This is a genomic window from Pseudomonas sp. IPO3747, from assembly GCF_013385245.1.
Taxonomy (GTDB): Bacteria; Pseudomonadota; Gammaproteobacteria; order Pseudomonadales; family Pseudomonadaceae; genus Aquipseudomonas; species Aquipseudomonas edaphica.
Genome location: NZ_JACAQL010000002.1, coordinates 902,640 through 958,714 on the forward strand (window position 1 = coordinate 902,640; position 56,075 = coordinate 958,714).

Genomic DNA, 56,075 nt, shown 5'->3' on the forward strand with positions numbered 1-56,075 from the left:
GCCCGCTCCACTCCAGCTCCAGGCCTTTGTTGTCGACTTTGCCGACGTTGATTACCGCGTAGTCGCCGTTGAGGTCGGTGGTCGACAACTGGCGGTCCTTGAAGCTGATGTAGAACAGCGTCGCGCTCAGCGCCACATCGTCTTCGGTGAAGCGCCAGCCCAGTTCCTGGTTCCAGCTCAACTCAGGCTTGAGGCTTACCGAATCGCCTTTGTTGTACAGCACGTAGTTCGGCGGTGTGCGCATGTTGCGGGTGACGTTGTAGAACGCCTGGTTGCTCTCGTCGATCTGGTACTTGGCGCTGAAGTTCGGCAGGAACTGGTGGTAACGGGTGTTACGCTTTTCCGGTTTGTCGTAGAGGCTGCCCAGGTTGTTGCCGTCACGCTCGACGTACTGATAGGCCACGCCGCCGACAAAACTCAGGTCTGGCGTGGCTTGCCAGCTGTCCTGCACCCAGAGCTTCTGCGCCGGCGTGACGGTGTAGTAATGACGGCCTTGTACCGTCGCGCCGTTCTTGTCGACTACTTGGCCGCCGCCGTTGTAGTCGCCCCACACGTCATCGGGTGCGCCTTCGCCGTTGATGCCGATAAACGGCTGGCTCTGGCGCTGGCGTGCGCGCTCATACCAGTAGCCGTAGTCCAGGCTGTGTTCTTCGTTGATGTCCCATTTCATTTTGGCGGTAACGCCTGGGCGCCAGGTTTCGGTCCACGAAGGGCGGTAGTAGTTGAGCGATTTGAGGTTGCTCAGGTCGTAGTTGCCAGCCTTGTCGGACTTCGGCCCCAGGTTCGATGCGGTCTGGCCGCTGAAACTGCCACCGTTGGCCCAGTAGTAATAGGGCGTGACCGTCAGCGCCAGGTTGTCCTGCAACTGCCAGCGCTGGGTGAGCGTGGCGTTGACGCTTTCGAAGGGGTTGCGATTGAGCTTGTAGGAAGACGACAGCAAACCGGATTTGTACACCGGGGTTTCCGAGTAGTCCTTGCGCCGCCCATCCGTGTCGAACTGCGACTTGCTCAAGGAGTTGTAGTTGTAGTTTTCCTGGTTGTTGTACTTGATCGTGGCCAGTGTGGAGTTGCCGCTGCCGTCTTCGAACAGGCTGCTCCACTCGACCTTGTCGCTGCGCAGGGTGCCTTTGCCACGCCACTTGTCGCCTTCCAGGTGCGACGCCGAGACCCAAGTCTTGAGGCCGCCGAAATCACCGGTATTGACCCGCACGAACGTCTTGCGCAAGTCGTTGGCGCCGACGATCTGCTTGGCGAACAATCCGGCCTCTTTGGTCGGCCGGATGGTGATCATGCCGATGTTGCCGCCACTGGAACCGATGTGCGGGCCGTCAGCTTCCGAAGAACCCTGTGTCGCGAATACTTCCGCAAGGTTTTCCGGGTCGCCCAATTGGTTGGAGTAGACGCTGTAGTTGCCCGAATCGTTGATCGGCACACCGTCGACGGAAACCCCGATCTGGTCGGAGTTCATGCCGCGCATGGTGAAGTTGGTGCCGCTGGTGCCACTGGCGTCATCACTGGAAACGTTGATGCCCGGCGTGTATTTGAGCTTATCGATGGCGTTGGCAGTCGACGACATCTGGTCCATGGCTTCCTTGGTCACCGTCGACCGCGCCTTGGCACTTTCTTCGCGGATCATATGGCCGTTGCCCAGGGTCTGTTTACCGGCGATGTCCACCGAGCCAACGTCCTGCGTGGTGTCTGCCAAAACCAATGGCGCAAAGCTACCTAGGCCCGATGCAAACAGCAGGGCAGAGAGTGTGTTGATCTTCACAAGTAGATCCCTTACGTGCATCTATCTGTTGTTATGGAGGGCGGTACTGGCTGTCAGAACCGGGTGAACGGCGACGCCAGCCTTCCTGACCATCTGCTCAGGAATCCGAGGATCATCCTTGGCGCGTGTAACGGTTTGGTGACAGGTTTTGGCAATTGCGATGAAGGTTAAGTGAAGGATCTACAGGCAGCGTGATACTTGGCCTGTAACTGCCGGCAGGAAATGATCGCGAGGGAAACAGTTGTATAAGAAGGTGGCCAGCAAACCGTTCGTGTCTAACGCAACACAATCATTCGGCCTAATAGTGTGTGCTGTTCAAAACCCAGCACCGCCTGCAGGGCATTTAAAACCGCCACAGGGTCCTTGCTCGGAAAGCTGCCACTGACACGCTTGGCGCCCATCTCGTCGTTCAGCAACAGAATGCGCCCCGGATAGTAACGGCTCAGGTCCTTGACCACGTCAGCCAACGGCGCTTTGTAGTAATTGAGCCAACCGTCACGCCAGGCCAGGCGGGATTCACTGTCGACCGCGTGCATCGCTTCGGCCACGCCGTCGGCGTAAGCCACTTGCTGGCCTGCGGTCAGAATTTGCTGTTGGCCTTGCCAGGATGGCGTCACGCCAACCCGACCGGACAACACCGTCACTTGCGCGCCCGCCGGTTGCAGGCGCACTTCGAACTGTGTGCCCAACACCCGTGCTTCGCCGCTGCCGGCCTCGACCACAAAGGACTGGCCGGTGTGGGTCACGCTAAAAAAACCGGCACCGCGACGCAGCTGGATATGCCGCTCACCGTGGCTGAAATCCACGGCGATGGCGCTGTCGGCATCCAGGGTCACTTGGGACTGGTCGGCCAGGGTCACGGTCTTCACTTCCCCCGGTGCGGTCACGTAATCGGCGCCGAAGTCATCAACCCAACGCGACGGCTGCCACCCGGCGCCCATCGACACCATCACCAGCAGGCACGCGGCCATGGCCAAGGCGCCGGACCAGCGAACGCCGCGCGAACGTTTCGAGGTGTTCATCGCGTTGAGGTAACCCTGCAAGGCCAGGGCGTCTTCGCCCGCCAGTGTGCGCGCCGGTACTTCGCTTAACTCCCACAGCACCTGGGCCTGGGAATAAGCCTCAACGTGGGCAGGATCGGCCCGCAACCAGCGGCTGAAGGTGGCCTGGTCGCCACTGCTGGGCTGGTCGTGTAACAGGCTCAGCCAGTCGAGTGCGGCCTGCTCCTGGGCGGGCGTGGGGGTGACGTTCACGGTGCTTTCCCTGGCGTGCGTGGGGGCGATGGTTCGCGAAGGCTGGCCTTGCAGGCTTCAAGGGCACGCATCATATGTTTTTCCACAGCGCTTTGGGACAACCCCATGGCCTTGGCGATTTCGGCGTACTTGCGGCCATGAATGCGGTTGAGCAAAAAAATCTGCCGCGTGCGCTCCGGCAGGCTGCGCAAGGCGGCTTCGACATGGCGCAGATCATTGCCCGCTTCGAGTGCCGCCTGGGGTTCGCAGCCCTGATTGTCCTGTTGCTCCGGCAGCCAGCCTTCGCTGCTGCGTACGCGGGCGCCTTCGCTGCGCAAATGGTCGATGGCAATGTTGCCGGCGCAGCGCAGCAAGTAAGTGCTGAGTTCTTCGACCTGCACCAACGGGCGGCGCCAGAAGCGCAGGAATAAATCCTGTACCAAATCAGCCGCCGTGGCGCGGCACCCCACCCGGCGACTGACCAAGGCTTCCATTTGCGAACGCTGGGACAAAAACACCTGCAAAAAATGCGCACGTCCACCGGCCGCATCGGTGTGCGGGCTGTCCTGGGATTCGGGTGGCGTGCTGATCATCATCACTGGCTCAGCATAAGGCGAAGGCCGCCACAGGGCTGACCAGCAGGCCGGCGCCCGCCAGAATCAAGACCAGCCTTGGCCGATACGGCAACAGCAACACCAGCAGCAGCGCGCTGAGCATCAACACCGCGCACCACTCCACCAACCCTTGGGCCCAACCTGAAGCGGCGACGGCGGGCCAGATCGACACGCCCAGCAACAACCAACCGGCCATGCGCAGGCTTGAGCGCCGCGCGGGCGACGGCTTGCTGTGCAGCAACTCGCCGTGATGGCGGTCGGTGGCCAGGCACAACGCGGTAAACCCGGCGTAGCACATCAACAGGGCGAGCAGCATTCAGTGCGCCTCCTGCTTGAGCGTCATTGCCCGCACGCGTTCGGCCTTGGGTTGCGTGCGGTGTTGCATCTTCCACGCCGCCCAGGTGAGGAACAGGCCGCTGGCCAGGCAGGTCAGGTCGAAGCCGGCCATGGCCCAATCACCCTTGGCCAATGACGTACCCAAGTGCTGCGAGGTGGTCAGTGCGTTGAGCAGAGGGATCGCCACAAACAGCAGCGCAGCGAAGCTCAGTTGCTCGACCCAAGCCTGGCGACCACGGCGCAATACGGCGTGCAGCAGGCTCAGGCCCCAGGCGATAAAGAAGGTTTGTATTTCCCAATCGGAACGCTCGGCGAAGCTGACCGGCAACAGGCGGTTGGCCCAGAAAAACGCCGCGATGGCGATCATCAAGCCAGACATGCTGGCGATGTTGAGCACCTCCACCAGCCGCAGCTCAAACGGCATCGCCCCGGTTTTAGCGTGCTTGAGCTGGCGCTTGCCCAGCCAGATCACCAGGCCGGTGCCGATCATCGCCGTGCCCGCCAGGCCACAGATAAAGTACAGCCAGCGCAGCACCGGGCCGGCGAAATGGCCCATGTGCAGGCCATAGAAACTGCCGCCAATCGCCGCCGGCAGCGATTGTTCGCCACTGACCCGCAGCAACTCGCCGGTGGTGCCGCTGAATGACACGCTGCTGCCAAAGTCATGCACCACACGGTCGGAACCGGCGCGCACCACATTGACCGACGCGTTCACATCGCCAGGGTTGTTAACCACCAAACGGCCCACATGCCCACCGGCCCATTGCGTGCGCGCCTGCTCGTACATCGGCAGTAATGGCAGCAACTTACCCGGCTGGCCGAGCGCCGGCGCATTGTTGGTATTGGGGAACACTTCATTAAAGAACGCACGGCTGTCGTCGCCATACGAGGCAAGGATCGGCGCAGGCATCACCATGTTCATGAAGATCACCAGGCTGCTGTAGGTGATCATCAGGTGAAACGGCAGCACCAGCACACCCACCGCGTTATGCCCGTCGAGCCACGAACGCTGGCCCTTGCGCGGGCGGAAGGTGAAGAAGTCCTTGAAGATTTTCTTGTGGGTGATGATCCCGGTGATCAGCGCGACGAACATCACCATCGCGGCGATCGTCGACAGCCAGCGGCCCCATGGGTAAGGCATTTGCAGCTGGAAGTGGAAGCGGTAGAAGAAATCGCCGCCCATGCTTTCGCGAGCCTGGACCGGTTGAGCGCTGACAGGATCGAGGACTTTCTGGATGAAGTTGCCGCGTTTGCCGGGGTCGATCTTGTCTTGCCACATCACCGACAGGCCTGGGTCACGGCTGTTGGGCAGGGTGATAAACCAACGCGCGGCGTTGGGCGCCTGCTGCTGCAGATAGGTTTGCGCGGCGGCGAGGCTGCGCGCCGCGTCCAGCGGATGGGCCTGCACTTCGGGCTGCATCCAGTGCGTAATTTCGTCTTTGAAATAGGCCAGGGTGCCGGTCAGAAAAATCGCAAACAGCAGCCAGCCGAAGATCAGGCCGGCCCAGGTGTGCAACCAGGCCATCGCCTGGCGAAAGCCCTCTTTCATGTGCGTGCCATCCAAAAACCCACGCCCGCCAGGGTGGCAAATAACGCGCTCGGCAGCATCACGCCAAACCAGGCGCGCGAGGCTGTGCGGCAGGCGAAGCACCAGATGACGGCGAGCAGATAGAACACAAACGAACTCATCATCCCGGTGATCACCGCGTCGGCGCGCGAGGTGGGCATCCACAGCGCCATACACACGGCCGCCAGCGACGCCATCAGATAGCCGCCGACCACAGCGGCCAATGCACGCGAGGTGACGGCGAGGCGGTAAGAGACGGCCAGTGAGGGTTTGCTTTTCATCGGGGAGACGCCAGATTCATCAGCGCGCAATATTAATGATAAATATTCTCATAAGCAAAAGAGAACGGATGAATCACCTGCCCGCATGGATTGCCGAACGCGTATCACGCCCCTTACAATGCGAACAATTCTTGTTCTCTAAAGTGCATTGATACTTTCGGAGTGAACGCGTTGCAGCCGTCCAACACCGTCGAAGTCCTGTACCACGACCATCACCTCTGGCTTACCGGCTGGTTGCGACGCAAACTCGGCTGCCCGCAAAGCGCGGCGGACCTGGCGCAAGACACCTTCATCCGCGTGCTCACGGCCCGCGAAGCCCCCACGCTGATCGAGCCACGCGCCTTCCTCACCACCGTGGCCAAACGTGTGCTGTTCAACTTCTACCGCCGCCAGGACCTGGAGCGCGCCTACCTCGATGCCCTCGCGCAGATGCCCGAATACGTGGCGCCCTCGGAAGAAGACCGCGCCATCATCCTGCAAACGCTGGTGGAGCTGGACCAACTGCTCGACGGCCTGCCCGTGCAGGTCAAGCGCGCCTTTCTGCTGGCCCAGCTCGACGGCCTGACCTACGCGCAAATCGGCGCCGAACTGGGCATCTCCATTGCCACGGTCAAACGCCATCTGAATAAAGCAGCGATGCGCTGCTACTTCGCCCGATGAACTTTTCTACCCAGGTTGCGGAACAGGCTGTGCACTGGCTGATGAAAATGCAGCAAGGTACGCTTAACCCGCGCCAGCAAGCGGCGTGGCAGCACTGGCTGAATGCCCACAGTGAACATCAGCGCGCGTGGGACCATATCCAACGTGTCAACCAGCGCCTGCGTGGCATGCCCTCGCCTCTGGCTCATGCAGCGCTGAACGCGCCGCAATCGATCAGCCGACGCCAAGCGCTGAAGCTGTTGCTGATCCTCGGTGCAGGTTCGGCGGCCGCTTGGGGCTTGCGCCAGCAGCATATTTTGCCGCCGCTGAGCGCCGACTACCGCAGCCCTATCGGCGAGCGTCGCAAGGTGCAGCTGGCCGATGGCAGCCAGTTGCAGCTCAATACCGGCAGTGCAGTGGATGTGCATTTTGATCGGCAGCAGCGCCTGATCCGCGTGCTTGAAGGCGAGATATTGCTGACGGCGCGCGCAGGTGATACGCCGCTGCGCGTACTCACCGGCCAGGGTTTGCTCAGCAGCCAGGCGGCCCGGCTGAATGTGCGCCAGTTCAACGACCATACTCAACTGGCGGTGTTTGACGGCCATGTCGACGTGATGCCCAACAGCTACAGCGGTTTGCCGTTGACCGTCGAGGCCGCGCGCCAGGTCAATTTCACCCGCAAAGGCTGGGACACGCCGCGCCCGAACGACGCCAACAGCGGCGCCTGGGCCGACGGCATGCTGGTGGCGGCGCATATGCGCCTGGACGATTTCCTCGCAGAGCTTGGCCGTTATCGCCGGGGCCAGCTCAACTGCGACCCGCAAGTGGCCAACCTGCTGTTGTCCGGCAGTTATCCATTGGCCGACAGCGAACGCATTCTCGACCTGCTGGAAGTCAGCCTGCCGGTCAAGGTGCGGCGCTTTACGCGCTACTGGGTAACCGTTCAGGCCCGCGCCTGAAAATTATTTTCAAGAACAGTGAGCCGTTTTCCACACCTCGCGTGACAGAGAAGGAAAGCCCCCTTGATCCTTCCTTCTCAGGACCGCACGTCATGCCCCAGCAGCCGACCCCTCTCGCCCGCACCTTGCGCCAACTGTTACTGGGCGCCAGCCTCAGTTTTACCGTACTGCCTCAGGTGGTGGCGGCCGAGGCCAAGCCGTATCACATCGCACCGGCCTCGCTGGAAGCCGCGCTGAATCAATTTGGTCGCGAAGCTGGCGTGTTGATTTCGTTCGGTTCGCAAGTCACGGCCGGCCTGCAGAGCCGTGGTTTGTCGGGCAATTACAGCGCCGACGAAGGCCTGCAAAAACTGCTGGAAGGCACCGGCCTGCAAGCCCGCGCCGAGGGCGACAAGGCCTACAGCCTGCAACCGGCCAGTGCGTCTGCGACCGTGGAGCTGCAAACCTCCAGCGTGGTCGGCGACTGGCTTGGCGATGCGGCGCAAACCAATGTGTTCGAGCACCCTGGCGCCCGTGATGTGATCCGCCGCGAAGAATTCGAACGCCAAGGCGCCACCCAGGCCCGCGATGTGCTCAACCGCATCCCCGGCGTCAACGCCCCGGAAAACAACGGCACCGGCAGCCATGACATGGCGTTGAACTTCGGCATTCGCGGCCTCAACCCACGCCTGGCCTCGCGCTCCACCGTGTTGATGGACGGCATTCCGGTGCCGTTCGCGCCCTATGGCCAGCCGCAGTTGTCCTTCGCGCCGATCAGCATGGGCAACATGGACGCCGTAGACGTGGTTCGCGGTGGCGGTGCCGTGCGCTACGGCCCGCAGAACGTGGGCGGCATCGTCAACTTCGTGACCCGTGCAATCCCGGATACGCCGACCGTCAAAGGCGGTTTGCAGACCGAGACCAGCCCGTCCTCCAGCCATGACGGCTTCAAGACCACCGGTAACCTGCTGGCTGGCGGCACTGCCGACAACGGCCTGGGTGGCGCAATCCTGTACTCCGGCACCCGTGGCGGCGACTGGCGCGAAAACAGCAACACGCGCATCGACGACCTGATCCTCAAGGGCAAATACCAGCTGGACGACGCCAACAGTTTCAACGCCATGGCGCAGTACTACGAAGGCCAGGCCGATATGCCCGGCGGCTTGAACGTCAAGGACTACAAGGCGGACCCGTACCAGTCCACCCGCCCCTACGACAAGTTCTGGGGCCGCCGCACAATGTTCAACGCCGGTTACCGTTACCAGGAAGACCGCCGCGAATTCACTGCCAACACTTTCTTCACCACCACGTTGCGTAATGGCTACCTGGACCAGGGCAACTTCCTGTCGTTGTCCCCGCGCGAGTACTGGGTACGTGGCCTGGAAACGCGCTTCGCCCAAGGCTTCGATCTTGGCCCTACCAGCCATGAAGTGGGCGTTGGCTACCGCTACATCAGCGAGGCCGGCCATGAGATGCGCTACCGCACGCCGATCAGCGCCAACCAGCAACTGCCCAACACCAACAGCCGCAACGACCGCGACACCCGTGGCGCCACCGAAGCCAACGCGTTCTTCATCGACGACCGCATTGATATCGGCAAGTGGACCATCACGCCGGGCGTGCGCTACGAGATGATCGAATCCCAGCAGACCAACAACCTGAGCAACGTCAAATACAAAGGCGACTACAACACCGCGCTGCCGGCGTTGAACGTGCTCTATCACCTCACCGAAGACTGGAACCTCTACGCCAACACCGAAGGTTCGTTCGGCAGCGTGCAATACAGCCAGATGCCCAACCGCGTGAGCAGCGGCGAAGTAAAACCGGAAAAAGCCCGCACCTGGGAACTCGGCACGCGCTACGACAACGGCAGCCTGCGTGCGGAGATCGGCGCGTTCCTGATCAACTTCGACAACCAGTACGACAGCAACCAGACCAACGACACCGTGATCGCCCGTGGCGAAACGCGCCACCAGGGCGTCGAGTCGAGCATCAACTATGCCCTCGACGGCTTGAGCCCCGCGCTCGCGGGCTTTGACGTGTACGCCACCTACGCCTATGTGGACGCGACCATCCGCGAAGACGGCCCGAACAAAGGCAACCGCGTGCCCTTCTCGTCCAAGCACAAAGGCACGCTGGGCGTGGGTTACACCGAAGGCCGCTGGAAGCTCAATGTCGACAGCAGCTACCAGAGCAGCCAGTTCGCCGACAACGCCAACACCCAGGCCGAAACTGCCGACGGCGCCAACGGGCGTATCCCCGGCTACATGCTGTTCAGCAGCCGCGCAGCGTATGACTTCGGCCCGCAACTGTCGGACTTGAACGTGGCGGTCGGAGTGAAAAACATCTTCAACAAGCAGTACTTCACGCGCTCGTTCGACGACAACAACAAAGGCAAATATGTAGGCGAGCCTCGCACGGTGTACGTGCAGACCTCCATCGCGTTTTAGGTACCGGCGAGGCTGAGAAGGCGGCGGCACTGGCGAAACATAAGCTGCCTGACCCACCGCTTTCGCAGCCTCGCTAAAGCTCGACAGCTCCCACAGGGGATCGGCTGTGTTGGTTAGATCTCAGTTCGTAGGGCCATCGCGTCATACACAAATCCCGCCAGCGACAAAGATCCAATGTGGGAGCTGTTGAGCCTCAGCGAGGCTGCGAAGGCGGCGGCACTGGCAAAACATAAGCTGCCTGACCTACCGCTTTCGCAGCCTCGCTAAAGCTCGACAGCTCCCACAGGGGATCGGCTGTGATGGTTAGATCTCAGTTCGTAGGGCCATCGCGTCATACACAAATCCCGCCAGCGACAAGGCTCAAATGTGGGAGCTGTCGAGCCCCGGCGAGGCTGCGAAGGCGGCGGCACGGGCGACACATAAGTTGCCTGCCCCACCGCTTTCGCAGCCTCGCTAAAGCTCGACAGCTCCCACAGGGGATCGGCATTGTCGTTTAGATCTGCATTGGCCGACTCTAACTGCCTGCCAGGCAACTCGGGGTGCCGGCCACCAAGGCGTCGATGGCGCAGCGCGTCTTGGCTGGCATGTGTGCGGCCGTCGGCCAGATCACGTGGATTGGCGCAGGCTGGTCGCGGTGGCTTGGCAGTACCGCTTCCAGTTGCCCGCGCAGCACGTAATGCGCAATCAACCAGCTCGGCAACCAGGCCAGGCCCACGCCCGCAATCGCGGCATCGGCCACGGCCTGGAGGTCGTCGAGCATCAACAGCGAAGGCACACCGGGGCGCTGCGAGGTATTGCAACGGTAGGCAATGCCTCGGTGGGCGGCGAGGTCGTCGATAGCGTTGATTGGCCCGACCCGCTGCAAATAGGCCGGTGAAGCTGCCAGCCCAACAGACTGTTCGCCCAGGCGACGCGCACTCAGGCGGTCAGTGTCCGGCAGCGGACCAATGCGCACGGCCACGTCGAAGCCTTCCTGTGCGAGATCGATCAGCCGGTCAGAAAACGAAATCTCGATCTCCAACGCCGGGTAACGATCCATCAACCCCCACAACGCTGGCGCCGCGTAATGATGACCGAAAGCCAAAGGCAAGCTCGCCCTTAAACGCCCGCGTGGCTGTTGCCGGCCGCTCTCCAACACCGATTCGGCAGCTTCCAGCTCTGCCAGCGCACGCAAACAATGTTCGTAGTACGCCTGCCCATCCTCAGTCAGACGCTGGCGGCGGGTGGAGCGCTGCAACAGGCGAGTGCCCAAGCGCGCTTCGAGGCGCGCCAGGCCTTTACCCACGGCCGAACGCGTAAGGTTCAGTCGTTCGGCAGCCTCGGTCAGGTTGCCGCTCTCGACGACTTGCAGAAAGAGCTCAACACCATCAAAACGCGGAGTGGCCATGCTTAATTGTCGCCCTTAATTCCCTTATCAAAGGAAAACTTATCACGAATAAAGAATTCTGCTCCCGCGAGAATAGCGCTCTCCCCCAAGCAAAAGGAATATCCCATGCCGCCCGCCGCCGCCGTATCCGCCGTCAGTGCCCCGCGCACCGCCAGAGATGGCCTGGCACTCACCGCCGTGTGCCTTGTGGCATTGATGTTCGGCCTGGAGATCTCCAGCGTGCCGGTCATCCTGCCAACCCTGGAACAGCAGTTGGGCACCGGTTTTCAGGATGCGCAATGGATCATGAACGCCTACACCCTGGCCTGCACCAGCGTCTTGATGGCCGCCGGCACCCTGGCCGACCGCTTTGGACGGCGGCGCATGCTGGTGTTGTGCCTGTGGCTGTTTGGATTGGCTTCGCTGGCCTGCGGGCTGGCCAATGAGGCTTCCACACTGATCGCTGCACGCTTCGTGCAAGGCATAGGCGCCGGGGCGATGATGATCTGCCAGTTCGCCATTCTGTCGCACCAGTTCCGCGAACCGGCGGCACGCGCGCGGGCCTTCGCGGTATGGGGCGTGATCGCGGGCGTGGGCCTGGGCTTCGGGCCGATGGTCGGCGCGTTGATTCTGGCAGTCGCGGACTGGCGCTGGGTGTTCCTGGTGCATGTGCCGCTCACGCTGTTGACCTTGCTGCTGCTGCGCATCAGTGTGCAGGAATCCCGTGACCCGGCCGGCCATCGGCTGGATATCGCCGGCATGCTGACCTTGACGCTGTCGGTGTTCGCCCTGGTGTATTTCATTACTCAGGGCAGCGAAAACGGCTTCGGCAGCCCGGCGATGCTTGGCTGGGCCGGTTTGTCGCTGGTCGGGCTGCTGCTGTTCATCGTGGTTGAGCGACGCAGCGCGCACCCGATGTTCGATTTTTCGGTGTTCCGCATCCAGCGCTTCAACGGCGCGCTGATGGGGTCGATCGGCATGAATTTCAGTTTCTGGCCCTTCATGATCTACCTGCCGCTCTACTTCCAGGCGGGCCTGGGCTACGACACGCTGACCACCGGCGCGGCCTTGCTGGCCTACACCCTGCCGACCTTGCTGGTGCCGCCGCTGGCTGAACGCCTGGCCCTGCGCTTCGGCGCCGAACGTATTATCCCGCTGGGCCTGGGTTTGATGGGCGCAGGTTTTATCGCCATGGCGGCGATCAATGCGGCGCAGCAACCGAGTATCGTCTTAGTGCTGTTGAGCTGTGTGTTAGCAGGCGTGGGACTGGCGCTGACCAACTCACCGACCACCAACACCACCACCGGCGCCGTCTCGGCCGACCGCGCAGGCATGGCCTCGGGTATCGACCTCAGCGCGCGGCTGATCACGCTGGCGCTGAACATCGCCTTGATGGGGCTGGTGCTGCTGCTGGGCATCGGCCATCACCTTTCCAGCCTGCTGCCTGCCACCACGGCGTTGGATTGGCCCACCATCAGCCAGAACATTGCAGCAGGCAAGCTGGATATAGCAGGACTGGAACCTGCGCAAGCCCAGGCCGCGCTGCGCCATGGCGCCGGCTGGGCCATGCTCTTTGCCGGCCTCGGTGCTTGCGGATTGGCAGGCTTGAGCCGGTACTTCTTCCAGCAGCGCCGCTAAACGAAAACGGGCCTGCAGATGCAGGCCCGTTTATTGGGGTTGAAAAAACACTCAGCTATCAGCTGTTAAGCGCAGCCTGTTCGTTTTCCAGAAATTCCTCTTCCAGCTCGGCCTCGTCAGCCTTGGTATCAGGCAGGCTCTGCCCTGCGGCGCGTGGTTTGCCGCGCAGTTTGCCGTACAAATGTTCCAGCGCATGCTCAAGCTTAGTGGCGGCGCCATCGATCGCCTGTTCCAGCGTATCGGCCTTATGCAGGACCGACAGTGGTTGATGGCCCTTTGGCCGTGCTTCCAGACGGCAACTCAGATCGTGGGGGCCGGGCTTATCGCCGTTTTCATCTTTCAGATAGACCTCAACGCGGGTCAGGTCTTCCTCATAACGTTCGAGCGTGCTCTCAATGGTAGTACGTACCCACTCCTCCAGTCGGATGCTGCTTTCAATATGGTTATCGCTATTGACTTGGATTTGCATAGTTCTTCCCTTATTTCAGCTAGCTCGCGAGAGGTCACAACTGCGACACCGGGGTGGTGAAACCATGACCTCTTGATTACACAATTGAGCAGTCAGAAGAACATTTCAACCCCTTTGCAAAGATAAATCCCACATTACAAATTAACCCTGACGACGAGCAAAAACGCTGTTAGGGTGGGGAGTTGGTTACATCTTCTTACGCTCAGCGAACCTTACAATTGCCCCTCTCCCAACGGGTGCAATCCGCGAAAAATCCCTGCTTCCTCTACCAGCCAGTCATGCACCGCACGCACGCCCGGGTGGCTCAACGCGCCCGGTGCATACAGCAGCACATAACGTTTGTGGTTGGGCACAGCCAGGCCAAAGGGCACGATCAAGGTGCCGCGCTCCAGCTCATCGTTGAGCAAGGTACGCCGCGCAATCGCCACGCCCATACCCGCGATAGCCGCCTCGATGGTCAGGTGGTTGCGGTTGAAGGTGTGGCCGCGCCGCACGTCGGCGTCGTGGTAGCCGATAGCATTCAGGTAAAACTCCCACTCGGCGTATTCATAACTCCCACGCCACGCGGTGATGTCGTGCAACAGCGGGAAATGCACCAGGTCCGCCGGGCCATGCAGCGGCGGCCTCCCGCGCAGCAGGCTCGGCGCGCACACCGGAAAGATCTGTTCATCGAGCAGGGCTGTGGATAACAGGCCGGGGTAGCTGCCGTCGTTCAAATCGATGGCCAGGTCGAAGTCGCCCTCGTGCAGGGCGATGCTGCTGTCTTCGGCGACCATGCGCAGTTGGATATCCGGGAAGCGCTGCTGCAGACGCGGCAAACGTGGGGTCAGCCATTTGCCGAGAAACGACGGGATTGAACGCAATCGCAACGTACCGCTGATCATCCCCGCGTCCAGCCGCTGCAACTCCGCATCGATGCTGCCGTAAGCCTCGCCCACCGTCGCCGCCAGCCTCTGCCCTTCGGCACTCAACTCCACGCCACGGGCGCGCCGATGAAACAGCCGAAAGCCCAGGCGCTCTTCCAACTGGCGAATTTGCTGGCTCACCGCCCCCGGCGTGATGTGCAGTTCTTCGGCGCAGCGGGTGAACGACAAATGCCGCGCGGCGCAAGAAAACACGTGCAGCCAGACATAGGTCTGGCCATGGAGAGGGCGAGTCATAGCGTTTAGTCCTGCTAAAGGGTGTCTTAGGATAATTCGTTGGTCAGTGCCGATCCAGAGGCTCAGTATCGCGCCAATTCCGCCTGCTCTACAAAACATGGCAGCGATTTTTACTCCATTGCTTGTAAGGCTTTAGCATGGCTATCAGTGTTTTCGATCTATTCAAAGTGGGCATCGGCCCGTCCAGCTCCCATACCGTCGGCCCGATGCGCGCAGCGGCGACCTTCGCCCAAGCCCTGACAGACCAGCATTTGCTCAGTGAAACGCGACGTATCGAAGTGCGCCTGTACGGTTCGCTGTCCGCCACTGGCGTGGGCCATGCCACCGACCGCGCCACCGTGATGGGGCTGATGGGCGAATGGCCAGACAAGGTCGACCCCACCTCGATCAATGCGCGTATTCAGCAATTGCGCGAATCCGGCCGATTGCTGCTCGCAGGCTCGCAGGACATTGCCTTCAACTGGCACACCGATCTCCTGCTGCTCGACGAGAGCCTGCCCTACCATCCCAACGCCATGTCCCTGCACGCCTATGGCGAAAACGGCCTGCTGAGCGAACAAACCTATTATTCGGTAGGCGGCGGTTTCATCATCGAAGCGGCTGAAGCAGCCTCGGGCATCGCGCCTACCAGCGATGTTGAATTGCCCTACGACTTTTCCAGCGCCGTCGAACTGCTGGCCTTGTGCAACAAGCACGGCCTGCGGGTTTCCGAGCTGATGATGGCCAATGAACGCGCGTGGCGCAGCGATGACGAAATCCGCAGTGGCCTGCTGCATATCTGGTCGGTGATGCGCGAGTGCGTGGAGCAAGGCCTGCGCGATGAAGGCATCTTGCCAGGCGGCCTGGACGTGCCACGCCGGGCGGCGAAATTGCACCGCAGCCTGTTGGAAATCGGCAAACCCAACGTGATCACTTCCACCTTGTCGGCCATGGAATGGGTCAACCTGTTCGCCCTCGCCGTCAACGAAGAAAACGCCGCCGGTGGGCGCATGGTCACCGCGCCGACCAATGGCGCAGCAGGGATCATCCCGGCCGTGCTGCATTACTACATGAAGTTCAACGCCGATGCGTCGGATGACGATGTGGTCAATTTCTTCCTGGCAGCCGCTGCCGTGGGCATTCTCTGCAAGAAGAACGCTTCGATCTCCGGTGCCGAAGTCGGCTGCCAGGGCGAAGTCGGCTCGGCCTGCGCCATGGCCGCTGCCGGCTTGGCCGACATCCTCGGCGCCACACCGGAGCAATTGGAAAACGCTGCCGAAATCGGCCTGGAACACAACCTCGGCCTGACTTGCGACCCGGTCGGCGGCCTGGTGCAAGTGCCGTGCATCGAGCGCAACGCCATCGCGGCGGTCAAGGCGATCAACGCCACGCAAATGGCCCTGCGCGGTGACGGCAAACACTTTATTTCCCTGGACCGGGTAATCCGCACCATGCGCGATACCGGCGCCGATATGCATGACAAATACAAAGAAACTTCACGGGGCGGCCTGGCGGTCAGCTGGGTGGAGTGCTGATCGGAGCACTTCTACCCGCCCCCTACGTGAGCCCGCGCAAAAATAATAACGAGGCAATATCGATGACTGATGTACGTACACCTCCCGCTGAAAACCCTGCTGTTGCTGTAGATAACGTTTTAGATAACACCGTAACCACCGGCTGGACCAAACACGACACCACCTGGATGCTCGGCCTCTACGGCACGGCCATTGGCGCGGGCACCTTGTTCCTGCCGATCAACGCCGGCGTTGGCGGTTTCTGGCCGCTGATCGTGCTGGCGTTGCTGGCCTTCCCCATGACCTTCTTCGCTCACCGTGGGCTGACGCGCTTTGTGCTGTCGGGCAAATCCGGTGATATCACCGAAGTGGTCGAAGAACACTTCGGCGTGGGCGCGGGCAAGTTGATCACGCTGCTGTACTTTTTCGCGATTTTCCCGATCCTGCTGGTGTACAGCGTGGCGCTGACCAACACCCTCAGCAGCTTCATGGAACACCAACTGCACATGGCCCCGCCGCCTCGGGCGATTCTGTCGCTGGTGTTGATCCTCGGCCTGATGGCCATTGTGCGCTGCGGCCAGGGCGTGATCGTCAAAGCCATGAGCGTGCTGGTTTACCCCTTCGTCGCCGCCCTGCTGTTGCTGGCCGTGAGCCTGATCCCCAACTGGAACGGCGCGTTCTTCGCTTCCGCCAGCGAAGGCATGCCGTTGCCGCTGTTCTTCAAGACCCTGTGGCTGGCGATCCCGGTGATGGTGTTCTCCTTCAACCATTCGCCGATCATTTCCGCCTTTGCCGTTGACCAGAAGCGCGTCTACGGCCCACAAGCCGAACGCAAAAGCAGCGGCATCCTCGCCACCGCCCACGGCATGATGGTGCTGACGGTGATGTTCTTCTGCTTCAGCTGCGTACTGGCCCTGTCGCCGGCTGACCTGGCGGCCGCCAAGGCGCAGAACATTTCGATCCTGTCGTACCTCGCGAACCACTTCCAGACGCCAGTGATTGCTTACGCCGCGCCGTTGATCGCGCTGGTGGCCATCACCAAGTCCTTTCTCGGCCACTACATCGGCGCCAGCGAAGGTTTCCAGGGTTTGATCGTCAAATCCCTGCGTGGGCGCAACCGCTCGATGTCATCCAAAGGGCTGGAACGCTGCACCGCACTGTTCATGGTCCTGACCTGCTGGGCCGTGGCGACCTTCAACCCGAGTATCCTGGGCATGATCGAAACCCTGGGCGGGCCGATCATCGCGTGCCTGTTGTTCCTGATGCCAATGTACGCGATCCGCCGCGTGCCATCTCTGCGCCAGTATTCGGGTCAGGTGTCGAATGTGTTTGTGGTGCTGATCGGGTTGATTGCGCTGTCTGCGATCGTTTTTTCGGTTTTGCCCTGAAATCGAACACAACCCACATCCCCTGTGGGAGCGGGCTTGCCCGCGATAACGGTCTGTCAGTCAGAAATTATTTAGCTGATACACCGCAATCGCGGGCAAGCCCGCTCCCACAGGGGTCAGGCGCAGTCAGGCAAGTCGCTATACGGCACGCCCCTTGCTCTACAGCTACCGAGGCAAACGGACCTTGTGAAACCTCAGCGACGGAGTGGCCGGTGGTCAGGCAACGCGAACTAAACCAGGCACCGGTCGTCAATGACTGCATGTTCTTATCAGGCGGTAACGCACCATGGACAATCCTTTTCAGATCATCACTGACACCTTCACGCCCACCTACCGCGTCAACCTGAGCATCCAACGGCTCGACGGCAGCATCATGCTCACCCTCTCGGACGAGACGGGCGTGGTGGCCAAACGCATGATCAGCGCCGAACAACGCAACGACCCAGAGCGGCTCAAGCGCCTGGTGCAAAGCATTCAGTTCGGCATCGCCATCGAGCAGGGTCACAGCGCCATGGAGATTCTGGCGGTGATGACGGATGGCGACAGCCACAAATTATTGCAGCCGCCGCCCGCCCGCACCCTGCCCTTCAGCGTCGGGCTTTAAAGCTCGCCTTTCTCGGTTTCCAGGCTCGCCTCGCCCTTGCGACGCGGGCCTTCGACCTTCACCGACGGGAACGCCGACGAGGCATAGCGCACCACCAGAATCGAGAACGCCAGCAACAGAATGCCGCCACACAGGTAGATGATGCCGATGTCCGGCGGGTTGTGGTGCGACACGTTGGAGATCAGCAGGCGCGTCAGCGCGGTGATTGCCACGTAGATCAGGAAGCGCACGGGCATGTGGTTGGTCTTGAAATAAATCCCGACCATTGCGCCCAATTCCAGGTAGATGAACAGCAGCAAGATATCATCGATCTTGATGTGCCCCGTCTCCAGCATCCCCAGAAACTCCATCACCGCCGCCCAGGCCGTCACCGCACCAATGGCGAACAACGCCAGGTAGTGGAACGTCTCGACAAACAGATTGCCCAGCGACTCGGCCAGCCCATGGACTTGCTGACGCAGCTTTTCGGCCCAGTTAATTTTCACGATGAAGCTTCCTTAGGTCGATTCGACCGGATATTGCGGGTTAGACGTGACGGTTGTTCTGCATGCAGAAAAAAGGCCAGCGGCAGGTATAAGATGATGGCGGGGTGACATGAGGCACTGCAAACCCCTATTTACCGGCTACATTAAAAAACTGCTACCCAAACCTCGTGGTTTGGCTTACCCTTTTTACTGTATATGAATACAGTGGTCGCATAAGACAACTATCGTGAAGGCATGTGAGGTGGTGAATGGCCGTCGAAGTGGTATACCGCAGCAGCCGAGATCTGGAGCGTTTGTTCATGGATAAAGCCGAAGCTGATCGTCATGACAAGATGCTTGAACTCGCTGAGTTGCTGGCAGAAGTGTTGCAAAAAGCCGTGCCGTCCCTGAGCGAGCAGCAGGTGGAAGAAGCCGGGATCTACATGGCGAAGAATCGCGATGTGTTTGCCAAGGCGTTCAAGAGCCAGCCGGATGCATTGTCCGAGTTGCTGAACCCGGCGGCAGAGTAAAGCCCGAATTGAACAGGCCCTGAATCATTGATTCAGGGCCTTTTTAATGCCTGGATTATTTGTAGAGCAGGCGCTCGGCCAGTTCATCGGCCACCCGTGCAGGGGAGCGTTTTTCGGCCTGGGCGTGGGCAAAGATCTCGGTGAGGCGTGTGCCGATATTTGACAGGTGCGCGGTGATACCTGGCAGCTCGGTGCCGGCGTGTTTGAGGGCGACGTAGATCAGGCCGCCGGAGTTGATCACGTAGTCCGGGGCGTAGAGGATGCCGCGTCCCTCTAACTGGTCGGCGATGTCCAGGTTGCTCAGTTGCGCGCTGGCGGAGCCCGCCACGGCAGCGCAGCGCAATTGGCCGACCGTGTGGCGGTTGAACACCGCGCCCACACCGCACGGCGCCAGGATGTCACAGGGTGTGCTGAGCAACGCATCGTTGGCGATAGGGTGTGCGCCCAACTGCTCCATGGCCAATTGCACCTTGCCGTGATCGATGTCGCTGACCAACAGTTCGGCGCCCGCCGCGTGCAGTTGTTCGGCCAGGGCATAACCGACATTGCCCAGGCCCTGGATCGCGACGCGCAAACCTTCGAGGTTATCGCTGCCCAGGCGCGCCATGGCAGTGGTGCGGATGCCGGTGAACACGCCCATGGCGGCATGCGGTGCCGGGTCGCCGGCGGCCGTGGTGCTGGTGACAAAACGGGTGTGTTGGGCGATGCAGTCCATGTCGGCAACGCTGGTGCCGCTGTCGATCGAGGTCACAAAACGGCCGTCGAGTTTTTCAATGCAACGGCCAAACGCTTCAAACAGCGCGGCGCGGCTTTCCACGTGCACGGGGCGGATAATCACAGCCGTGCCACCGCCCACCGGCAAGCCGGCCAGGGCGGCTTTGTAGCTCATGCCTTGGGCCAGGCGCGCGGCATCGGCTACGGCACTTTCATCGTCGGGGTAAGCAAGATAACGGCAACCGCCCAAGGCAGGGCCGAGGCGGCTGTTGTGGATGGCGATGACGGCCTTCAACCCGGTGACCGGGTCGATGCTCAGGTGCAGCGATTCAAGGCGGGTGCTGTGCATAAGCGCAAACATCGTCAGGCTCCCGAATCACTTCTGGTAGAGGCCCCAGTATAGGCTTGCGGTAGAAAACTGCTGAATCACGCTGGAATAAGCCGCCAGGTTTCGTAGGCATCACGACATAAGCACGCAGGACATTTCTTAAGTTACTGGACGAAAATTCACAGCAAGGCTAAAACGTGGGCATCCGCCGGAGAATGCAATGAATCCCCGCACAGCCTTTTTCGCCTGCCTGGACCGCTCACCGCCTGCGCTGTTTGAAGCTGCGTTGTGGATGGCGGCTGAACACGATCCGAGCGTGCAACCCTTGCTGATCCTGCAAGACCTGTCCCTGCTGCAACAACAGGTCAGCGTAGGCATGCCCATGCTACCGGCGGATGAACTCGGTCAGCCGTTGCTGCGGCGCATGAATGACCTGGGGTTTGCCCAGGATGACTCCACACCGCTGCGCCCCGCCGCCGCGCTGCTCGACAAGGTGCTGCAGCGCAAACGCGGCCAGCCCTTGGCCATGGGCCTGATCGCGCTGGAGCTGGCGCGGCGCCTGGATATCCCCATGGTGGGGGTTAATTTCCCAGGCCATTTCCTGCTGCGAGTGCCCGGTGCCGACCACCTCTTGGACCCCTGCGGCGGCCGACGCCTGTACCCCAACGACTGCCGCGAGCTGTTGCACCGCCAGTACGGGCCAAACCTCAAGTTGCAGGCCGAGCACCTGCTCACCGCCGAACCGCGCGCGATACTGCAACGGCTGTCACGTAACCTGCGCCAACTGCACCTGGCCAATGACCACCCGCTGTCGGCCCTGATTGATGCCGAGCGCGTGCTGGAGTTGGGCAACGCCAGCGCTGCGGATTACCTGGCGCGGGCCAGCCTTTACCAGCGCCTGGACTGCCCGAGCGCCGAGCGCTTTGACCTCGAGCACGCACTGCTGCTCAGCGAAGACCCGATCCAGCGCCTGCGCCTGACCGAGCGGCTGGGGCATTTGCCACCCAACACCGTGGTGCATTGAACTACTTATTTTTGGCGATCAGGATTTATTGTGGCGAGCGGGCTTGCCCCGCGTTGGGCTGCGCAGCAGCCCCAAGACAGTCACCGCATTTCTCCAGACACACCGCAGTGGCAGGTTTTGGGGCCGCTTCGCAGCCCAACGCGGGGCAAGCCCGCTCGCCACAACAAGCCAGCTCCCACATTTGATCTGCGTTGAATCAATGATTGGCCGGCGCCTTGAGAATATCGCTGTGCAATGGACCCTGCGGCGCGTTGGAGCCAGGCGAGCGCACTTGAATGATCAGCAGCGCCGCAATCACCGCCGGAATCGCGCAGAAGAAGAAAATCTGCTCCACCGGAATATGCATCGCCAGCAACATGCTGCCAAACAACGGCCCCAGGATTGAACCAAAGCGCCCCACGCCCAACGCCCAGCCGGTGCCGGTAGCACGCACATGCGCCGGATAGAAGTTGCTGGCGAAGGCGTTGAGGGTCAGTTGCCCACCAATAATGCAGAAGCCGGCCGCGAACACACAGGCCACCAGATAACGCGGGTTGTCGTGGTTCAGCCCGAGCAAAATCGTGCACACCGCAGCCGCCGCCAGCACGCCGGATAGCAGCCGCACTTTGCTTTTCAGGCGGTCGGCAAACCAGGCCATGCCGATGGCGCCCAAAGTGCCGGCAAACAGGAACATCGAGGTCACAAGGTTCGCTTGCTTCAACGTCAGGCCGCTTTCCAGCAACAGCGTCGGCAGCCAGCTGATCATGAAATACAGCAGGATCAGGCTGACAAAAAAAGTGGCCCAAATCAGTATGGTCGGACGCGCGTAGCCGTTGCGAAACAGCTCCACCACCGTGAGTTTGCTGCCCTGCTCCTGAAGATTCTCTGCCTCGCTCGCCAGCGGCGGCTGCCAGTCGGGCAGCATGCGCGCCGTAACCTTTTGCAGTCGCGCATACGGCGGCGCATCCCGCAGCAAACGCGGCAAGGATTCCGGCAGCAACCACACCAGGAAGGGGAACAGCAGCAACGGCGTCACCCCGCCTGCCAGAAACACCGCCTGCCAGCCGTAGCCTTCGATAAAACCTGCGGCTACAAACCCACCCGCCGCGCCACCGAACGAGAAGCCGCAGGCGGCCAGGGTCACCATCAAGGTACGCATGCGCGGCGGGGAATATTCCGACATCAACGCCATGGCGCTGGGCATCGCGCCGCCCATGCCAATGCCGCAGATAAACCGCGCGGCCATCAGTGTGGTCAGGGAGTTGGCGAACACCATCAGCACGGTGAGGCTCGCGTAGATCAGCACGCAGGCGAGCAGGATACGGCGCACACCAAAGCGGTCGGCCAGCGGCGTTACCAATAACGAACCCAGGGTCAGGCCCAACAGGTTGGCGCTGAATACCGGGCCGAACGCGGCTTTTTCCAGCCCCCAATCCTTGGCCAATGCCGGCACTACGTAACCCAGCACCTGGGCGTCATAGCCGTCGGTTACCAGCAGCAACGCCAGCAACAGGAGAATCAACCACTGGTAGCGCGACACCGGACGGGCGTCGAGTGCCGCGCGAAAGCTGGCAATCTGATTGTGCATCGCAAGGTACCTGTTATTTTTATAAGGATGACGCGGATCAAACTGTGGGAGCTGGCTTGCCTGCGATGACGGTGTGTCAGCCAGCGAATGATCAACTGATAGGCCGCTATCGCAGGCAAGCCAGCTCCCACATTGATTTAGGGGGTGTCGGGTTGGTTGGCCGGATGCGCTTGCACAAATGCCGGATGCTGCGCCGCCAGCGCCGCCACGCGTCCAATGCGTGGGTACGCGCCCAACGGCACCTTGAAACGCTCAGCCGCGTACAACTGCGGGATCAGAAACGCATCCGCCATCCCCGGCTGGTCACCAAAACAAAAGCCTTCATCCCCAATCAACTGCTCCACCGCGCCCAGGCCCTGGCTGATCCAATGCCCGATCCACTCGAGCACTTGCGCCTCGTCATGCCCCCATTTACGCAGCAGGTTTTGCGTGCTGGAGTTGTGCAGCGGATGGATATCGCAGCCAATGATCGACGCCACCGCACGCTCATGGGCGCGGGTCGCCAAGTCCTTGGAAAGCAGCGGCGCCTGTGGATAACACTCTTCCAGGTACTCAATGATTGCCGGTGATTGAATCAACAGTTCACCCTCATCGGTACGCAGCGCCGGCACGCGGCCCTGCGGGTTGATCGCCAGGTACGCCGGCTGGCGATTCGCACCGCCCGGCGGGACCAGCAGGTTCACCGGCACGGCGGTAAAGTCCAGCCCCTTGAGTGCCAGGGCGATACGCACCCGGTACGACGCCGTAGAGCGGTAGTAGGTATAGAGTTCCATCGCCCTGCCCTCTTAGCGTGCTGCGATCACAGTGCCACGGCATTCGCCGAAACCGATGGAGGCAAACCCCTCACGGCTGCAACGGGCGCGCAGGATGATTTCGTCGCCATCTTCAAGGAACTTGCGCACCTCGCCGGAGGCCAGTTCGATCGGCTTTTTACCGCCTTCGGTAATTTCCAGCAGGCTGCCGAACTGCCCCGGCTGCGGCCCGGACAAAGTGCCCGAACCAAACAGGTCACCGGCCTGCAACTGGCAGCCATTGACGCTGTGGTGAGCAACCATTTGCGCTACGGTCCAGTACATGTGCTGGGTGTTGCTCAGGGTCAGGCGGTGTTCCGGCAAGTTTTGCTCGCGCATCGCGGCGGTGGTCAGCAGCACTTCCAGTTCGATGTCGAAACCGCCAGCGGCCTGGTCATGCGTGTCCAGCAGGTAAGGCAGCGGCTGCGGGTCACCTTCGGGGCGCGCCGGCTGGGCCTTGCGAAACGGCTCCAGCGCTTCGGCGGTGACCACCCACGGCGAGATGCTGGTGATGAAGCTTTTCGACAGGAACGGGCCGAGCGGCTGGTATTCCCAGGCCTGGATATCCCGCGCCGACCAGTCGTTGAGCAGGCAGAAACCGGCGATATGCTCGGCGGCGTCGCCAATGGCAATCGAGTCGCCCATGGCATTGCCCTGGCCGATCCAGATGCCCAGCTCCAACTCATAATCCAGGCGCGCGCAGGGGCCGAAGGTTGGCTCGGTGTGGCCGGCCGGCAGCGTCTGGCCTTTAGGCCGACGTACGTCCGTGCCCGAGGGGCGAATGGTCGAGGCGCGGCCGTGATAGCCAATCGGCACGTACTTGTAGTTGGGCAGCAACGGGTTGTCGGGACGGAACAGTTTGCCGACGTTTTGCGCGTGTTCGATGCCCACATAAAAGTCGGTGTAATCACTGATTTTTGCCGGCAGATGCATCTGGCAATCAGCCGCGCGGTGCAGCACCTGCGCCTCACGGGTGTGCAGCTTGCTGCCTTCGGCGAGTAACTCCAGCAGGCGCTCGCGCAAGGCTACGCGCGGGCCACGGCCGAGTTCAAAAAACGCGTTCAGTTGACCACCGGCAGTGGCTTCAACGGCACGCCGTGCTTCACCTTCGAACTCATCCAGCGCAGCGTGCAGGTCGAGAATCGAATCGCCAATCGCCACGCCACTGCGCGGCGCCGAGCCATTGATGCTGAACACGCCCAGCGGCAGGTTCTGCAAGGGGAAATCGCGGTGGCCGTTGGCGGAGGCTACCCAGCTGCGGGTAAAGGTTGGCTGAGTCATCGGTTATCTCCGGTTCGGGTTGAAGGTGGCGGGCAGCGAGGCCCAGCACGCATCGTAGGAAGGTTGCAGTTGTGGGCACTCAAGGGCGAACTGTGTCGGGCGCAGCACCTGGCTGGTCTCAAACATGAAGGCCATGGTGTTATCGATCTTGTGCGGCGCCAGGTCCACGTTGATGGCTTTGGTGCAGGTCTCGCCGTCCGGGCCATGGGCGCTCATGCAGCTGTGCAGCGACGCGCCACCCGGCAGGAAACCCTCGGCCTTGGCGTCGTAGGCGCCCTGGATCAGGCCCATGTATTCGTTCATCAGGTTGCGATGGAACCACGGCGGACGGAAGGTGTTCTCGGCCACCATCCAGCGCGGCGGGAAGATCACGAAGTCGAGGTTGGCCAAGCCGTGCACACTGGTGGGCGAGGTTAATACGGTGAAAATCGACGGGTCCGGGTGATCGAAACTCACCGTGCCGAGGGTGTTGAAGCGGCGCAGGTCGTACTTGTACGGCACGTTATTGCCGTGCCAGGCGACTACGTTCAACGGCGAATGGTCCAGCTCGCAGGCCCAGAGTTCGCCGAGGAATTTCTGCACCAGCGTGGTCGGTTTTTTGAGGTCTTCGTAGTGGGCAACCGGCGTGAGGAAGTCACGCGGGTTAGCCAGGCCGTTACTGCCGATCGGCCCAAGGTCTGGCAGGCGCAGTGGCGCACCATGATTTTCCGCGACATAGCCACGAGCCTGCGCATCCAGCAGTTCGATGCGAAATTTCAAACCACGAGGCAGCACCACGATTTCCAGTGGCTCGACGTTCAGCACCCCCAATTCGGTGGCGATACGCAGACGGCCCTGCTCGGGGACGATCAACAGTTCGCCATCGGCGTTGAAGAACACCCGCTCCATGGAACGGTTGGCGCGGTAGTTGTAGATGCTGATGCCTGAGGGTTTTTCCGACCCGGAGTTAGCGACCATGCCTACAAGGCCGTCGACAAAGTCGGTCGGCTCACTTGGACTATCCAGCGGGTTCCAGCGCAAGCGATTCGGCGTCACCGCGCCCAACGGCCCACCGGCCAATTGCCGTTCCAGCTTGATAAACGCCGGGTGGTTGGCTGATGGCTGAATGCGGTACAGCCAAGTGCGGCGGGCTTCGCTGCGCGCCATGGTAAAGGCGGTGCCGGAGAACAGTTCGGTGTACAGGCCGTAGGGGGCTTTTTGCGGGGAGTTCTGGCCGACGGGCAGCGCGCCGGGCAGGGCTTCGCTGGCGAATTCATTGCCGAAGCCCGACAGGTATTCGAGGTTCATGGATCATCCTCTATGCGGAAGTTGTTTTTATCGTAATCCAGTTACGCATAACGTAATTTGATCACTATCGACCGTCAAGCTATAAAGACGCCCATTCATCTCTCGGATTCTCGCCCTTCCATGGAAAAGCCCCGCGACACCGGTAAACAGAAAGTCCGCTCGGCCGAAGTGGGCACCGATATCCTCAAGGCGCTGGCCGAGCTGTCCCCCGCCACCTCGCTGTCGCGTCTGGCCGACCATGTGCAGATGCCGGCGAGCAAGGTCCACCGCTATTTGCAGGCGCTGATCGCTTCGGGGTTTGCCGAGCAGAACACCGCCACCAACCATTACGGCCTGGGCCGCGAGGCGTTGCGCGTGGGCTTGGCGGCACTGGGCAGCATGGACGTGTTGAAAGTCGGCGCGATGCCCCTGGCAGAACTGCGCGATGAGTTGAATGAAACCTGCTTTCTGGCGGTGTGGGGCAACCAGGGCGCGACCGTGGTGCAGATCGAACCGGCGGTGCGCGCCGTCACCGTGGTGACGCAGCTGGGTTCGGTGCTGCCGCTGCTCAGCTCGTCCACCGGGCTGGTGTTCAGCGCCTATTTACCGTCGCGGGAAACCGTGGAATTGCGCGAACGCGAGATTCAGGCCGGGACTGCCCATGCCCTGGCGGACGACGAGGCTTACGCCAGCGCCTGCGAACAGATCCGCAGCCGTGGCCTGCACTTTGTGCATGGTTTGCTGATGCCCGGCGTGGATGCATTATCGGCGCCGGTGTTCAATGCGGTTGGGCACGTCGCGGCGGTGATGACCGTGGTCGGCCCCACCTCACTGTTCCATGCCGATGAAGACGGCCCGGCGGCGCAGCACTTGCTGGCGGCGACTCGGGCCGTGAGTTGGCGCATGGGCTATCAGCCCTGAATCACTCGTCCCAGCCTGACAAAGCCAGCGCCACGCGGTTTTCCACGGCTTTGACCTGCGCGCCACCCACCACGTAGTTGTTGCTCAGCATCGAGAACACCAGCTTGCGCCCCTTGCTATCGGTGATGTAACCGCTCAAGGACGACACGCCGCCCATGGAGCCGGTCTTGGCATGCAGGTTGTTCTCGGCCGGTGTACCGCGCAGGCGATACCGCAGGCTGCCGCCGGTCATGCGGTCGGTGTTGCCGGCGATCGGCAGCGCGTTGTACCAGGCGTTGAACCACGGCTGTTTACTCGCGGCCAGCAGCAGGTCGGTGAGGTTTTGCGACGACACCAGGTTACGCCGCGACAGCCCCGAACCATCGACCTGGCTCAATGTCGCCGTATCCAGCCCCTGGCGCTTGAGAAACCCGGCCACCGCCACCGCACCCGCCGCCGCCGTGCCACTGTTGGCTGTCTGGCGGCCCATCGCCTTGAGCAAGGCTTCGGACATGTTGTTGTTCGAAAGTTTGAGCAGCGGCGTAATCAATTCCTGCAACGGCGCCGACTTGTGCTCGGCCAGTACCGTCACCGCAACCGGGCTGGCACCGCCCATCACTCGACGGCCAAGCACTGTGATGCCTTGCTGCGCCAGCGCTTGCTCGAACAGGTTGGCCACCAGTTGCGTTGGCTCCCAGACACTCACCAACTGCTCGCTCTGTCGCCCCGGCGCCACGGCCCCACTGAGCTGCAGCAGGTTGGTGCCATGGCGACGGTTGATCCCGTAGGTGTTGCCCGGCCCGCTGACCGCGCGGTTGCTCAGTTGCAGGTAGTTGGTTGGCGGGAAGATGTCGACACTCACAGGCTGCCCGGCCCGCGCTGGCGCCTTGGCGGTGACCAGCACGCTGCCAGCATCGAAATCGGTATTGGGCGACACGGTCAGCGCCGAAATCTGTGCGCCGTAGTAGGTGGTTTCATCGTCATGGGACCAGTCGACGCCCAGCCGCTCGGCGTCAAACCAGGTGTCGTCAAACACCAGGTCGCCCTGCACCTGACGCACGCCCTGGCTGGCCAACTGCGCCGCCAACGCCTGGTAATCGGCGAACTGAATGGTCGGGTCACCCAGGCCGCGCAGGTACAGGTTGCCGGTCAAGCGGTCGCCCTGGCGAATGCCGTTGCTCAGCAGTTGCGTGGCGAAACGGTACTGCGGCCCAAGCACATCCATGGCCGCGGCCGTGGTCAGCAGTTTGAGGTTGGAAGCCGGCACCAGCCGCGTGCGCGGGTTGTGCTGATACAGCGTGGCGCCACTGTTGGCGTCCCGCACCATCAGCGAGACCGAGGCGCCGTGCAGCGCCGGGTCGGCCAGCAACTGGTCGAGGCTGTGCCCGGTGGCCGTCTTCGAAGGCGTGGCGCAACCGCCCAGTAACAAACTCAAGCCCACCAGCATCGCGCTGGTGTGTATCCATCGACCCAACTGCATCAGTACCGTTTTCCCGCAAAGCTTTCAGTGGCGGCAACGCTACCAGCTCATTGCCGTTGTGGCGAGTGTGGCTGTTGTGGGATCGGGGCTGTTGTGGCGAGGGAGCTTGCTCCCGTTGGACTGCGTAGCAGTCCCATGCTCTTAAAGCAAAGAGCGGGGCTGCTTCGCAACCCAGCGGGAGCAAGCTCCCTCGCCACAAGAGGTCGCTTGCCTTAAAACTGCAGCGTGCTGGAAACCGACACCTGCCGCGCATCGCCGATGGACACGAACTGCGTGTTCACCGACGAGGTGTAGTAGGTGCGATCAAACAGGTTCTTCACGTTGAGCTGGAACTTGACTTTCTGCCCATCGATTTTGGTGTCGTAGCTGGCAAACGCATCGGCCACGGTGTAGCTCGGCAGTTCGAAGCTGTTGGCCGCGTCCCCGGCCCGTTCGCCCACGTAACGGGCACCGGCGCCCACACGCAATTGATCGCCGCCGAGAATGCTGCCGAAGTCGTACACGGCCGACAACGAAGCGGTGTTTTTCGCAACGTTTTGCAAGCGATTGCCCTTAAGCGTCGGGTCTTCAGTCACCTCGGCATCGGTGTAGGCATAGCTGCCGATCAGGCTCCAGTTGTCGGTCAACTGGCCGCTGGCATCCAGCTCAAGGCCACGGGAACGCACTTTGCCCGCCACGCTGTAGACCGCTGCCAAACCGTCGCCGACCTGCACCAGCACGTTGCGTTTTTCGATATTGAACAGCGCCGCACTGGCGGTTATACGCCCCGGTATGTCGAGTTTGGTGCCCAGCTCCCAGGCTTTGGACTGCTCCGGTTCCAGGCTGCCATCCAATACGCTTTTGTTCGCCAACGGCGCGATGGTGGAGTTGGGTTTGAACGACTCGGTGTAGCTGCCATAGAACGACAATTGATCGGTGTAGCGATACACCAGGCCGGCACGCGGCACCCACTTCTGGCCGTTGCCATCGGTGTTGGCGGTGAACGGCACGCCTTTGCCGGCGTATTGGTCGTACATCTGGTAGCGCGCACCGCCGACCAGAATCCACTGGTCATTGAGGTGGATGGCGTCCTGGAAGAATAGCGAATCGCTGCGCAGCAGGTCGGTCTGGTTACTGTCCGGCGCGCTGACTTTGGTGCCCGCGACTTCGTTGCCGTACACCGGATCGTTATAGTTGAAGACACCACGCGGCGCCTGGCGAATCAGGTCGGCGCGGTAGATCTTGCGGTACTCGTCGTCGAGCCCGAACACCAGGTCGTGCTGCATGCCGCCGACATTGACCTTGCCTTCCAGGCTGGTGGTGGCGAAGCGGTCGGTGGTCAGCGCACCCTGGGTGCCGTCCATGCTGCGGGTCAGGGTGCCGTTGGTGTTGACCTTGACTACGCGCACCTGGCTGGCGTCGTAGGTCTCGCGGTTCCAGCTGTAGCCGAAGTGCGCTTTCCAGTCGTCGTTCAAGTCGTGGTCGACTTCCAGGCGATACAGGTCGGAGCGGCCTTGCATATTGTTGAACGGCTCATCCAGCCGACGGGTCGCGGGGATGTTCAACGGGTGGTTGGTCTTGGGGTCGATGGCGGTGCCACGGTCGAACGGCGAGAGGAATTCGCGGTGCTCATAGGCGAACACCACTTTGGTGGTGTCGCCGTACCAGGCCAGCGACGGCGCCACCAACGTTTCGCGGTGGGTGCCGAAGTTGCGCCAGTAATCTTCGTCTTCGTGGTCGACGATCAGGCGATAGGCCAGGCCGCTGTCACCAATCGGGCCGGTGGTGTCGAGGTTGCCGCCGCTGCCGTTCTTGCCGTCACCGAAGGTCGAGCCGCGCGCGGTCAACGAGGTGGACTGCACCAGCTCGGGCTTCTTGCTGACGATATTGACCACGCCGCCCGGGTCCTGGATGCCATACAGCAAAGACGACGGGCCTTTGAGCACTTCGACGCGCTCGGCGGTGGCGTTCAGCGCCCGGCCCTGCACCACGGGCATGCCGTCCTTCATGATCGAGCCGTTACGGTTGTCACCAAAACCGCGCAGCATCACCGCGTCCTGGGTGCTGCCGAGGGTGTTGGCCTGGGTGATGCCACTGATATTGCCCAGGGCGTCATCCAGGTTGCGCGGCTGTTGGTCACGCAGCACTTGGGCCGGCACGACGTTGACGGTTTGAGGGGTTTCCAGCAGCAGGCCGTGGGAGCGCATCACCGAGCTGGTGGGCGGTGGCTGATAGCTGGTGGTGTCCTGGGCTTGGCTCGCGCCGCTGATGGTGGTGGCGCCCAGGTTGACTGCGCCATCGGTGGGCACAGGCTCAAGCGCCAGAGTGCGGGCGTCGATCTGGCGGAAGGTAAAGCCTGAGTTGCCGAGCAGCCGTTGCAGGGCCTGGGTGGCGCTCATCTGCCCGCTGACAGCCGGGGCGCTAAGGCCATAGGGCGCTTCGTCGGTGTAGATCACGCTGATGCCGGTGACCCGGCTGAAATCGCTCAGCGCCTGGGGCAGCGGCTTGGCTGCCAGGGCAAAATTGAACTGCGCGCTTTGTTGCTCCTGCGCCTGCGCAATCGCCAGAGGCAGCAACGCCAGGCCTGATGCCGCCAATACCGAGGCTCCCAGCCACTGTTTTACCCAACCGCCCGCCGTCGACTTCATGCTGTGAGAACCCGTGTAGAAAACGCTGTTAATGCGAATAGCTCGCAGTTTCAAACACTACACGGATGGGCGGGCGATTTACCTCACCTTTGTTTGCAAATATTTTTATTTATTGCGCCTGAATGCGGAAACCCATGCGTGGGAAGTGCACGTGCACAGTGCCAGCACGCTCGTCGGTACGGCGCAGGATCAGCTCTTCACGGCCAGCGAACAGCAGCTCACCGGCAACGGGATCAACCCCGTAATCAATGGCCGCAATCGTTACCGACTGATCCGCCTTGAAACCATTCAAGTCCTCGAACTCGTCATCCGGCAATGCCGCAGGCGTGGCATTACGGGCAATCGCCAATGCTTGCTCCGCCGTCATTTGACTCGCACTGCCGTGACCAAAACCCAGCACGCGCGCCAGCCAAGCCAAGACGGCCGGATAAGCATCCACCAATGGAGCCGTCACGGGAGTGGCTTTGAGGAACCACATCGGGTGGGCCAAGGCAAAGTCGGCAATCGACGGTTCACCGAACAGAAAGTCTCCCGGCGCGTGCTGCAGCTGGAACTCCAGACGCGCCATGATCGCCGGCCATTGGTGCTTGGCCAGCTCGGCAGGGAGCTTGCTGGCCGTGCCGCCACTGAACAACGCGGCGCGGTCAGCGATAAACGCTTTGATCGCTTCCGGCGGCAATTTGCCAAAGCGCACCGCCACTGACTCCGGCTGGAATACCAGGCTGACGGCATGGGCGAACACAACGCTGTCGGCCCAGGTGGCGAACGTCTGCGTGATCATTTCCTGGCCCAACGGGAACAGCGCCGGCGAGGACGTTTCCTGCTCAAGGCGACGCGCGATCAGGGCAGTGTCGCAATAGATATCGGCGCCGACTTGCAGTACCGGGGTTTTCCGGTAGCCGCCGGTCAAGGCTGTCAAGTCGGGTTTGGGCATGACGGGTGATATGTGTACAGAGTGCCAGGACAACCCCTTGAAACCGAGCAGCAGCCTGGCTTTTTCTGCAAAGGGTGAGGTCGGGTAATGGTGCAGGATTAACTCAGACATGCCAGGCTCCGCTCGATAGGTGAGCCGCCAGCTTAGCCTGCAAAACCGTGCGTGGGGACGATGGGAACCCATCAGTCAAATCAATGAGCCACTCGCCGCCAGGCATTCCTTGGCGCTCTTCTTCAATTTCTTGATCAGCCGCTCCTGACGCAGCGCCTCGCCCTTGGAAGCACACTGCTCGGTGTACACCAGCGCCACGGCCGGGCTGGACAGAAAAAACCGTGCGCCCTTGCCGCTCTGGTGGGAGGCAAAGCGGCGCACCGGGTCATTGCTGATGCCGCAATACAGCGAACCATTGGCGGCACGCACCAGGTAGACGAACCAGGGTTTGGGTTCAGGAAGTTCAGTCACGGGACGATTGCTGCAAACCAAAAGAACGCCAATCTTATCAACGACCGGCCTGAAATGCCTTCAAGCCTTTAAGCGCCTGGGCACGCACGGCGTTCTTCAATGCCGGCGACCAGCCCAGCAACAAGCCCTTCAAGCCCAACGCCTGGCGCGACCAACGCCACAGGTCGAAGTGGTCGTGGTGCTCGCAGATTTTGCCATCGCGAAACACAAACCGCGCACCGATATCGTTGACCACCGTATTGCCCGTGGCGCTGAACAGGTAGGTCGCCACCCAATGCGCACTGCCCGTGCTGTCATCACTGCGCACATGGTCGAAGGTCAGGGAGAAATCCTTGGCCCGCGTGGTGAGCATGCGCCACATGTCCCCGGCGTCGCGCCCGCGCAACTCACCAAAGGCCGGGTCGCTGAACACCACGTCGTCGGTGTAGCAGGCGGCCATGGCTTCGGCGTCCAGGCGCTGGAAAGCACTGTAGAACTCGGTGATCAGGGCGTTATGGGCATCACTCATGGGCAGGCTCCGCAGGCGTCGAAAGAATAGCCGCACGATAAGCTGCCCACGCTGCGCTGGCTACTGACATTCGCCACGCAAATGATGAGCCTACGGCACCATCCCAACACTGCGAGCATAGGCGAACAGGTCAACATCGGTGGAAATACTCAGCCGTTGCATGGCCGTGCTTTTCTGCTTGCTGATCGTGGAAATGCTGCGATTGACCTGTGCCGCGATCTCGCTGACGGTCATGCCGCTGGCCAGCATGCGCACCACCTCGCGCTCCTTGCCGGATAATTGCGGCTCCTGGGACTGATCGCCCGTGCCCGCCTCGACCATTTGCACCCGCAGGGATTCACTGGCGAACGTCTGGCCGGCACACACGGCCTTGATCGCCAGGGGCAGCTCCTTGGCCGAAGCACTTTTAGCCACCACTGCCTTGGCACCATGGGCGAAGGAAGCGCGCAGGGTGGCGACGCTGGCGAACATGGTCACCAGAATCACCGGCAACTTCGGATACTGGCGGTGCAGCAGGCTCAACAGCCCGTAGCCATCGGCCTGCTGACCGCCGGGCATGGCGAAGTCGGTGATGAGCAAGTCGCACGGCGTCGTACTTAACACGTCGAGCAATTGATCGGGTCCATCGGCCTCCGCGACCACTTTGCAGCGGCCATGCGCCTCAATCACGACTTTCTGCCCGATACGAACAATGGGGTGATCGTCAGCAATAATTACTCGAAGCATAAATTCCCACGAATGATGGCAACTTGAATCCGCGCAAAATACCCCCGCCGGCGCTCATCAACAACCGCTAACAAACAGCCGCTTACAGCCAACCCCAATGTTCACTCGTTCACATTTTTTTGCCTACATAACAACAGGAAAAAACCTACAGCCAAAACTAGATCGTCGGATTGCAAACGCTCAGTGAAAACACCACTCCTCAGACATCGGACAGGTACTCGAGATAGACGTACAACCGAGCCAGGAACAACTCCAATTGCACCTTGTGCGCAGCAACGCCCTGGGACCGGACCTGCTCAATCAGCCTCACCGCCATGGGTTCAAGGCCGGTGCCGCCCAAAAACACCAGGCTGCCCACCAAGCGATGGAGGCGTTCAGCTGTCAATGATGCGTTCAACGTCGCACAGGCATGGCGTAACAAACGATGGTCCTCCCACGCCTCGAACAGCAGGGTTTCCAACAATTGATCGACGACAGGCTCGCTGCCAAACGTCGCGACCAACGTGGCACGCGTTGGCCAGCCGGCGAGCGGTACAATGGCCGCCTGTTCGACATACCGATCATCCACGCCAGGCAACCAGCGCACCAACACCGCATGCAATTGTTCAAGGGTCAAGGGTTTGAGCAACCAGGCATCCATACCGGCATCGCGGCAACGCTTGGGACTGTCATTTTGCAGGTTAGCGGTCAAGGCAATGATCGGCACTCGCCTCATCCCGGTATCGCACTCATGCTGGCGAATGGCGCGGGCCATGCTGTAACCGTCCATGAAGGGCATCTGGCAATCGCTGATTACCAGGTCGAAGGGTCGGGTGGTAAAGGCCACCAGCCCGAGGTAGCCGTCGGCGACCGTCTCGTGCCCCAGCCCCAGTTTCTGCAACAAACCACCCAACAACAGGCGGTAGGCAGAATGATCATCCACAACCAGCACACTCAACTGCCGCCAATGAAACGGGGGAAGGGTTGGCGGCTTCAGGTTGTGGCTCGCTCCTGCTGTTGAACCTACCAGCGAACCCATCAGTACCTCTATCGCAACTATTGATCCAGCAGCAATCCGCAGCACTGATGCAATAGCTCTTGAGGCCTATCATGCAGCAATGGTCGACGCATTCTTCTGAATGCTATCGGCCAAAAACAAATAACCTTTCGAGTTAACCAAAGCCCATACAACAACTACGAAAATCCCCCCTGAATCATCGCCTTCACACCGCCCTGCCAATGTCGTATTAGTTGTATTTCCCCTGCTCGCCCCCCTCGCTAAATTGTGCCCACCCCAAAGAGGGTCGGCTTGCCACTCCCAGGCAACAGCCAATAAACACCGAGACCGCCGCTTGGCCAACCACCCGTTCATACCGGGTCGGGCGTGGCCCCGCACGCGCCTCAATCTGCCAGCCTGTAATGGAACAAATGAAATGAAGATCTCTGTATCCCTGCTGAGCAGTGCCCTGCTGCTCGCCATGAACTCATCGGTGTTCGCCGCCAGCAGCGTCGACCTCAGCGTCAAGGGCATCATCACGCCCAGCGCCTGCACACCCAACCTGCCAGGTGACGTCGATTTTGGAAAAATCGCGGCAAAAGACCTGAGCCTAGACAGCTATACGCCGCTTGAGAGAAAGACCCTGCAACTGAGCGTCAATTGCGACGCGGCGACACTGTTTGCAATCCACCCCCTCGACAATCGAGCCGGTTCCGCCGCTCACGGCGCCGCCTTTGGCCTGGGTTTGATCAACGGAAACCAGAAGCTCGGCGTATATCAGCTGACGTTCACCAACCCCACCGCCGAAACGCCCTCCACTCTGATTGCGATGTTCAACTCCGAGGGCCGATGGACGGAGATCCTTACAGATGACGCCATCGCCCCCAACGATCTGGTGGCGCTGGGCAGCCAGGGCGATAGCGGTTGGGCACCCCACCCGATAAAAGACGCGATCATGGACATGACGCTGTACACCTCAATTGCACCGGCAAGAAACCTGACCTTGACCAGCGAAGTGGTAATCGACGGCTCTGCGACCTTTGAAATGAAGTACCTGTAAATGGATATTTCCCAAATGAAGACCTGCCTGCCCCTGTTGAGCAGCGCGCTGTTGCTCGCCATTACCTCATCCGCCTTCGCCGCCAGTTCCGTGGACCTGACCGTCAAGGGTTTGATCACCCCCAGCGCCTGCACTCCCAACCTGCCGGGCGCCGTGGACTACGGAAAAATCGCAGCAAAAGACCTGAACCCCGACAGCCACACCTGGCTTGAGGACCAGACATTGCAGTTGAGCGTGAACTGCGAGGCGGCGACGCTGTTTGCCATCAACCCCATCGACAATCGAGCCGGTTCCTCAACCATTGGCCGAGGCTCCTACGGCCTGGGCCTGGCCAACGGCACAGAAAAGCTCGGCGGGTATCAACTGATGTTCAGCAACCCCGTCGCCGAAACGCCTTCGACCTTGCTCTACCAGTACGAACAGCGCGACTGGGCGCCGCTCTATCCAGAGGACCCCGTAGAAGACGATATGTTGGTGGCCCTGGGCAGCCGTGGCGATTCCGGCTGGGCCCCGCACCCGGTGCAGGACGCGCTCATGGACATCACCGTGCACACCGCCGTTGCGCCTGCCAACGGCTTGAGCCTGGCCAACGAAGTCTCGCTGGACGGCTCCACAACGTTTGAAGTCATGTACCTGTAAATGGAGACCGTTGAAATGAAGACCTCGCTGTCCCTGCTCAGCGCTGCGCTGTTGCTCACAAGCGCCTCGTCAGTGTTCGCCGCCAGCAGTGTGGACCTGACCGTCAAGGGGCTGATCACACCCAGCGCTTGTGCCCCCAGCCTTTCAAGCGGCGGGGTCATCGACCACGGCAAAGTAGCCGCCAAAGACTTAAGGCTGGACGGCTACACGTTGCTTGGCAATCACACGCTGCAACTGGCGATCACCTGCGATGCACCCACCCTGCTGGCCCTTAAGGGCATCGACAATCAAGGTAGCGCCTACGACTCGAGCAACGCCTACGGCCTGGGCTTGGTCAGCGGCAAAAAACTCGGCGGGTACACCCTGGCACTAGATAACCCAATGGCGGATGGCGCGGTGATTTCCGTGATTGGGTCCCGGGATAACGGCCTCAGTTGGCGCGAAATTTACCCAGGAGACGTCTGGCCAGCCGCCGACCTCGCTTCGTTTGGCGATCGCTCGACCGGCAGTTGGGCGCCGGCACCGGTCCAGCAAGTGACTGCGGGGCTTGGGGTGCAAACCATTATCGCTCCAACTGCCGGGATGGACCTGACCACTGAGGTCCCCATCTATGGCTCCGCCACAATTGAAGTGAAATACCTGTAACCCCCCTCTAACATCACAGGATGTGACCCATGGCTAGCCTCCTCACTCCCATCGCCGCGACATTGTTACTGATCTGCGCCGGCCCAGCATTCGCCGCCAGCAGCATCGATCTGACCGTCAAGGGGCTGATCACACCCAGCGCTTGTGCCCCCAGCCTTTCAAGCGGCGGGGTCATCGACCACGGCAAAATCGCGTCCAAGGATTTAAAGCCGGACAATTGGACGGTCATCGGCAATCACACGCTGCAACTGGCGATAACCTGCGAGGCGCCAACTCTGGTGGCCCTCAAGGGCATCGATAATGTAGGCGACTCCCATGACCCGATGAACAGGTATGGCCTGGGCCTGGTCAGCGGCCAAAAATTGGGCGGGTACTCCCTGACCTTCGGCAATCCTATAGCCGACAACGCAGCGATCTCCGTGATTGAGTCCTCCGATAACGGCCTCACCTGGCAGGAAAATATCCCAGGTGACACTTGGCCAGCCGCCTACCTCGCTTCGTTTGGCGATCGTTCGACCGGCAGTTGGGCGCCCACCCCAGTCCGGCTGGTGACGGCCGATCTCAAGGTGCAAACCCTTATCGCTCCAACTGCCGGGATGGACCTGACCACTGAGGTCCCCATCTACGGCTCCGCCACAATTGAAGTGAAATACCTGTAACCCCCTCTAACATCACAGGATGTGACCCATGGCTAGCCTCCGCACTCCCATCGCCGCGACATTGTTGCTGATCTGCGCCGGCCCAGCATTCGCCGCCAGCAGCATCGATCTGACCGTCAAGGGGCTGATTACCCCCAGCGCCTGCACCCCGGCACTGGCCCAAGGCGGTGTTGCCGACTACGGAAAGATCGCCGCCAAGGACCTGCAAGAAAACCAGGCTACTCCGTTGCCGCCCACTACCTTGCCATTCAACCTCAGCTGCGAGGCCGCCACGCTGTTTGCACTCAATGGTGTGGATAACCGCGCCGGCTCAGCCAGCAGCCCCAACGATTACTCGTATGGCCTGGGGTTCATCAACGAAACAGAGCGGGTCGGCGACTACGTGATCATTATCACCAACTACCTCGCCGACAACCTGCCGGTCAGCAAGCTGGCCTCCCGTGACAACGGCGCCACCTGGAGCGAAAACAGTGAGGACGCCATCTGGATGCGTGGCAGGCTCGCCGCCTTCGGCAACAACGCAAGTGGCACCTGGGCGCCCATCGCGATCAAGGCACTGACCAGCAACCTGGTGGTTCACCCCACTATCGCCCCTTCCAGTGGCCTGACATTGACCCAGGAACAACCTGTCGATGGCTCCGCCACGTTGGAAGTGATGTACCTGTAACCCCTCATCCTCTTACTAAGGAAGGTTTAAACGATGACTTACTTAAGAGCGGCGCCCCTGGCCGCCCTGTTGTTGGGCACCTCGTCTCTCACGCTGGCCGCCAGCAGCCTGGACCTTACCGTCAAGGGCATCATCACGCCCAGCGCCTGCGCGCCAGTGGTTTCCGGCGGCGGCAATGTCGACTTCGGCAAGGTGTCGGTCAAGGACCTCAACGCTGATACCTACACCGACCTGCCCAGAGAAACCATGCTCTTGAGCGTGCGCTGCGAAGGGCCGACGTTTTTTACCTTGAACACCATCGACAACCGCGCCGGCACCACCGCCAGCCACTTCAGTTGGCACGGCCTGGGCCTGACCCCCAGCGATGAAAAACTCGGCGATGCCGGGCTTGGTCTCTACCAGCCGGTGGCCGACGGCGTACCGGTGCGCACCATCACCTCACGGGATGGCGGCGTCACCTGGATGCCTTCAGTGATGCTCAGCCATACCGTGTTGACGGCGGTCGCCGACAACGACGGCGTGGTGCCGATTGCGATCCAGGAACTGGACGCCGAGATACGCCTGATCACCCACATTGCGCCCGCCAGCAGCCTGACGCTGACCGACGATGTGCCTATCGACGGTCACGCCACCGTGCAAGTCAATTACCTCTAAGGAACCTCCCGATGAACACTCGATTGACCACCCTGGCCGTCAGCGCACTGCTGCTCAGTTCGGCCAATGCCTTTGCCGCCAGCAGCGTCGACCTGACCGTCAAAGGCCTGATTGTGCCCAGCGCCTGTACGCCCAGCCTGTCCGGCGGTGGCATGATCGACCACGGCAAAGTGTCTGCCAAGGACTTGAACCCGGACCGGGGCACCGCGATTGGCGTGCATACCCTGTCGATGACCGTCGACTGTGACGCGCCGATCCAGTTTGCTCTGCACCCCATCGATAACCGCGCAGCCTCAGGTCTAACCACGGACTTCGGCCTGGGCTTTATCAACGAAACCCAGAAGCTGGGCCACTTCTCCCTCACTTGGCGCGGCATGGTTGCCGACGGCGTGACCGTTCAACCCATCGCATCGATGGACCAGGGCAAAACCTGGTACTCCGAAAAATTCTGGGAGCCGAGCATGTACATGGCGGCAGCGTCGATGAGCGACGACACCCAGCCGCTGCCGATCCAAAACCTGAGCGTCGATCTGGAAGTGCTCACTATCATCAATGCCGCCGCCAGCCTGGACCTCAGCAATGAGGTAACCATCGATGGCTCGGCCACCGTTGAAGTGAAGTACCTGTAACCCATGGCCGCCCATCCCTTGACTACCGCCGGGCATGGGCTGCGCCTACCTGTGCCGGTACTGAACACCGTTGGCCGTTGCGTGGCTGTGCTGCTCCTCTGCCTGGCCACCTTAGTCAACGCCCACGCGGCCTCGACCGTCGACCTCACGGTAACCGGCCGGATAACGCCGGACGCCTGCCATGTCGAGCTGACTAATGAAGGCACCGTCGATCACGGCAAGATTCCTTCCCATAGCCTCAACGCCGACGAATTCACCGTGCTGCCTATCCAGATGCTCGATCTGCGCGTGCAGTGCGCCAGGCCCATGTTGTTTGCGCTGGTAGGTATTGATAATCGCGCCGACTCCTCGTCGGCACCCGATTATTTCTACGGGCTGGGCAGGAACATCCACGTCCCAGAGGAGCGCCTGGGATCCGTGGCATTGTCCTATCGCAACGCAGTGGGCGATGCGCAGCCCATGCAGGTATTGGCGTCCAACGACAACGGCGAAACCTGGTCACAGGAGCCCAACGCTTACCCGCGCGCGCATATGGCCTTTGCGCCAGTCGGGGACCGCCAACCGGATTTCATCGGCCAGTTGACCGTCCAGGTTCAGGTGAGCACCGCCATCAATTTTTCGCAGTACCTGACCCTGGACCAGGAGGTCCCGCTCGACGGCGCCATTGTCCTGGACCTGCGCTACCTCTGACCGCCCCCCTTTTGGCCTAATGGAAACCCCATCATGACGACGTCATTCTCAAACACCGTGGTGGGCCTTGTCGCCCTGCTGCTGATCCTTGGCAATCAAGTCAAAGCCGACGGCATGGTCCCGGACACCTCCGTGGTGATCGTGCATGAAGCCGAAGGCGAAGCGGCGGTGTCGGTGACCAATACCGACAGCCAGCTCGCGCTGCTGCATGTGACCTTGCAGGACATTCCTGAAGACACCGAGCCGCTGTTGGTGGTGACACCGCCGCTGTCACGGGTAGAAGCGTCCAAAACCCAGCTGGTGCGCTTCATTCTGCAAAACCAGAAGCCGTTGCTGACCCAGCGGCTTAAACGGGCAGTGTTCGAAGGTATGCCCCAAGGTCGCGCCGCCACCGCCGCCGGTCACGCCCGTGTGGGCGTGACCGTGCGCCAGAACCTGCCCGTGATCGTGCACCCCAAGGGCCTTGCGCCGAACCGCACCCCTTGGACCGACCTGACCTGGACGCTGCGCGACGGCCAATTACAGGTGCGCAACGACACGCCTTATGTGGTGCGCCTTGCACAGGAGCTGTTGCTGTTGCCCGGTGACGGCAGGGCAATGCTGCCGCGTACCTATGTGCTGCCGGGCGAAGCTTTGAGCGTACCGGCCAGCGGTGGCCAGGCCAGAACGGTGCGTCTGCAGCCGGCCACGGTGTATGGGTTTGCGGTCAAGGCCTACGACGCCCCTATCACCCTCTGACTGACAACCACAGGTGTCGTGACAGACCGGCACCTGGATAACGAAGTGACGGCTTATTGACCGTCACCAGAGCGCCTGGAATCCCCGACACAACGGGGGCCAGTGCACTCACTACTCGAGTACCTTGCGTGAAAACAGTATTGAGTTACCGTGACGGCGAAGCCGTGTCCGATACCCCCGTCTGCCAGACCTTGCCGCTGGTGTTGTTACTGTGTGCCCTCGTGCCCGACAAGGCTTGGGCCGACGATTCCAGCCCGGTTGGCTTCGACGCCCAGACCTTGCATCAGCGTGGCATTGACCCACAGCTGGCCAGCCTGTTGCTGGCAGCACCGCGCTTCGCTGCCGGGCGGCACACCGTTAACCTGCGGGTCAACGGCCAACGCCGTGGCCGACAGGATCTGACCTTCGATCAACAGGGCAACCTGTGCCTGGACCGCGCCTTGCTGGACGCCGCTGACCTGGTGACGCCCAGCGAGACGCCAGGCTGCCGGGATTTTCTCGCGCAGTATCCACAAACCCTGGTGGAGCCGGACCCGGCGACACTGACGGTGTCACTGGTGGTGCCCACCGAAGCCCTGCGCCCTGTGCAGCAGGATATCTCGGGGTACGAAACCGGCGGTTTTGCCGGGCTGCTCAACTATGACCTCAGCGGTTTTTACAACCGCTTCGGCGATGACGCCAGCCGCTTTGGCTCGGCCAATACCGAAGTCGGGTTCAACGCCGGCGACTGGATCGTGCGCAGCCGCCAGGTGCAGACCTGGCAGGATGGCCTGTCGCGCAGTACGCATCTGGAGGCCTACGCGCAACGCACCTTCGCCAGCCACCAGGCGGTGCTGCAGGCCGGGCAGATCAACCTCTACAACCCGGTGCTCTCCGGTGCGCAGATCACCGGCGTGCAGGTGCTGACCGAACATGCACTTCAAGAACAGGGTCAGGGCGCGCAGATCCAAGGTATCGCCAACAGCCCGGCGCAAGTGGAAGTACGTCAGAACGGAGCACTGATTCACTCCACCGTGGTGCCTGCCGGGCCTTTCACCTTGAACGATGTACGTCGGTTGAACACGCGCTCGGATGTCGAAGTCACGGTCAAGGAAAGTGTTGGCGGTGAGCGACGTTTCACCGTGCCCGCCGCCATGCTTGGCCTCGGGTTGCCGGCACCGGGCTACTCCGTGGCCGCAGGCCGAGTGCGCAATGTGGGTGACGCCAGGGGTGATGATCCTTGGGTGGTGAGTGCCGGCTGGACCGGCGCCTTGCACCCGCAACTGACACTGGGGAGTGGCGTGCTGGCCGCCAGCGAATACCGTTCGGTAGGCGCCAGCCTGGGCTGGTCGCCGTGGCTTGATAGCCAGATCCAGCTGTCAACCCAACTGTCCAACACCCAGGGCTGGGAAAAAGTCTCGGGTGTACAGACCGACCTGTCATGGTCCCAGCGCTTGAGCGAACAGTGGTCGGTCAGCGCCGCCAACTCCTGGCGCAGCATCGGCTACCGCGAACTCGAAGAAAGCACCTATGAGCGCGACCACAGCCATGAGAGTAATGACAGCCGTCGCGACTCCCGCTATCGCGACCAGCAAAGCCTCAACCTGGGTTGGTCGCATCCGCTGCTGGGCGCCTTCAGTGCCGGGGTTTCGCGCTCGTCCAACTTTGCCGGTGACAGCAGCAGCCGCGCGCTGGCGTCCTGGGGTACCAGTATCGGCGCCGTGTCGTTGTCGGCCAGTGCCGAGTGGCAAATGGGCGGCCGCGAGCAGCGAGACAACGCCGTCTATCTCAACATCAGCGTACCGCTGGGCGAGAGCCGCAGGCTACGCAGCTGGGTGCGCAATTCCGGCGGTGAAAACCGTACCGGCCTGGGCCTGACCGAACAGATCGACGACCAACTCAGCTACCGCGTCAGCGCCGAACACGACAGCAGTGACCATCAGGTGGAAACCTCCGTAGGCGTCTCGGCACTGCCGCGCTACAGCCAGCTCGATTTCAGCTACAGCCGCTCCGACGCCGAGCGTTCGAGCTACCAGGGCGGCGCTCGTGGCGGTGTGGTGCTGCACGGCGACGGCGTGACCTTTTCGCCCTACCCGGTGCGCGACACCTTTGCCGTGGTGTCGGTCGGCGACATGAGCGGCATTAAGCTCAGCACCCCCAGCGGCCCGGTGTGGACCGACTGGCAGGGCCAGGCCGTAGTGCCGCAAGTGGCCGCATACGGGCGCAGCCCGGTTGAAGTGCAGACACGCTCACTGCCGCGCAATGCCGATATCAATAACGGCCTGGCGATGATCTCGGCCGGGCGTGGCGCGGTGGACCGCGTCGAATTTGGCGTCGGCCTGACCCGTCGCGTGCTGCTTACCGTCAGCAACGACCAGGGCGCGCCGCTGCCTGCGGGCGCCTCCGTCAGCACTGCCAGTGGCGAATTCGTCACCTTGGTGCAGGACGGCAGCCAGGTGTTTCTGCCCAATGTGCTGGAACAGCCGACGTTGTGGATCACCACGCCGCAAAGCGGGCGTTGCGAGTTGCGCTACGAACTGCCGGAAAAAGCCGACCCGGCGGTGTACTTCGAAACCGCTCCCGCACGTTGCAACCTGCCTTGAGGATGACCGCCATGCCCATCACACCTTATATGCGTCAACTGTGCCTGTGGCTGCTGGTCGGCGTAGCCGGCACTGCCCAGGCCTTGGAAGAATGCCAACTCAATGTGAGCGAACCGCTGGTGGATTTCGGCCTGATGAGTCGCCTGGCGCAAGCCGACAGCGCGGCGCAACGCCTGCTCGGCGAACGGCGCCTGAGCGTGACAGTCAACTGCCCGCAGGCTGAAGACCTCAGCCTGTTCTACCGCGCCCTGGCCGCCAACCCGCAACGCCTGCAATTTACCGAGCACGGCAGTTATGCCATCGAAGTCGGCAACGCCGTGCTCGATGGCCGCAGCGTAGAACTGGGTTTGCTGCCCGCCGCCGGCCAGGCGCCCATTACCAATGGCAACGTGCTGGAGTGGCGCCCCGGCCACGGCATAGCACCGGTCGAACAAGGCGCAGTGCTCACGGGTAAAACCCTGTCGCTGCAACTGACCCTGCGCGCCTGGGCCGACCTCGCCGCCACGCAGGTGCGCGATGCCACCACCTGGGAAACCACCGGGACGTTGTACGGCGCAAAGCACGGGCGTTACCGGGAACTGACACTGCGCGCGCACTTTGCGCCCATCGCCTGCCTGCCGACGCTGTCCGACCACGGCGTGGTGGACTACGGCACCTTGTACGCCAAGGACTTGAGCGCCACCAACGAGACACCGTTGCCGACCCGCTCCCTGCGCCTGAGCGTGACCTGCGACGCGCCGGCACGCTTTGCCCTGCGCATGTTTGATAACCGCGACGGGTCGGCCACCGGTGGCACCGATGAAACCGCCTATGGCCTGGACCTGGATGCCAGCCGCAACAAAATCGGGCGTTTTTACCTGACTGTCGACCCGGCGGAATTCAGCGCCGATACCTGGCCCACGTTGTACCGCACCGACTCCACCAGCAACGGCGTGGCGTGGAGCAGCTCCACAGCCCGGCAAATCCCCATGGCCGCCAACAGCCTGCTGGGCTTTACCGACAAAACCGGCGTCACCACAGGCCCTGTCGCCATCCAGGCCCTGACCGGCACGGTACGTATAAAGACTTACCTGGCACCCATGCAAAGCCTGGACCTGCGTGAGGTGGTGCTGATCAATGGTTCCGGCACCCTCGAGATCGTGTACCCGTAACCGTCACTGCAAGGAGTCCGTCCCATGAAACGCCCTATGAAAACCCGCATTTTTTCCAGCCTGCTGTTACTGGCCTGCGCGCCCTCGGTGCTGGCCGCATCGGCGGTGGACCTGACCGTCAAAGGCCTGATCGTTCCCGCCGCTTGCTTGCCGCAGTTCCCCGGCGGGGCACTGATCGACTACGGCAAAATCGCCCAACAAGACTTGAACCTGAGCACTGCGACACGCCTGCCGGCCAAGCCCCTGCTTTTCGCCATCGCCTGCAGCGGTCCCACCCGCTATGCCCTGCGCATGCGCGATAACCGCGAGGGCTCGGCCATGGTCAACAGCGAGATTTACTATGGGTTGGGGTTCGATATCAGCGGTAATCGCCTGGGGGTTTACTCCATGACCTTCGACCCGCGCCAGACCCAGGCCAACACCACCGCGCAGATCTACGGCACCGAGTCCACCACCGGCGGCGTGGCGTGGCGCACGTCCAACCTCAACCCCATCGACATCGGCTCCAGGAGCTACCTGGGTTTTACCGAGGTGGAGGGCAGCGTCAGCGGGCCTACGGCCATCGGCACGCTGACGGGTACAGTCACAGTGCAGACCGTGATCAATGCCCGGCAGAATCTGGACTTGAGCGTGGAAACTCCACTGGATGGCTGGGCAACGCTTGAGGTGGTGTATCTCTAGAGTTTCTCGCTGGTCACTTGTACATAACGCGCCCGCCCGGCGCCGAGACCCGCGACAATCGCACCGAGGCCGATCACGGCGAAGATCCAGCCGATGGCCGTCCAGCCGCCGGTCCAGTCATGCACCAGGCCGACCGCAAACGGCCCCATCGACGCCAGGGTGTAGCCAATGCCCTGGGCCATGCTCGACAGGTTGGCGGCGACATGGGAATCACGCGAGCGCAGCACGATCAGGGTCAGCGCCAGGCTGAAGGTGCCGCCCTGCCCCAGGCCGAGCAGAATCGCCCAACCCCACAAGCCATCCAGCGGCGCATACAGGCAACCGAACAGGCCGCCAAGGGTCAGCAGCATCACCACCACAATCGCCAGGCGCTGGTCCTTGCCGCGGGTGGCCAGCCACGGTGCGGCCAGGGAACTGAGCAGTTGCACGATGATGGAACCGGACAACGCCAACCCTGCCTCGGTGGCGCTGAGCCCCCGGCCAATGAGGATTGACGGCAACCAGCCAAACACAATGTAAGCCAGGGACGATTGCAGGCCCATGTACAAAGTCACCTGCCAAGCCAGTGGGTCACGCAGCAAGCCCCTGACCCGGTAAGCCACCTGATGGGCGCCGTGCTTTGGTCCGACTTGCGGCAACCAGAACAACGCCGCCAGCAACGCCGGGATAACCCAGAACCCCAGTCCGACGGCCCAGCTGTCTGCGAAGTACTGACTCAGGGGCACCGTGGCCCCGGCTGCCAACGCGGCGCCCAGACACAATGCCATGGTGTAGACGCCAGTCATGGCGCCCGCCTGCCTGGCAAAATCACGCTTGACGATACCCGGTAGCAATACACCGATGATGCCGATGCTCGCGCCAGCGATCAGGCTGCCCGCGAACAACCCCACTTCACCGAACGAACTGCGCAGGATGATGCCGCCAGCCAGGGTGAGCAGAATCCCCAGCACCACGCGCTCAGCGCCAAAACGCCTGGCCAGGATCGGCGCAGTGGGCGCGAACAGGCCCAGGCACAACACCGGCAAGGTAGTCAGCAAGCCCGCCTTGGCAGCGGACAACCCCAGGCTGCTGGACACTTCTGCCAGCAATGGCGCCATGCTCGACAGCGCCGGGCGCAGGTTCAATGCCACCAGCACCAGGCCCAGCAGCAAGAGCCACGGGCGAGCCACCAACGGAGGGGCCTGCTGGACGGCTTCGTCATCGGCTTCGGCGTCAATCAACAGTTCTTCGAGTTCAGTCGTACGTTTGGCTTCAAGGTTCATTGATCAACTGCCGGCAGAGGGATTTGGCACGTTCGGGGTCTTGGTTTTCCACCGCGTCGAGCAAGGCGATATGCAGGTCGAATACCGCCTGGCGACGTGGTGAGATGTTCAGGGTCTGACGCAACTGGGCGCCGACGATGCTGGAGAAATACTGGTACAGCTCGCTCAGCGCCGGGTTGTGCGCTGCATCCACCAGGCGCTTGTGGAACACCAGGTCGGCGCTGATATAGGCCTCCAGGTCACCGTGGTACAACTCGCCGCTGCGCTCAAGGGCTTCACGCAACCCTTTGAGATCGTCATCGGTACGACGCAACGCCGCCAGGCCGATGGCCTCCACTTCGAGAATCTGCCGCGTCTCCTGCGCCTGCGCCAACGTGCAGTGGGACAGTGCGCGCATCGTCCCCAACGGGTCGGTCATCGAGCGCAAGTAACTGCCGTCGCCCTGGCGGATTTCGATCAGACCCGAGAACGCCAACACACGCATGGCCTCACGCACGGTATTGCGGCTGATGCCCAGCTCGGCGGACAACTCCGGCTCGGTGGGCAGGCGCTCACCGATGGCCCATTTGCCTTCGGTTATACGCCAGCGCAGTTGCTCCAACGCTTGATCGACCAGGGAGCGTTTGATCAGGGGGGCGATATCTGTCATGAGTTTTGCACTTTCGTCCAATCATAGGATGAATTTTCCTACAGCCTATTCAGACTTGCCCACAAAGGCAACGCACTAGGGTTCATAGGCAGCAAAAGGAGCAGTATTTTCGATTGGTAAAATTACCCTTTAAGGGTAATTATTGGACTCAGGTGTCTTATGGAAAAGTACACACCTCACTACGATCTGGCGGTGATCAAGGCGGATGTCAGGCGACTGGGTGCCAGGGCATTCACCCGTGCAGCCAAGGAGGCGGGAAAGCAACTCGACCTCGACATCAGCGAGATGCAGGCAGTCGTTTTCAAACTACAAAACAGGATGCTGTACAAGTCGATGACCACCTATGCCGATCACCGCGTCTGGCAGGACGTCTACCACATCCATTCACACGGTCTGGAGATTTACATCAAGGTCACTTACTGCTCCGGCGGTAACCCACCGGTGATCTCCTTCAAAGGGATGAACCTATGAACACCCAACATTGCTTCATATGCGGCGCCCCCGACGCCATGGTGCGTTTTGAGGGCCGCAGTGAAACCCTGCGCATCAAAGGCATGGAACAGCACATTGAGGACCTGTCCGGCTGGGAGTGCCAACTGTGCGAAGACGGCATGTATGACCCCGACAGCAGCGAACGCCATGCCAAGGCAAGTGATGACCTGCTGCACGCCGCGCGACGGATGATGGGCGCCGAACTCAAGCGTATCCGCCGCAAACTGCACCTCACGCAAAAAGAAACCGTGCAGTTGTTGTCCGGTGGCGGGCACAACGCATTCTCACGTTACGAACGCGGAGAAATAACGCCGCCCAAACCGTTGATGGTGTTGATGCGCCTGCTGGACCGTTACCCGCATTTGCTCGCCGACGCCAAAGAGCTGGCCGAAGGCGCAGACCTGCGCAACGCCTTTACTTGCACGACCCATAACCAAACACAAGAAGCCCTCAAAGCGTCTTGAACAGGCAAAAATAAACCCGGCACCAGCAGGCTTTTTATGGGTGTTCTGCAGAGCAATGGCGATCAAATGTGGGAGCCGGGCTTGCCCGCGATGGCGGTGGGTCAGCAGCAGATGTACGCACTGCTGTACCGCTATCGCAGGCAAGCCAGCTCCCACATTGGTTTGTGTTCGCCAAAGGTTATGCAGCCTGCAGGCTGGGTTTATGGGTTCAAGCTTCGATCAATGCAGAATCTGGCTCAAGAACAACTTGGTCCGGTCATTCTGCGGGTTGTCGAAGAAGTCATTGGGCGCCGCCTGTTCCACGATCTCGCCCTTGTCCATGAAGATCACGCGGTTGGCCACGGTGCGCGCAAAGCCCATTTCGTGCGTGACGCACAACATGGTCATGCCGTCTTCGGCCAGGCCGATCATGGTGTCGAGCACTTCCTTGACCATTTCCGGGTCGAGTGCCGAAGTCGGCTCGTCGAACAGCATGATTTTCGGTTTCATGCACAGGGCACGGGCGATGGCCACACGCTGTTGCTGGCCGCCGGACAGTTGCCCCGGAAACTTGTGCGCCTGCTCCGGAATGCGCACGCGCTCAAGGTAATGCATGGCAATTTCTTCGGCCTTGCGCTTGGGCATCTTGCGCACCCACATCGGCGCCAGCGTGCAGTTCTGCAGGATGGTCAGGTGCGGGAACAGGTTGAAGTGCTGAAACACCATGCCGACTTCACGACGGATCGCTTCGATCTGCTTGAGGTCGTTGGTCAGCTCCACGCCATCGACCACAATGCGGCCCTGCTGGTGCTCTTCCAGGCGGTTGAGGCAGCGGATGGTGGTGGACTTGCCCGAACCCGACGGGCCGCACAGCACGATACGCTCGCCCTGCTTGACGTTGAGGTTGATGTCTTTCAACACGTGGAACTGGCCGTACCACTTGTTGACGCCCTGCATCTGGATAATGCCTTCAGGGCTCACAGGCTGTTTGATTGCTTCGCTCATAACAACAACTCCTAACGCTTGTGGCCAGTGTCGAGCTTGTGTTCCAAATGAATGGAATAGCGCGACATACCAAAACAGAAAATCCAGAACACCAGGGCGGCGAACACGTAGCCTTCGGTGGCCATGCCCAGCCATTTAGGGTCGGCGGCGGCTTGCTTGACGCTGTTGAGCAGGTCGAACAAGCCGATGATGATCACGAGGCTGGTGTCCTTGAACAACGCGATAAACGTGTTGACGATGCCAGGGATCACCAGCTTCAGGGCTTGCGGCAGAATCACCAGGCCCATGCTGCGCCAGTAACCCAGGCCCATCGCCGCAGCCGCTTCGTACTGACCCTTGGGAATCGCCTGCAAGCCACCGCGCACTACTTCAGCCACGTAGGCCGACTGGAACAGGATCACGCCGATCAATGCGCGCAACAGCTTGTCGATGCCCATGCCTTCAGGCAGGAACAGCGGCAGCATCACCGAGGACATAAACAGCACGGTGATCAACGGCACGCCGCGCCAGAACTCGATGAAGGTCACGCAGACCACCCGAATCGCCGGCATGTTCGAGCGTCGCCCCAGCGCCAGCACAATGCCCAACGGCAAGGCGCCAGCGATACCGACAGTGGCGATCACCAGGGTCAGCATCAAGCCGCCCCATTGGCTGGTGGCCACGTTGGTCAGGCCCAGAACCCCACCGTGCAGCAGGCAGTAGGCGATGATCGGGTACAGCACCAGGAAACCCAGGCCATACACAGCCTTGCGTTGAAACCGCGAGATGAACAACGGCGCCACGCCCACGATAGCCAGCCACACGGTCAGGTCCACGCGCCAGCGCAGGTCGCCGGGGTAGTAGCCATACATGAACTGCCCGAAGCGCTGTTGGATAAACACCCAGCAGGCACCCTCTTTGGTGCAATCGGCGCGCGTGGTCCCGACCCAGTTGGCATCCAGGATGGCCCAGTGCAGGATGGGCGGCACGATCAGGTAAATCAGATAGAACGCCAACAGCGTCAGCAAGGTGTTGAGCCAGCTGGAAAACAGGTTGGCGCGCATCCAGGCCATCGGTCCGAAGACTTTGTTCGGCGGCGGCATATCGGGTTTGAAAGTATGCGAACTCATGTGCGTTTCCTCACCGCTCGATCAGCGCAATGCGCTTGTTGTACCAGTTCATCAGCAGGGAAATGCTGATGCTGATCGCCAGGTACACGCTCATGGTGATGGCAATGACTTCGATGGCCTGGCCGGTCTGGTTGAGCACCGTGCCGGCAAACAGCGAAACCATTTCCGGGTAACCGATACCGGCGGCCAGCGAGGAGTTTTTCGCCAGGTTCAGGTATTGGCTGGTCAGCGGCGGAATGATCACCCGCAAGGCTTGCGGGATGATGACCTTGCGCAACGTCGGCCCAGGGCGCAGGCCCAGGGAGCGCGCGGCTTCGGTCTGGCCGTGGCTGACGGACTTGATGCCCGAACGCACGATCTCGGCAATAAACGCCGCCGTGTACACGGTCAGCGCCAGGGTCAACGCCAGCAGTTCAGGGATCAATACCCAGCCGCCGACGAAGTTGAAACCTGAAAGCTTGGGCATTTCCCAGTGCAGCGGCGCGCCGAAGACCAAGGCACACAATGTCGGGATCACAATAAACAACGCCAGGCCCGCCCAGAACTTATGGAACGGTACGCCGGTGGCCTCAAAGCGTTTGTTGGCCCAGCGCGCCATCAGCACGATTGCCACAATGGCAACCACCACACTGGCCACAAACGGCCAGAACCCATCGGCAGCAATCGCCGCCGGCATGTTCAAGCCACGGCTGCTGACGAAGAAAGTGTCACCGAAATTATGGCTGTTGCGCGGCCCCGGCATGGTCAGGAATACCGCGAAGTACCAGAACAGGATTTGCAGCAGCGGCGGAATGTTGCGGAACACTTCCACATACACCGTCGCCAGCTTGTTGATCATCCAGTTGGGCGACAAGCGCGCCACGCCAATGATGAAGCCAAGGATAGTCGCCAGGACCACACCGATCACAGTCACCAGCAAGGTATTAAGCAGCCCGATCACGAAGACGCGGGCATAGCTGTCCGATTCGGTGTAGTCGATCAGATGCTGAGCGATGCCGAAGCCGGCACTGCGCTCAAGAAAGTCGAAACCCGAGGTGATACCCCGGTGTTGCAGGTTGGTCTGGGTGTTATTGAACAAGTACCAGCCCAGCGCGACCACCGCCACAATCGTGATGATCTGGAAGAGCCACGCACGCACTTTGGGATCGCTGAAGCTGAGCTTCTGCTTGGGTGCGCCGATTTGATTTTGCATGAAGTGCCCCGGAAAGAATGGAACAGAACATCACCCGGTGGTTGGCCCACCGGGTGATAGAACCATCAGCGATCAGCGCACAGGGGGTGCGTATTGAATGCCACCGTTAGTCCACAGTGCGTTCAGGCCACGGTCGATTTCCAGTGGGGTGCTCTTGCCCAGGTTGCGCTCGAACACTTCACCGTAGTTACCGACCTGCTTGACGATCTGTACAACCCAATCTTTTTTCACTTTCAGGTCTTTGCCGTATTCGCCGTCAGAACCGAGCAGACGAGCAACGTCCGGGTTCTTGGTGGACTTGGCTTCAGCTTCAACGTTTTTCGAGGTGATGCCGGCTTCTTCAGCGTTGAGCATGGCGTAGCCAACCCAGCGCACGATGGCCAGCCACTCGTCGTCGCCGTTACGCACGACCGGGCCCAGTGGTTCTTTGGAGATGGTTTCCGGCAGAACCACGTAGTCCTTCGGCGAAGCCAGCTTGCTGCGCTGTGCGTAGAGCTGGGATTTGTCCGAGGTCAGCACGTCGCAACGACCGGATTCCAGCGACTTGGCGCTTTCATCGGAGGTGTCGAAGGTAATCGGTGTGTATTTGAGGTTGTTGGCGCGGAAGTAGTCGGAAACGTTCAGCTCAGTGGTGGTACCGGCCTGGATGCAGATGGTTGCACCGTCCAGTTCCTTGGCGCTTTTAACACCCAGCTTGTTGTTCACCAGGAAGCCAACACCGTCGTAGTAGGTGATGAAGCCTGGGAATTTCAGGCCCATGCCCGCATCGCGCGAACTGGTCATGGTGGTGTTGCGCGACAGTACGTCGACTTCGCCGGACTGCAGCGCGGTGAAACGCTCCTTGGCGTTCAACTGGCTGAATTTGACCTTGGTTGCGTCACCGAACACGGCAGCGGCCACAGCGCGGCAAACGTCAGCGTCGATCCCGAGGATCTTGCCGCTGGCATCCGGCACCGAGAAACCCGGCAAGCCATCACTCACGCCACATTGCACAAAGCCTTTCTTCTGCACGGCGTCCAGGGTGGCGCCAGCTTGGGCAAAACCACTGACACCCAGTACAGCAGCCGCGGAAACGATGGCCAGGGTGGATTTCAATACCTTCATTCAAACCTCCAGTTGCTCTTGTTGTGTCGGAGCTAAAACCCCAGCGCACCCTTATGAGGCGATATCGACCCGTGTTGGCTTTTTTTAGGGTCAAGCGGCATGAGGTTTTCGCGGTAATTCCAGTTGCTATCCCACAAGCGGCAGTCACTGATAGTGTTACCGTCCCAAGATAGTTCTGACATCGACCTACACATAGCAAGGCGCGTACCAGAGTGGTGGCTGAGTCGTTTCAGCCCTTGGTCAATAGAAAAACATTCAACGTTGCGACATTCTCTTAACAGATCAACCCGTCGCGCACCGTTCCGACGCACCCAATCGGAGCGCACGCACATATATGGAGCAGACATGACCGAACCCTTGATTCTTCAGCCCGCCAAGCCCGCAGACGCCTGCGTTATCTGGTTGCATGGCCTGGGTGCTGATCGCTACGACTTTTTGCCGGTGGCGGAAGCGTTGCAGGAAAGCCTGCTGAGCACCCGCTTCGTTTTGCCCCAGGCACCGACACGTCCGGTAACCATAAATGGCGGTTACGAGATGCCGAGTTGGTACGACATCAAGGCCATGAGCCCGGCTCGCTCGATCAGCCTGGAAGAGCTGGAAGCCTCGGCCAAAATGGTCACGGATTTGATCGAAGAACAGAAGAGAACCGGAATAGACGCTTCGCGAATTTTCCTCGCCGGTTTTTCCCAGGGCGGCGCCGTGGTTTTCCACACCGCCTTCCTTAAATGGCAGGGACCGTTGGGTGGTGTAATCGCCCTCTCGACTTATGCACCGACCTTCGGGGATGAGCTGGAGTTGTCCGCCAGCCAGCAGCGCATTCCAACGCTGTGCCTGCACGGCCAATACGACGACGTGGTGCAGAACGCCATGGGCCGCAGCGCCTACGAGCATTTAAACAGCCGTGGTGTCACCGTGACATGGCAGGAATACCCAATGGGTCACGAAGTGTTACCTCAAGAGATCGCCGATATCGGTGCCTGGTTGACCGCCCGGCTGGGCTGAAAACCACAGTTTATGTAGCCGTATGACAGACGCACTACGCCGCGCCCGTTTCTTGCATTACACTGGCCGGCGTACATTCCTTAACCAATTAATGAGATCACCGTGCTCAAAGCACTTAAGAAGATGTTCGGCAAAAGCGAGGCTGAGCCGCTCGCGCCAGTTCCCAGTGCTCCTGTGCCCTCCTCCGGCAGCCGCAATGACGGCCAACAGCCCGGCCGGACCGCACCTGCCGCACAGCCGCAGAAGCCAAAGGTGACCGCGCCCGAACAGGCCCAACCTGTCGAGGCAGCCCCCGCGCCGGCGCCGAAAGCGCCCCGTCGTGAACGCGCACCGAAGCCGCCCGTGACCCCGTGGAAACTCGAAGACTTCGTGGTTGAACCCCAGGAAGGCAAGACCCGCTTCCATGACTTCAAACTGGCCCCGGAACTGATGCATGCCATCCAGGACCTGGGCTTCCCGTACTGCACGCCGATCCAGGCGCAGGTGTTGGGCTTCACCCTCGCCGGCAAAGACGCCATCGGCCGCGCGCAGACCGGCACCGGCAAGACCGCCGCGTTCCTGATCTCGATCATCACCCAGCTGCTGCAAACGCCACCGCCCAAAGAACGCTACATGGGTGAGCCGCGTGCATTGATCATCGCCCCGACCCGCGAGCTGGTGGTACAGATCGCCAAGGACGCCGCCGACCTGACCAAGTACACCGGCCTCAACGTCATGACGTTCGTGGGCGGCATGGACTTCGACAAGCAGCTCAAGCACCTCGAAGCCCGTCACTGCGACATCCTGGTCGCCACGCCAGGCCGCCTGCTCGACTTCAACCAGCGCGGCGACGTGCATTTGGACATGGTTGAAGTGATGGTGCTGGACGAAGCCGACCGCATGCTCGACATGGGCTTTATCCCGCAAGTGCGCCAGATCATTCGCCAGACCCCGCCGAAAAACGAGCGTCAGACCCTGCTGTTCTCTGCGACCTTCACCGAAGACGTGATGAACCTCGCCAAGCAGTGGACCACCGACCCGTCCATCGTCGAGATCGAAGCGCTGAACGTTGCCAGCGAAAACGTTGAGCAACACATCTATGCCGTGGCCGGGGCCGACAAGTACAAACTGCTCTACAACCTGGTCAACGACAACGGTTGGGAGCGCGTGATGGTGTTCGCCAACCGCAAGGACGAAGTACGCCGCATCGAAGAACGCCTGGTGCGCGATGGCGTCAATGCCGCGCAACTGTCCGGCGATGTGCCGCAGCACAAGCGTATCAAGACCCTGGAAGGTTTCCGCGAAGGCAAGATCCGCGTGCTGGTGGCCACCGACGTGGCCGGGCGCGGCATTCACATCGACGGCATCAGCCACGTGATCAACTTCACCCTGCCGGAAGTACCGGACGACTACGTGCACCGCATTGGCCGTACTGGCCGTGCCGGGGCGGCGGGTGTTTCGATCAGCTTTGCGGGGGAAGATGACTCGTACCAGCTGCCGTCGATTGAGACGCTTCTGGGTCGCAAGATCAGCTGCGAAACGCCGCCGACGCATTTGCTGCGGGCTGTGGAACGCAAACGCCCTTAATAGCTGAAATGCAGTAGGAAATGTGGGGGCTGGCTTGTGTGGGAGCTGGCTTTTGTGGGAGCCAGCTCCCACACAAGCCCTGCTCCCACATTTGGATCTCCATCGATCTTCAGCAGATGCTCACTTCCAGCGATCCGCCGCCGCGTGATCACTGCCCCGCCCTTCCACCCAGCGCGGGCCTTCAGGCGTGTTTTCCTTCTTCCAGAACGGCGCCCGCGTCTTCAAGTAATCCATCACAAACGCACAGGCATCAAACGCTGCCTGGCGATGCGCGCTGGCCGCCGCAACAAACACAATCGGCTCGCCCGGCTCCAACGCGCCGATCCGGTGCAGCACTTCCAACTTGAGCAACGGCCAGCGCTGCCCGGCTTCCACGGTGATCTTGGCCAGGGCTTTTTCGGTCATGCCGGGGTAATGTTCAAGGAACATCCCCGACACGTCGCGCCCCTCATTAAAGTCGCGCACATAGCCGACAAAACTCACCACCGCGCCCACGCCGACATTGGCGGCGTGCATGGCGTTGACCTCTGCGCCGGGGTCAAATGCCTCGGCCTGTACGCGAATGGCCATGCTCAGCCTCCAGTTACGGGCGGGAAAAACGCCACTTCATCACCGGCCTGCACCGGTTCGTCGAGGCTGCACAGCTCCTCGTTGCGCGCACACATCAGGCTGCTCTCGTTGAGCACCGCAAACTCAGGGTCTGCCGCCAACGCCAGTCGCACCGCATCGACGGTAGCGAACTCGCCTTCCATCTCCAGCGAATCGAAGCCTGTCGCTTCGGCGTAACGCGCAAAAAACAATACGTTGATGCTCATGCCTGGTCCGCCTTGAAATGCCCGCTTTTGCCGCCAAGCTTTTCCAGCAGGCGAATACTTTCGATGGTCATGCCACGGTCCACCGCCTTGCACATGTCGTAGATCGTCAGCGCGGCG

General features: G+C 61.2%; 57 protein-coding genes (2 of these 57 cut by a window edge). 26 read left to right on the top strand and 31 right to left on the bottom strand.

Features of this window, described 5'->3' with window-relative positions:
* The 6 genes from HX790_RS05480 to HX790_RS05505 all read right to left on the bottom strand — a co-directional run.
* Positions 1-1,771 carry the 5' portion of a TonB-dependent receptor gene (locus tag HX790_RS05480; RefSeq protein ID WP_169986975.1) on the bottom strand. It extends 470 nt beyond the left edge of the window, so 1,771 of the gene's 2,241 nt are visible here — the first part of the coding sequence; it begins with the start codon at positions 1,769-1,771; its stop codon lies beyond the left edge, outside the window.
* Positions 1,772-2,046: 275 nt separating this feature from the next.
* A complete protein-coding gene (locus HX790_RS05485) occupies positions 2,047-3,024 on the bottom strand; it encodes a FecR family protein (protein WP_017135157.1) in 978 nt (325 codons plus the stop codon).
* Positions 3,021-3,599, bottom strand: a complete 579-nt coding sequence (locus tag HX790_RS05490) for an RNA polymerase sigma factor (protein ID WP_017135158.1) — start codon at positions 3,597-3,599, stop codon at positions 3,021-3,023. The genes HX790_RS05485 and HX790_RS05490 overlap by 4 nt, the downstream gene beginning before the upstream one ends.
* A 7-nt stretch (positions 3,600-3,606) precedes the next feature.
* A complete protein-coding gene (locus HX790_RS05495) occupies positions 3,607-3,933 on the bottom strand; it encodes a DUF3325 domain-containing protein (RefSeq protein WP_017135159.1) in 327 nt (108 codons plus the stop codon).
* Complete coding sequence (locus tag HX790_RS05500) at positions 3,934-5,502, bottom strand: PepSY domain-containing protein (protein ID WP_176991328.1); 1,569 nt, start codon at positions 5,500-5,502, stop codon at positions 3,934-3,936.
* Positions 5,499-5,801, bottom strand: coding sequence for a DUF3649 domain-containing protein (locus HX790_RS05505; protein WP_026013535.1), 303 nt, complete (start codon positions 5,799-5,801; stop codon positions 5,499-5,501). Before HX790_RS05505 ends, HX790_RS05500 begins: the two co-directional genes overlap by 4 nt.
* A gap of 171 nt (positions 5,802-5,972) precedes the next feature.
* Here HX790_RS05505 and HX790_RS05510 point away from each other — a divergent pair, with 171 nt between their 5' ends.
* From HX790_RS05510 to fecA, 3 genes are all read left to right on the top strand, one after another.
* Positions 5,973-6,461: a sigma-70 family RNA polymerase sigma factor gene (locus HX790_RS05510; protein ID WP_176991365.1), complete on the top strand. Its 489-nt coding sequence runs from the start codon at positions 5,973-5,975 to the stop codon at positions 6,459-6,461.
* Positions 6,458-7,399, top strand: a complete 942-nt coding sequence (locus tag HX790_RS05515) for a FecR domain-containing protein (protein ID WP_017135163.1) — start codon at positions 6,458-6,460, stop codon at positions 7,397-7,399. The genes HX790_RS05510 and HX790_RS05515 overlap by 4 nt, the downstream gene beginning before the upstream one ends.
* A 92-nt stretch (positions 7,400-7,491) precedes the next feature.
* Positions 7,492-9,828 (top strand): TonB-dependent Fe(3+) dicitrate receptor FecA, encoded by a 2,337-nt coding sequence (gene fecA, locus HX790_RS05520; RefSeq protein WP_176991329.1) that lies wholly within the window; start codon positions 7,492-7,494, stop codon positions 9,826-9,828.
* Between the two features lie 514 nt (positions 9,829-10,342).
* On the opposite strand, the gene HX790_RS05525 is transcribed toward fecA, so the two are convergent.
* Positions 10,343-11,215: a LysR family transcriptional regulator gene (locus HX790_RS05525; protein WP_017135165.1), complete on the bottom strand. Its 873-nt coding sequence runs from the start codon at positions 11,213-11,215 to the stop codon at positions 10,343-10,345.
* Positions 11,216-11,320: 105 nt separating this feature from the next.
* On the opposite strand from HX790_RS05525, the gene HX790_RS05530 reads away from it, so the two are divergent.
* Positions 11,321-12,832, top strand: a complete 1,512-nt coding sequence (locus HX790_RS05530; protein ID WP_176991330.1) for an MFS transporter — start codon at positions 11,321-11,323, stop codon at positions 12,830-12,832.
* A 58-nt stretch (positions 12,833-12,890) separates the two neighbouring features.
* On the opposite strand, the gene HX790_RS05535 is transcribed toward HX790_RS05530, so the two are convergent.
* Positions 12,891-13,301 carry an HPF/RaiA family ribosome-associated protein gene (locus HX790_RS05535; RefSeq protein WP_017135168.1) on the bottom strand — a complete coding sequence of 137 codons (411 nt, stop codon included), beginning with the start codon at positions 13,299-13,301 and terminating at the stop codon, positions 12,891-12,893.
* 212 nt (positions 13,302-13,513) lie between these two features.
* Positions 13,514-14,461 (bottom strand): LysR substrate-binding domain-containing protein, encoded by a 948-nt coding sequence (locus HX790_RS05540; protein WP_017135169.1) that lies wholly within the window; start codon positions 14,459-14,461, stop codon positions 13,514-13,516.
* A gap of 137 nt (positions 14,462-14,598) precedes the next feature.
* On the opposite strand from HX790_RS05540, the gene HX790_RS05545 reads away from it, so the two are divergent.
* The 3 genes from HX790_RS05545 to HX790_RS05555 all read left to right on the top strand — a co-directional run bounded on the left by HX790_RS05545 (position 14,599) and on the right by HX790_RS05555 (position 17,946).
* Positions 14,599-15,975 (top strand): L-serine ammonia-lyase, encoded by a 1,377-nt coding sequence (locus HX790_RS05545; RefSeq protein ID WP_099548465.1) that lies wholly within the window; start codon positions 14,599-14,601, stop codon positions 15,973-15,975.
* Between the two features lie 62 nt (positions 15,976-16,037).
* Entirely contained in the window at positions 16,038-17,342 is a 1,305-nt protein-coding gene (locus tag HX790_RS05550; protein ID WP_176991331.1) for a serine/threonine transporter, read from the top strand.
* Positions 17,343-17,628: 286 nt separating this feature from the next.
* Positions 17,629-17,946 carry a DUF3509 domain-containing protein gene (locus HX790_RS05555; RefSeq protein WP_058419385.1) on the top strand — a complete coding sequence of 106 codons (318 nt, stop codon included), beginning with the start codon at positions 17,629-17,631 and terminating at the stop codon, positions 17,944-17,946.
* Here the strand turns inward: HX790_RS05555 and HX790_RS05560 are convergent.
* Positions 17,943-18,431, bottom strand: a complete 489-nt coding sequence (locus HX790_RS05560) for a phosphate-starvation-inducible protein PsiE (protein WP_017135172.1) — start codon at positions 18,429-18,431, stop codon at positions 17,943-17,945. The genes HX790_RS05555 and HX790_RS05560 overlap by 4 nt on opposite strands.
* A gap of 248 nt (positions 18,432-18,679) precedes the next feature.
* Between HX790_RS05560 and HX790_RS05565 the strand changes: the two genes are divergently transcribed.
* Complete coding sequence (locus HX790_RS05565; protein ID WP_003188807.1) at positions 18,680-18,940, top strand: YebG family protein; 261 nt, start codon at positions 18,680-18,682, stop codon at positions 18,938-18,940.
* Positions 18,941-18,995: 55 nt separating this feature from the next.
* Here the strand turns inward: HX790_RS05565 and HX790_RS05570 are convergent, their stop codons facing one another.
* Positions 18,996-20,015 (bottom strand): Glu/Leu/Phe/Val dehydrogenase dimerization domain-containing protein, encoded by a 1,020-nt coding sequence (locus HX790_RS05570; protein WP_017135173.1) that lies wholly within the window; start codon positions 20,013-20,015, stop codon positions 18,996-18,998.
* 187 nt (positions 20,016-20,202) lie between these two features.
* Between HX790_RS05570 and HX790_RS05575 the strand changes: the two genes are divergently transcribed.
* The gene (locus tag HX790_RS05575; protein WP_099548462.1) at positions 20,203-21,006 is read left to right on the top strand and encodes a SirB1 family protein; all 804 of its coding nucleotides are present in this window, start codon (positions 20,203-20,205) and stop codon (positions 21,004-21,006) included.
* Positions 21,007-21,202: 196 nt separating this feature from the next.
* On the opposite strand, the gene HX790_RS05580 is transcribed toward HX790_RS05575, so the two are convergent.
* The 4 genes from HX790_RS05580 to hmgA form a co-directional block, all read right to left on the bottom strand.
* Positions 21,203-22,573, bottom strand: coding sequence for an aromatic acid/H+ symport family MFS transporter (locus tag HX790_RS05580; RefSeq protein ID WP_017135175.1), 1,371 nt, complete (start codon positions 22,571-22,573; stop codon positions 21,203-21,205).
* A gap of 137 nt (positions 22,574-22,710) precedes the next feature.
* Complete coding sequence (gene maiA / locus HX790_RS05585) at positions 22,711-23,346, bottom strand: maleylacetoacetate isomerase (RefSeq protein WP_017135176.1); 636 nt, start codon at positions 23,344-23,346, stop codon at positions 22,711-22,713.
* Between the two features lie 12 nt (positions 23,347-23,358).
* The gene (gene fahA / locus HX790_RS05590; RefSeq protein ID WP_017135177.1) at positions 23,359-24,645 is read right to left on the bottom strand and encodes a fumarylacetoacetase; all 1,287 of its coding nucleotides are present in this window, start codon (positions 24,643-24,645) and stop codon (positions 23,359-23,361) included.
* Positions 24,646-24,648: 3 nt separating this feature from the next.
* On the bottom strand, positions 24,649-25,932 hold the full coding sequence (hmgA, locus tag HX790_RS05595; RefSeq protein ID WP_176991332.1) for a homogentisate 1,2-dioxygenase: 1,284 nt from the start codon (positions 25,930-25,932) through the stop codon (positions 24,649-24,651).
* Between the two features lie 120 nt (positions 25,933-26,052).
* On the opposite strand from hmgA, the gene HX790_RS05600 reads away from it, so the two are divergent.
* Positions 26,053-26,832 (top strand): IclR family transcriptional regulator, encoded by a 780-nt coding sequence (locus HX790_RS05600; protein WP_176991333.1) that lies wholly within the window; start codon positions 26,053-26,055, stop codon positions 26,830-26,832.
* A gap of 1 nt (position 26,833) precedes the next feature.
* On the opposite strand, the gene dacB is transcribed toward HX790_RS05600, so the two are convergent.
* From dacB to HX790_RS05635, 7 genes are all read right to left on the bottom strand, one after another.
* Entirely contained in the window at positions 26,834-28,291 is a 1,458-nt protein-coding gene (dacB, locus tag HX790_RS05605; protein WP_026013537.1) for a D-alanyl-D-alanine carboxypeptidase/D-alanyl-D-alanine-endopeptidase, read from the bottom strand.
* 212 nt (positions 28,292-28,503) lie between these two features.
* Positions 28,504-30,918: a TonB-dependent receptor gene (locus HX790_RS05610; RefSeq protein ID WP_176991334.1), complete on the bottom strand. Its 2,415-nt coding sequence runs from the start codon at positions 30,916-30,918 to the stop codon at positions 28,504-28,506.
* 109 nt (positions 30,919-31,027) lie between these two features.
* On the bottom strand, positions 31,028-31,963 hold the full coding sequence (locus tag HX790_RS05615; RefSeq protein WP_099548454.1) for a glutathione S-transferase family protein: 936 nt from the start codon (positions 31,961-31,963) through the stop codon (positions 31,028-31,030).
* A 75-nt stretch (positions 31,964-32,038) separates the two neighbouring features.
* Complete coding sequence (locus HX790_RS05620) at positions 32,039-32,314, bottom strand: GIY-YIG nuclease family protein (RefSeq protein WP_017135182.1); 276 nt, start codon at positions 32,312-32,314, stop codon at positions 32,039-32,041.
* A 37-nt stretch (positions 32,315-32,351) separates the two neighbouring features.
* Positions 32,352-32,822, bottom strand: coding sequence for a nuclear transport factor 2 family protein (locus HX790_RS05625; protein ID WP_010212931.1), 471 nt, complete (start codon positions 32,820-32,822; stop codon positions 32,352-32,354).
* A gap of 90 nt (positions 32,823-32,912) precedes the next feature.
* Positions 32,913-33,548, bottom strand: a complete 636-nt coding sequence (locus HX790_RS05630; RefSeq protein ID WP_017135183.1) for a response regulator transcription factor — start codon at positions 33,546-33,548, stop codon at positions 32,913-32,915.
* Between the two features lie 199 nt (positions 33,549-33,747).
* On the bottom strand, positions 33,748-34,566 hold the full coding sequence (locus HX790_RS05635; protein WP_176991366.1) for a response regulator: 819 nt from the start codon (positions 34,564-34,566) through the stop codon (positions 33,748-33,750).
* A 394-nt stretch (positions 34,567-34,960) separates the two neighbouring features.
* Between HX790_RS05635 and HX790_RS05640 the strand changes: the two genes are divergently transcribed.
* From HX790_RS05640 to HX790_RS05695, 12 genes are all read left to right on the top strand, one after another.
* A complete protein-coding gene (locus tag HX790_RS05640; RefSeq protein WP_176991335.1) occupies positions 34,961-35,584 on the top strand; it encodes a DUF1120 domain-containing protein in 624 nt (207 codons plus the stop codon).
* 15 nt (positions 35,585-35,599) lie between these two features.
* On the top strand, positions 35,600-36,223 hold the full coding sequence (locus HX790_RS05645; RefSeq protein WP_176991367.1) for a DUF1120 domain-containing protein: 624 nt from the start codon (positions 35,600-35,602) through the stop codon (positions 36,221-36,223).
* A 15-nt stretch (positions 36,224-36,238) separates the two neighbouring features.
* Positions 36,239-36,868 (top strand): DUF1120 domain-containing protein, encoded by a 630-nt coding sequence (locus HX790_RS05650; RefSeq protein WP_171045790.1) that lies wholly within the window; start codon positions 36,239-36,241, stop codon positions 36,866-36,868.
* Positions 36,869-36,897: 29 nt separating this feature from the next.
* On the top strand, positions 36,898-37,527 hold the full coding sequence (locus HX790_RS05655; RefSeq protein WP_099548446.1) for a DUF1120 domain-containing protein: 630 nt from the start codon (positions 36,898-36,900) through the stop codon (positions 37,525-37,527).
* A gap of 28 nt (positions 37,528-37,555) precedes the next feature.
* Positions 37,556-38,194: a DUF1120 domain-containing protein gene (locus HX790_RS05660; protein ID WP_138449602.1), complete on the top strand. Its 639-nt coding sequence runs from the start codon at positions 37,556-37,558 to the stop codon at positions 38,192-38,194.
* A 33-nt stretch (positions 38,195-38,227) separates the two neighbouring features.
* The gene (locus tag HX790_RS05665; RefSeq protein ID WP_017135189.1) at positions 38,228-38,848 is read left to right on the top strand and encodes a DUF1120 domain-containing protein; all 621 of its coding nucleotides are present in this window, start codon (positions 38,228-38,230) and stop codon (positions 38,846-38,848) included.
* An 11-nt stretch (positions 38,849-38,859) separates the two neighbouring features.
* Positions 38,860-39,477 carry a DUF1120 domain-containing protein gene (locus tag HX790_RS05670; protein ID WP_017135190.1) on the top strand — a complete coding sequence of 206 codons (618 nt, stop codon included), beginning with the start codon at positions 38,860-38,862 and terminating at the stop codon, positions 39,475-39,477.
* 3 nt (positions 39,478-39,480) lie between these two features.
* On the top strand, positions 39,481-40,167 hold the full coding sequence (locus HX790_RS05675) for a DUF1120 domain-containing protein (RefSeq protein ID WP_169986950.1): 687 nt from the start codon (positions 39,481-39,483) through the stop codon (positions 40,165-40,167).
* Between the two features lie 33 nt (positions 40,168-40,200).
* Positions 40,201-40,905: a fimbria/pilus chaperone family protein gene (locus HX790_RS05680; RefSeq protein WP_099548442.1), complete on the top strand. Its 705-nt coding sequence runs from the start codon at positions 40,201-40,203 to the stop codon at positions 40,903-40,905.
* Positions 40,906-41,033: 128 nt separating this feature from the next.
* On the top strand, positions 41,034-43,487 hold the full coding sequence (locus HX790_RS05685; RefSeq protein WP_369683567.1) for a fimbria/pilus outer membrane usher protein: 2,454 nt from the start codon (positions 41,034-41,036) through the stop codon (positions 43,485-43,487).
* An 11-nt stretch (positions 43,488-43,498) separates the two neighbouring features.
* Positions 43,499-44,638, top strand: a complete 1,140-nt coding sequence (locus HX790_RS05690; RefSeq protein WP_256349238.1) for a DUF1120 domain-containing protein — start codon at positions 43,499-43,501, stop codon at positions 44,636-44,638.
* A 36-nt stretch (positions 44,639-44,674) separates the two neighbouring features.
* Positions 44,675-45,319, top strand: a complete 645-nt coding sequence (locus tag HX790_RS05695) for a DUF1120 domain-containing protein (protein ID WP_138449608.1) — start codon at positions 44,675-44,677, stop codon at positions 45,317-45,319.
* Here the strand turns inward: HX790_RS05695 and HX790_RS05700 are convergent.
* A complete protein-coding gene (locus tag HX790_RS05700; RefSeq protein ID WP_138449601.1) occupies positions 45,316-46,581 on the bottom strand; it encodes a CynX/NimT family MFS transporter in 1,266 nt (421 codons plus the stop codon). The two genes, HX790_RS05695 and HX790_RS05700, sit on opposite strands and share 4 nt — an antisense overlap.
* Positions 46,571-47,230, bottom strand: coding sequence for a FadR/GntR family transcriptional regulator (locus HX790_RS05705; protein WP_138449599.1), 660 nt, complete (start codon positions 47,228-47,230; stop codon positions 46,571-46,573). Before HX790_RS05705 ends, HX790_RS05700 begins: the two co-directional genes overlap by 11 nt.
* A 159-nt stretch (positions 47,231-47,389) precedes the next feature.
* Here HX790_RS05705 and HX790_RS05710 point away from each other — a divergent pair, with 159 nt between their 5' ends.
* Positions 47,390-47,701 carry a type II toxin-antitoxin system MqsR family toxin gene (locus tag HX790_RS05710; protein ID WP_138449597.1) on the top strand — a complete coding sequence of 104 codons (312 nt, stop codon included), beginning with the start codon at positions 47,390-47,392 and terminating at the stop codon, positions 47,699-47,701.
* The gene (locus HX790_RS05715) at positions 47,698-48,186 is read left to right on the top strand and encodes a type II toxin-antitoxin system MqsA family antitoxin (protein ID WP_138449595.1); all 489 of its coding nucleotides are present in this window, start codon (positions 47,698-47,700) and stop codon (positions 48,184-48,186) included. Before HX790_RS05710 ends, HX790_RS05715 begins: the two co-directional genes overlap by 4 nt.
* Positions 48,187-48,405: 219 nt before the next feature.
* Here the strand turns inward: HX790_RS05715 and HX790_RS05720 are convergent, their stop codons facing one another.
* The 4 genes from HX790_RS05720 to HX790_RS05735 all read right to left on the bottom strand — a co-directional run bounded on the left by HX790_RS05720 (position 48,406) and on the right by HX790_RS05735 (position 52,575).
* Complete coding sequence (locus HX790_RS05720) at positions 48,406-49,170, bottom strand: amino acid ABC transporter ATP-binding protein (RefSeq protein WP_003171943.1); 765 nt, start codon at positions 49,168-49,170, stop codon at positions 48,406-48,408.
* An 11-nt stretch (positions 49,171-49,181) separates the two neighbouring features.
* On the bottom strand, positions 49,182-50,279 hold the full coding sequence (locus tag HX790_RS05725) for an amino acid ABC transporter permease (protein ID WP_017135200.1): 1,098 nt from the start codon (positions 50,277-50,279) through the stop codon (positions 49,182-49,184).
* Positions 50,280-50,289: 10 nt separating this feature from the next.
* Positions 50,290-51,471: an amino acid ABC transporter permease gene (locus HX790_RS05730; RefSeq protein WP_017135201.1), complete on the bottom strand. Its 1,182-nt coding sequence runs from the start codon at positions 51,469-51,471 to the stop codon at positions 50,290-50,292.
* Between the two features lie 72 nt (positions 51,472-51,543).
* Positions 51,544-52,575: an amino acid ABC transporter substrate-binding protein gene (locus HX790_RS05735; protein ID WP_017135202.1), complete on the bottom strand. Its 1,032-nt coding sequence runs from the start codon at positions 52,573-52,575 to the stop codon at positions 51,544-51,546.
* A 345-nt stretch (positions 52,576-52,920) separates the two neighbouring features.
* Between HX790_RS05735 and HX790_RS05740 the strand changes: the two genes are divergently transcribed.
* Together HX790_RS05740 and rhlB are read left to right on the top strand one after the other, a co-directional pair.
* On the top strand, positions 52,921-53,577 hold the full coding sequence (locus HX790_RS05740; protein ID WP_017135203.1) for an alpha/beta hydrolase: 657 nt from the start codon (positions 52,921-52,923) through the stop codon (positions 53,575-53,577).
* A 96-nt stretch (positions 53,578-53,673) separates the two neighbouring features.
* Positions 53,674-55,143: an ATP-dependent RNA helicase RhlB gene (rhlB, locus tag HX790_RS05745; RefSeq protein WP_026013543.1), complete on the top strand. Its 1,470-nt coding sequence runs from the start codon at positions 53,674-53,676 to the stop codon at positions 55,141-55,143.
* A gap of 120 nt (positions 55,144-55,263) precedes the next feature.
* On the opposite strand, the gene moaE is transcribed toward rhlB, so the two are convergent.
* The 3 genes in view from moaE to moaC are tightly spaced (at most 2 nt apart) and all read right to left on the bottom strand, a layout consistent with a single transcriptional unit that may run on beyond the window.
* The gene (moaE, locus tag HX790_RS05750; protein ID WP_017135205.1) at positions 55,264-55,713 is read right to left on the bottom strand and encodes a molybdopterin synthase catalytic subunit MoaE; all 450 of its coding nucleotides are present in this window, start codon (positions 55,711-55,713) and stop codon (positions 55,264-55,266) included.
* Between the two features lie 2 nt (positions 55,714-55,715).
* Complete coding sequence (gene moaD / locus HX790_RS05755) at positions 55,716-55,958, bottom strand: molybdopterin converting factor subunit 1 (protein WP_017135206.1); 243 nt, start codon at positions 55,956-55,958, stop codon at positions 55,716-55,718.
* Positions 55,955-56,075, bottom strand: partial view of a cyclic pyranopterin monophosphate synthase MoaC gene (moaC, locus tag HX790_RS05760; RefSeq protein WP_017135207.1) — the end only. Its footprint extends 353 nt past the window's final position; the window shows 121 of its 474 coding nt (coding positions 354-474); its start codon lies off the right edge, out of view; its stop codon occupies positions 55,955-55,957. Before moaC ends, moaD begins: the two co-directional genes overlap by 4 nt.

What these genes read in the sequence shown, in the direction of transcription:
- HX790_RS05490 (WP_017135158.1), bottom strand. Translation starts at nt 3,599, where the DNA reads ATGATGATCAGCACGCCACCCGAATCCCAGGACAGCCCGCACACCGAT.
- HX790_RS05495 (WP_017135159.1), bottom strand. Translation starts at nt 3,933, where the DNA reads ATGCTGCTCGCCCTGTTGATGTGCTACGCCGGGTTTACCGCGTTGTGC.
- HX790_RS05500 (WP_176991328.1), bottom strand. Translation starts at nt 5,502, where the DNA reads ATGAAAGAGGGCTTTCGCCAGGCGATGGCCTGGTTGCACACCTGGGCC.
- HX790_RS05505 (WP_026013535.1), bottom strand. Translation starts at nt 5,801, where the DNA reads ATGAAAAGCAAACCCTCACTGGCCGTCTCTTACCGCCTCGCCGTCACC.
- HX790_RS05515 (WP_017135163.1), top strand. Translation starts at nt 6,458, where the DNA reads ATGAACTTTTCTACCCAGGTTGCGGAACAGGCTGTGCACTGGCTGATG.
- fecA (WP_176991329.1), top strand. Translation starts at nt 7,492, where the DNA reads ATGCCCCAGCAGCCGACCCCTCTCGCCCGCACCTTGCGCCAACTGTTA.
- HX790_RS05525 (WP_017135165.1), bottom strand. Translation starts at nt 11,215, where the DNA reads ATGGCCACTCCGCGTTTTGATGGTGTTGAGCTCTTTCTGCAAGTCGTC.
- HX790_RS05530 (WP_176991330.1), top strand. Translation starts at nt 11,321, where the DNA reads ATGCCGCCCGCCGCCGCCGTATCCGCCGTCAGTGCCCCGCGCACCGCC.
- HX790_RS05535 (WP_017135168.1), bottom strand. Translation starts at nt 13,301, where the DNA reads ATGCAAATCCAAGTCAATAGCGATAACCATATTGAAAGCAGCATCCGA.
- HX790_RS05540 (WP_017135169.1), bottom strand. Translation starts at nt 14,461, where the DNA reads ATGACTCGCCCTCTCCATGGCCAGACCTATGTCTGGCTGCACGTGTTT.
- HX790_RS05545 (WP_099548465.1), top strand. Translation starts at nt 14,599, where the DNA reads ATGGCTATCAGTGTTTTCGATCTATTCAAAGTGGGCATCGGCCCGTCC.
- HX790_RS05550 (WP_176991331.1), top strand. Translation starts at nt 16,038, where the DNA reads ATGACTGATGTACGTACACCTCCCGCTGAAAACCCTGCTGTTGCTGTA.
- HX790_RS05555 (WP_058419385.1), top strand. Translation starts at nt 17,629, where the DNA reads ATGGACAATCCTTTTCAGATCATCACTGACACCTTCACGCCCACCTAC.
- HX790_RS05565 (WP_003188807.1), top strand. Translation starts at nt 18,680, where the DNA reads ATGGCCGTCGAAGTGGTATACCGCAGCAGCCGAGATCTGGAGCGTTTG.
- HX790_RS05570 (WP_017135173.1), bottom strand. Translation starts at nt 20,015, where the DNA reads ATGTTTGCGCTTATGCACAGCACCCGCCTTGAATCGCTGCACCTGAGC.
- HX790_RS05575 (WP_099548462.1), top strand. Translation starts at nt 20,203, where the DNA reads ATGAATCCCCGCACAGCCTTTTTCGCCTGCCTGGACCGCTCACCGCCT.
- HX790_RS05580 (WP_017135175.1), bottom strand. Translation starts at nt 22,573, where the DNA reads ATGCACAATCAGATTGCCAGCTTTCGCGCGGCACTCGACGCCCGTCCG.
- maiA (WP_017135176.1), bottom strand. Translation starts at nt 23,346, where the DNA reads ATGGAACTCTATACCTACTACCGCTCTACGGCGTCGTACCGGGTGCGT.
- fahA (WP_017135177.1), bottom strand. Translation starts at nt 24,645, where the DNA reads ATGACTCAGCCAACCTTTACCCGCAGCTGGGTAGCCTCCGCCAACGGC.
- hmgA (WP_176991332.1), bottom strand. Translation starts at nt 25,932, where the DNA reads ATGAACCTCGAATACCTGTCGGGCTTCGGCAATGAATTCGCCAGCGAA.
- HX790_RS05600 (WP_176991333.1), top strand. Translation starts at nt 26,053, where the DNA reads ATGGAAAAGCCCCGCGACACCGGTAAACAGAAAGTCCGCTCGGCCGAA.
- dacB (WP_026013537.1), bottom strand. Translation starts at nt 28,291, where the DNA reads ATGCAGTTGGGTCGATGGATACACACCAGCGCGATGCTGGTGGGCTTG.
- HX790_RS05610 (WP_176991334.1), bottom strand. Translation starts at nt 30,918, where the DNA reads ATGAAGTCGACGGCGGGCGGTTGGGTAAAACAGTGGCTGGGAGCCTCG.
- HX790_RS05615 (WP_099548454.1), bottom strand. Translation starts at nt 31,963, where the DNA reads ATGTCTGAGTTAATCCTGCACCATTACCCGACCTCACCCTTTGCAGAA.
- HX790_RS05625 (WP_010212931.1), bottom strand. Translation starts at nt 32,822, where the DNA reads ATGAGTGATGCCCATAACGCCCTGATCACCGAGTTCTACAGTGCTTTC.
- HX790_RS05630 (WP_017135183.1), bottom strand. Translation starts at nt 33,548, where the DNA reads ATGCTTCGAGTAATTATTGCTGACGATCACCCCATTGTTCGTATCGGG.
- HX790_RS05635 (WP_176991366.1), bottom strand. Translation starts at nt 34,566, where the DNA reads ATGGGTTCGCTGGTAGGTTCAACAGCAGGAGCGAGCCACAACCTGAAG.
- HX790_RS05640 (WP_176991335.1), top strand. Translation starts at nt 34,961, where the DNA reads ATGAAGATCTCTGTATCCCTGCTGAGCAGTGCCCTGCTGCTCGCCATG.
- HX790_RS05645 (WP_176991367.1), top strand. Translation starts at nt 35,600, where the DNA reads ATGAAGACCTGCCTGCCCCTGTTGAGCAGCGCGCTGTTGCTCGCCATT.
- HX790_RS05650 (WP_171045790.1), top strand. Translation starts at nt 36,239, where the DNA reads ATGAAGACCTCGCTGTCCCTGCTCAGCGCTGCGCTGTTGCTCACAAGC.
- HX790_RS05655 (WP_099548446.1), top strand. Translation starts at nt 36,898, where the DNA reads ATGGCTAGCCTCCTCACTCCCATCGCCGCGACATTGTTACTGATCTGC.
- HX790_RS05660 (WP_138449602.1), top strand. Translation starts at nt 37,556, where the DNA reads ATGGCTAGCCTCCGCACTCCCATCGCCGCGACATTGTTGCTGATCTGC.
- HX790_RS05665 (WP_017135189.1), top strand. Translation starts at nt 38,228, where the DNA reads ATGACTTACTTAAGAGCGGCGCCCCTGGCCGCCCTGTTGTTGGGCACC.
- HX790_RS05670 (WP_017135190.1), top strand. Translation starts at nt 38,860, where the DNA reads ATGAACACTCGATTGACCACCCTGGCCGTCAGCGCACTGCTGCTCAGT.
- HX790_RS05675 (WP_169986950.1), top strand. Translation starts at nt 39,481, where the DNA reads ATGGCCGCCCATCCCTTGACTACCGCCGGGCATGGGCTGCGCCTACCT.
- HX790_RS05680 (WP_099548442.1), top strand. Translation starts at nt 40,201, where the DNA reads ATGACGACGTCATTCTCAAACACCGTGGTGGGCCTTGTCGCCCTGCTG.
- HX790_RS05690 (WP_256349238.1), top strand. Translation starts at nt 43,499, where the DNA reads ATGCCCATCACACCTTATATGCGTCAACTGTGCCTGTGGCTGCTGGTC.
- HX790_RS05695 (WP_138449608.1), top strand. Translation starts at nt 44,675, where the DNA reads ATGAAAACCCGCATTTTTTCCAGCCTGCTGTTACTGGCCTGCGCGCCC.
- HX790_RS05700 (WP_138449601.1), bottom strand. Translation starts at nt 46,581, where the DNA reads ATGAACCTTGAAGCCAAACGTACGACTGAACTCGAAGAACTGTTGATT.
- HX790_RS05705 (WP_138449599.1), bottom strand. Translation starts at nt 47,230, where the DNA reads ATGACAGATATCGCCCCCCTGATCAAACGCTCCCTGGTCGATCAAGCG.
- HX790_RS05710 (WP_138449597.1), top strand. Translation starts at nt 47,390, where the DNA reads ATGGAAAAGTACACACCTCACTACGATCTGGCGGTGATCAAGGCGGAT.
- HX790_RS05715 (WP_138449595.1), top strand. Translation starts at nt 47,698, where the DNA reads ATGAACACCCAACATTGCTTCATATGCGGCGCCCCCGACGCCATGGTG.
- HX790_RS05720 (WP_003171943.1), bottom strand. Translation starts at nt 49,170, where the DNA reads ATGAGCGAAGCAATCAAACAGCCTGTGAGCCCTGAAGGCATTATCCAG.
- HX790_RS05725 (WP_017135200.1), bottom strand. Translation starts at nt 50,279, where the DNA reads ATGAGTTCGCATACTTTCAAACCCGATATGCCGCCGCCGAACAAAGTC.
- HX790_RS05730 (WP_017135201.1), bottom strand. Translation starts at nt 51,471, where the DNA reads ATGCAAAATCAAATCGGCGCACCCAAGCAGAAGCTCAGCTTCAGCGAT.
- HX790_RS05735 (WP_017135202.1), bottom strand. Translation starts at nt 52,575, where the DNA reads ATGAAGGTATTGAAATCCACCCTGGCCATCGTTTCCGCGGCTGCTGTA.
- HX790_RS05740 (WP_017135203.1), top strand. Translation starts at nt 52,921, where the DNA reads ATGACCGAACCCTTGATTCTTCAGCCCGCCAAGCCCGCAGACGCCTGC.
- moaE (WP_017135205.1), bottom strand. Translation starts at nt 55,713, where the DNA reads ATGGCCATTCGCGTACAGGCCGAGGCATTTGACCCCGGCGCAGAGGTC.
- moaD (WP_017135206.1), bottom strand. Translation starts at nt 55,958, where the DNA reads ATGAGCATCAACGTATTGTTTTTTGCGCGTTACGCCGAAGCGACAGGC.